General features: G+C 67.5%; 42 protein-coding genes and 1 pseudogene (2 of these 43 cut by a window edge). 26 read left to right on the forward strand and 17 right to left on the reverse strand.

The window, feature by feature from the left end:
• The 3 genes in view from ACIA76_RS26450 to ACIA76_RS26460 are tightly spaced (at most 20 nt apart) and all read left to right on the forward strand, a layout consistent with a single transcriptional unit that may run on beyond the window.
• A protein-coding gene (locus tag ACIA76_RS26450) for an SDR family NAD(P)-dependent oxidoreductase (protein ID WP_397155176.1) crosses the window boundary here: on the forward strand, positions 1 to 640 show its 3' portion. It extends 299 nt beyond the left edge of the window; the window shows 640 of its 939 coding nt (coding positions 300-939); the start codon falls outside the window, past its left edge; the stop codon is at positions 638 to 640.
• Complete coding sequence (locus ACIA76_RS26455) at positions 637 to 1,509, forward strand: class I SAM-dependent methyltransferase (protein WP_397155178.1); 873 nt, start codon at positions 637 to 639, stop codon at positions 1,507 to 1,509. Before ACIA76_RS26450 ends, ACIA76_RS26455 begins: the two co-directional genes overlap by 4 nt.
• A 20-nt stretch (positions 1,510 to 1,529) precedes the next feature.
• A complete protein-coding gene (locus ACIA76_RS26460; RefSeq protein WP_397155180.1) occupies positions 1,530 to 2,528 on the forward strand; it encodes a 3-oxoacyl-ACP synthase III family protein in 999 nt (332 codons plus the stop codon).
• Positions 2,529 to 2,539: 11 nt separating this feature from the next.
• Here the strand turns inward: ACIA76_RS26460 and ACIA76_RS26465 are convergent, their stop codons facing one another.
• Positions 2,540 to 3,355, reverse strand: coding sequence for a MaoC/PaaZ C-terminal domain-containing protein (locus ACIA76_RS26465; RefSeq protein ID WP_397155182.1), 816 nt, complete (start codon positions 3,353 to 3,355; stop codon positions 2,540 to 2,542).
• Between the two features lie 58 nt (positions 3,356 to 3,413).
• Here ACIA76_RS26465 and ACIA76_RS26470 point away from each other — a divergent pair, with 58 nt between their 5' ends.
• Genes ACIA76_RS26470 through ACIA76_RS26495 form a run of 6 tightly spaced genes read left to right on the forward strand, consistent with a single transcriptional unit; the run spans position 3,414 to position 16,270 of the window.
• Positions 3,414 to 4,610, forward strand: a complete 1,197-nt coding sequence (locus ACIA76_RS26470) for an acyl-CoA dehydrogenase family protein (protein ID WP_397155184.1) — start codon at positions 3,414 to 3,416, stop codon at positions 4,608 to 4,610.
• A gap of 15 nt (positions 4,611 to 4,625) precedes the next feature.
• On the forward strand, positions 4,626 to 6,005 hold the full coding sequence (locus ACIA76_RS26475) for an NAD(P)/FAD-dependent oxidoreductase (protein WP_397155186.1): 1,380 nt from the start codon (positions 4,626 to 4,628) through the stop codon (positions 6,003 to 6,005).
• A 39-nt stretch (positions 6,006 to 6,044) separates the two neighbouring features.
• Positions 6,045 to 11,606, forward strand: a complete 5,562-nt coding sequence (locus tag ACIA76_RS26480) for an SDR family NAD(P)-dependent oxidoreductase (RefSeq protein WP_397155188.1) — start codon at positions 6,045 to 6,047, stop codon at positions 11,604 to 11,606.
• Positions 11,607 to 11,624: 18 nt separating this feature from the next.
• The gene (locus ACIA76_RS26485) at positions 11,625 to 14,825 is read left to right on the forward strand and encodes a type I polyketide synthase (RefSeq protein WP_397155190.1); all 3,201 of its coding nucleotides are present in this window, start codon (positions 11,625 to 11,627) and stop codon (positions 14,823 to 14,825) included.
• A gap of 4 nt (positions 14,826 to 14,829) precedes the next feature.
• On the forward strand, positions 14,830 to 15,834 hold the full coding sequence (locus tag ACIA76_RS26490; RefSeq protein WP_397155192.1) for an acyl-ACP desaturase: 1,005 nt from the start codon (positions 14,830 to 14,832) through the stop codon (positions 15,832 to 15,834).
• Positions 15,824 to 16,270: an SRPBCC family protein gene (locus ACIA76_RS26495; RefSeq protein ID WP_397155194.1), complete on the forward strand. Its 447-nt coding sequence runs from the start codon at positions 15,824 to 15,826 to the stop codon at positions 16,268 to 16,270. Before ACIA76_RS26490 ends, ACIA76_RS26495 begins: the two co-directional genes overlap by 11 nt.
• Here ACIA76_RS26495 and ACIA76_RS26500 read toward each other — a convergent pair.
• The 3 genes and pseudogenes from ACIA76_RS26500 to ACIA76_RS26510 all read right to left on the reverse strand — a co-directional run bounded on the left by ACIA76_RS26500 (position 16,258) and on the right by ACIA76_RS26510 (position 18,866).
• Entirely contained in the window at positions 16,258 to 17,139 is an 882-nt protein-coding gene (locus tag ACIA76_RS26500; protein WP_397155196.1) for a MaoC/PaaZ C-terminal domain-containing protein, read from the reverse strand. The two genes, ACIA76_RS26495 and ACIA76_RS26500, sit on opposite strands and share 13 nt — an antisense overlap.
• Positions 17,140 to 17,199: 60 nt before the next feature.
• Positions 17,200 to 17,694, reverse strand: a complete 495-nt coding sequence (locus ACIA76_RS26505) for a hypothetical protein (protein ID WP_397155198.1) — start codon at positions 17,692 to 17,694, stop codon at positions 17,200 to 17,202.
• A gap of 59 nt (positions 17,695 to 17,753) precedes the next feature.
• Positions 17,754 to 18,866: pseudogene (locus ACIA76_RS26510) on the reverse strand (hypothetical protein).
• A 163-nt stretch (positions 18,867 to 19,029) separates the two neighbouring features.
• Between ACIA76_RS26510 and ACIA76_RS26515 the strand changes: the two are divergent.
• Together ACIA76_RS26515 and ACIA76_RS26520 are read left to right on the forward strand one after the other, a co-directional pair.
• Complete coding sequence (locus tag ACIA76_RS26515; RefSeq protein ID WP_397155200.1) at positions 19,030 to 20,481, forward strand: M20/M25/M40 family metallo-hydrolase; 1,452 nt, start codon at positions 19,030 to 19,032, stop codon at positions 20,479 to 20,481.
• 64 nt (positions 20,482 to 20,545) lie between these two features.
• Complete coding sequence (locus ACIA76_RS26520) at positions 20,546 to 20,965, forward strand: hypothetical protein (RefSeq protein ID WP_397155202.1); 420 nt, start codon at positions 20,546 to 20,548, stop codon at positions 20,963 to 20,965.
• Between the two features lie 16 nt (positions 20,966 to 20,981).
• Here ACIA76_RS26520 and ACIA76_RS26525 read toward each other — a convergent pair whose 3' ends face one another.
• The 6 genes from ACIA76_RS26525 to ACIA76_RS26550 all read right to left on the reverse strand — a co-directional run bounded on the left by ACIA76_RS26525 (position 20,982) and on the right by ACIA76_RS26550 (position 32,188).
• Complete coding sequence (locus ACIA76_RS26525) at positions 20,982 to 21,368, reverse strand: ester cyclase (RefSeq protein ID WP_397155204.1); 387 nt, start codon at positions 21,366 to 21,368, stop codon at positions 20,982 to 20,984.
• A gap of 187 nt (positions 21,369 to 21,555) precedes the next feature.
• Positions 21,556 to 21,852, reverse strand: coding sequence for a hypothetical protein (locus ACIA76_RS26530; RefSeq protein WP_397155206.1), 297 nt, complete (start codon positions 21,850 to 21,852; stop codon positions 21,556 to 21,558).
• Positions 21,853 to 21,867: 15 nt separating this feature from the next.
• Positions 21,868 to 22,689 carry an ESX secretion-associated protein EspG gene (locus ACIA76_RS26535; RefSeq protein ID WP_397155208.1) on the reverse strand — a complete coding sequence of 274 codons (822 nt, stop codon included), beginning with the start codon at positions 22,687 to 22,689 and terminating at the stop codon, positions 21,868 to 21,870.
• A complete protein-coding gene (locus ACIA76_RS26540; protein ID WP_397155210.1) occupies positions 22,686 to 25,292 on the reverse strand; it encodes a hypothetical protein in 2,607 nt (868 codons plus the stop codon). The genes ACIA76_RS26535 and ACIA76_RS26540 overlap by 4 nt, the downstream gene beginning before the upstream one ends.
• 45 nt (positions 25,293 to 25,337) lie before the next feature.
• Positions 25,338 to 31,673 (reverse strand): hypothetical protein, encoded by a 6,336-nt coding sequence (locus ACIA76_RS26545; RefSeq protein ID WP_397155212.1) that lies wholly within the window; start codon positions 31,671 to 31,673, stop codon positions 25,338 to 25,340.
• Positions 31,674 to 31,690: 17 nt separating this feature from the next.
• Positions 31,691 to 32,188, reverse strand: a complete 498-nt coding sequence (locus ACIA76_RS26550; RefSeq protein ID WP_397155214.1) for a YbaB/EbfC family nucleoid-associated protein — start codon at positions 32,186 to 32,188, stop codon at positions 31,691 to 31,693.
• Between the two features lie 228 nt (positions 32,189 to 32,416).
• Between ACIA76_RS26550 and ACIA76_RS26555 the strand changes: the two genes are divergently transcribed.
• Genes ACIA76_RS26555 through ACIA76_RS26580 form a run of 6 tightly spaced genes read left to right on the forward strand, consistent with a single transcriptional unit; the run spans position 32,417 to position 39,647 of the window.
• Positions 32,417 to 32,839 (forward strand): YbaB/EbfC family nucleoid-associated protein, encoded by a 423-nt coding sequence (locus ACIA76_RS26555; protein ID WP_397155216.1) that lies wholly within the window; start codon positions 32,417 to 32,419, stop codon positions 32,837 to 32,839.
• Positions 32,836 to 33,141, forward strand: a complete 306-nt coding sequence (locus ACIA76_RS26560; RefSeq protein ID WP_397155218.1) for a hypothetical protein — start codon at positions 32,836 to 32,838, stop codon at positions 33,139 to 33,141. The genes ACIA76_RS26555 and ACIA76_RS26560 overlap by 4 nt, the downstream gene beginning before the upstream one ends.
• Positions 33,142 to 33,161: 20 nt before the next feature.
• Entirely contained in the window at positions 33,162 to 37,040 is a 3,879-nt protein-coding gene (locus ACIA76_RS26565) for a hypothetical protein (RefSeq protein ID WP_397155220.1), read from the forward strand.
• 10 nt (positions 37,041 to 37,050) lie between these two features.
• Complete coding sequence (locus ACIA76_RS26570; protein ID WP_397155222.1) at positions 37,051 to 37,539, forward strand: YbaB/EbfC family nucleoid-associated protein; 489 nt, start codon at positions 37,051 to 37,053, stop codon at positions 37,537 to 37,539.
• A gap of 24 nt (positions 37,540 to 37,563) precedes the next feature.
• On the forward strand, positions 37,564 to 38,889 hold the full coding sequence (locus ACIA76_RS26575; protein WP_397155224.1) for a hypothetical protein: 1,326 nt from the start codon (positions 37,564 to 37,566) through the stop codon (positions 38,887 to 38,889).
• Between the two features lie 14 nt (positions 38,890 to 38,903).
• Positions 38,904 to 39,647 (forward strand): hypothetical protein, encoded by a 744-nt coding sequence (locus tag ACIA76_RS26580; protein ID WP_397155226.1) that lies wholly within the window; start codon positions 38,904 to 38,906, stop codon positions 39,645 to 39,647.
• Here the strand turns inward: ACIA76_RS26580 and ACIA76_RS26585 are convergent.
• A complete protein-coding gene (locus ACIA76_RS26585; RefSeq protein ID WP_397155228.1) occupies positions 39,612 to 40,466 on the reverse strand; it encodes a hypothetical protein in 855 nt (284 codons plus the stop codon). The two genes, ACIA76_RS26580 and ACIA76_RS26585, sit on opposite strands and share 36 nt — an antisense overlap.
• A 292-nt stretch (positions 40,467 to 40,758) precedes the next feature.
• On the opposite strand from ACIA76_RS26585, the gene ACIA76_RS26590 reads away from it, so the two are divergent.
• Both ACIA76_RS26590 and ACIA76_RS26595 read left to right on the forward strand, forming a co-directional pair.
• Positions 40,759 to 41,178, forward strand: a complete 420-nt coding sequence (locus ACIA76_RS26590) for a hypothetical protein (RefSeq protein WP_397155230.1) — start codon at positions 40,759 to 40,761, stop codon at positions 41,176 to 41,178.
• Between the two features lie 108 nt (positions 41,179 to 41,286).
• Positions 41,287 to 42,066, forward strand: a complete 780-nt coding sequence (locus ACIA76_RS26595) for an ArsR/SmtB family transcription factor (protein WP_397155657.1) — start codon at positions 41,287 to 41,289, stop codon at positions 42,064 to 42,066.
• 46 nt (positions 42,067 to 42,112) lie between these two features.
• Here ACIA76_RS26595 and ACIA76_RS26600 read toward each other — a convergent pair whose 3' ends face one another.
• Positions 42,113 to 43,057, reverse strand: coding sequence for an NADP-dependent oxidoreductase (locus tag ACIA76_RS26600; protein WP_397155231.1), 945 nt, complete (start codon positions 43,055 to 43,057; stop codon positions 42,113 to 42,115).
• Positions 43,058 to 43,638: 581 nt separating this feature from the next.
• Between ACIA76_RS26600 and ACIA76_RS26605 the strand changes: the two genes are divergently transcribed.
• A complete protein-coding gene (locus tag ACIA76_RS26605; RefSeq protein WP_397155233.1) occupies positions 43,639 to 45,186 on the forward strand; it encodes a helix-turn-helix domain-containing protein in 1,548 nt (515 codons plus the stop codon).
• A gap of 246 nt (positions 45,187 to 45,432) precedes the next feature.
• On the forward strand, positions 45,433 to 45,825 hold the full coding sequence (locus ACIA76_RS26610) for a hypothetical protein (RefSeq protein ID WP_397155235.1): 393 nt from the start codon (positions 45,433 to 45,435) through the stop codon (positions 45,823 to 45,825).
• Positions 45,826 to 46,129: 304 nt separating this feature from the next.
• Here ACIA76_RS26610 and ACIA76_RS26615 read toward each other — a convergent pair whose 3' ends face one another.
• Positions 46,130 to 46,900 (reverse strand): SDR family NAD(P)-dependent oxidoreductase, encoded by a 771-nt coding sequence (locus tag ACIA76_RS26615; protein ID WP_397155237.1) that lies wholly within the window; start codon positions 46,898 to 46,900, stop codon positions 46,130 to 46,132.
• 155 nt (positions 46,901 to 47,055) lie between these two features.
• Between ACIA76_RS26615 and ACIA76_RS26620 the strand changes: the two genes are divergently transcribed.
• Positions 47,056 to 48,405 carry a DUF5933 domain-containing protein gene (locus tag ACIA76_RS26620; RefSeq protein WP_397155239.1) on the forward strand — a complete coding sequence of 450 codons (1,350 nt, stop codon included), beginning with the start codon at positions 47,056 to 47,058 and terminating at the stop codon, positions 48,403 to 48,405.
• A gap of 729 nt (positions 48,406 to 49,134) precedes the next feature.
• Positions 49,135 to 50,145 (forward strand): TIGR03617 family F420-dependent LLM class oxidoreductase, encoded by a 1,011-nt coding sequence (locus ACIA76_RS26625; protein ID WP_397155241.1) that lies wholly within the window; start codon positions 49,135 to 49,137, stop codon positions 50,143 to 50,145.
• Here ACIA76_RS26625 and ACIA76_RS26630 read toward each other — a convergent pair.
• The 4 genes from ACIA76_RS26630 to ACIA76_RS26645 all read right to left on the reverse strand — a co-directional run bounded on the left by ACIA76_RS26630 (position 50,111) and on the right by ACIA76_RS26645 (position 54,683).
• Complete coding sequence (locus ACIA76_RS26630) at positions 50,111 to 50,959, reverse strand: enoyl-CoA hydratase-related protein (protein WP_397155243.1); 849 nt, start codon at positions 50,957 to 50,959, stop codon at positions 50,111 to 50,113. The two genes, ACIA76_RS26625 and ACIA76_RS26630, sit on opposite strands and share 35 nt — an antisense overlap.
• 156 nt (positions 50,960 to 51,115) lie before the next feature.
• Positions 51,116 to 51,907: an ABC transporter ATP-binding protein gene (locus ACIA76_RS26635; protein WP_397155245.1), complete on the reverse strand. Its 792-nt coding sequence runs from the start codon at positions 51,905 to 51,907 to the stop codon at positions 51,116 to 51,118.
• A gap of 387 nt (positions 51,908 to 52,294) precedes the next feature.
• Positions 52,295 to 53,305, reverse strand: a complete 1,011-nt coding sequence (locus ACIA76_RS26640) for a FecCD family ABC transporter permease (RefSeq protein ID WP_397155246.1) — start codon at positions 53,303 to 53,305, stop codon at positions 52,295 to 52,297.
• A 304-nt stretch (positions 53,306 to 53,609) separates the two neighbouring features.
• Positions 53,610 to 54,683, reverse strand: a complete 1,074-nt coding sequence (locus ACIA76_RS26645) for an ABC transporter substrate-binding protein (RefSeq protein WP_397155248.1) — start codon at positions 54,681 to 54,683, stop codon at positions 53,610 to 53,612.
• 156 nt (positions 54,684 to 54,839) lie between these two features.
• On the opposite strand from ACIA76_RS26645, the gene ACIA76_RS26650 reads away from it, so the two are divergent.
• The 3 genes in view from ACIA76_RS26650 to ACIA76_RS26660 are tightly spaced (each overlapping or abutting the next) and all read left to right on the forward strand, a layout consistent with a single transcriptional unit that may run on beyond the window.
• Positions 54,840 to 55,694 carry a TauD/TfdA dioxygenase family protein gene (locus tag ACIA76_RS26650; RefSeq protein WP_397155250.1) on the forward strand — a complete coding sequence of 285 codons (855 nt, stop codon included), beginning with the start codon at positions 54,840 to 54,842 and terminating at the stop codon, positions 55,692 to 55,694.
• Positions 55,691 to 56,218 (forward strand): FcoT family thioesterase, encoded by a 528-nt coding sequence (locus tag ACIA76_RS26655; protein WP_397155252.1) that lies wholly within the window; start codon positions 55,691 to 55,693, stop codon positions 56,216 to 56,218. Before ACIA76_RS26650 ends, ACIA76_RS26655 begins: the two co-directional genes overlap by 4 nt.
• A protein-coding gene (locus ACIA76_RS26660; RefSeq protein WP_397155254.1) for a long-chain-fatty-acid--CoA ligase crosses the window boundary here: on the forward strand, positions 56,215 to 57,671 show its 5' portion. The gene runs 52 nt beyond the window's last position; the window shows 1,457 of its 1,509 coding nt (coding positions 1-1,457); its start codon is at positions 56,215 to 56,217; its stop codon lies off the right edge, out of view. Before ACIA76_RS26655 ends, ACIA76_RS26660 begins: the two co-directional genes overlap by 4 nt.

Consider the following 57,671-nt stretch of genomic DNA (forward strand, 5'->3'; position numbering starts at 1 on the left):
ATTGGATCTGCTGGTCAACAATGCGTGGGCCGGTTACGAGCGGTTCAGCGAGGAGGCGCCCTTCCATGCGCCGTTCTGGAAACAACCGCTGTGGCGTTACGACCTGTTCGCCGGATCGCTGCGCGGGCAGTACGCGGTCAGCAGGCTCGCGGCGCCGCTGTTGATGGCGGCCCCGGCCGGGCTCATCGTGAACGTGTCGTTCACCGACGGTGAGGTGTACCTCGGCCAGATGCCCTATGACATCTGCAAATACGCCTCGGATCGGATGGTCGTGGGCATGGCCTACGATCTGCGCAAGACCGACGTCGTCGCGGTGGCGCTGCATCCGGGATTCGTGCGCACCGAACGAGTCGCGGGCGCATGGGAATTGGTCGGCGAGGGCCCCGCCCAGATCGCGCATTCGCCCGAATACGTCGGCCGAGCGGTCGCGGCGCTGAGCGCCGATCCGGAGCTGGCGGCCTATTCCGGTGCCCGGCTGGCCGTCGGCGAGCTGGCCGACAAGTACGGCTTCGACGACGTCGACGGACGACGCCCGCCACCGTTCCGGCTGGAGGGCACCATCACCCTGGCCGCACGCATGGAACGGCTCGGGCGCATCGCCCGCACCGGCCCGGCACCGTCCCGCGGGGGCATGAAATGACCACCGACGCAGGCTATCTCGGGGCCTCGGCCGCAGCCATCCAACATCACTACGACGCGGGCAACGAGTTCTACCGGCTCTGGCTCGACCCCACCATGACCTACTCCTGCGCGCTGTGGGAGGGCGAGGGCGACACCCTCGAACGCGCGCAGCAACGCAAACACGACTATCTGGCCGTCGGCGCGGACGCGGTCGGCGTCGAACGCGTGCTCGATGTCGGATTCGGTTGGGGCGCCATGGTTCGGCGGCTGCTCGACACCCACGGGGTGGAGCATGTGACGGGGCTGACGCTGAGCGCGGCGCAGCTGGCCACCACCACCGCCTGGGCCGACGAGCGCTGCGATCTGCGGCTGGAGAACTGGACCGATCATCGCCCCGCACAGCCCTACGACGCGATCGTCTCCATCGGCGCGATGGAACATTTCGCCGCTCCCGGGATGAGCCGGGAACGCAAGATCGAGGCGTATCGGCAGTTCTTCACCAGCTGCCGGGAATGGCTGCTCGACGGCGGCCGGCTCGGGCTGCAGACCATCGTGCGCGGCCACAACACCGACGCCGACTGGTCGATCCAGCGCGAGATGATCTGGCTCAACCGCTGGATCTTCCCCGAATCCGAAGTGCCCTGGCTGGCCGAGGTATTCGCCGCCGGCGAGGGGCTGATGGATGTGGTGTCGGTCCGCAACGACGCCGCGCACTACGCCATGACCTGCGGGGTCTGGTTGGACCAGCTGCGCGCGAACCGGGCGGCGGCGGTGGCGCTGGTGGGCGCGGAGACCGTCGAGCGCTACGAGCGCTATCTGAAGGTGTCGATCCAGGTGTTCCGCCGCCGCCACGCCGGTCTCGCGCGAATCATCTTCCAACGCTGTTAGATTCGAGAACGGACGACGATATGCCCACCGGCATCAGAGATTTCGGCAGCTATCTGCCCGGCCCGCCCGTCCCGGCGACCTTCTTCTTCACCGAGGCGGAGCTGGCGAGCCCGATCGCCAGCAATCCGCTGTTCAAGACGCCCACCACCCGCCATCATGTTCGCGACGAACGCGCCGCCGAGATGATCGCCGCCGCGGCCGGGCCGATGTTCGCCCGGCTCGGCATCGAACCGGCCGGTGCGGTGGATCTGCTGATCACCAATGTCATGCTGCCCGATCATCCGATCACCGGTTCGGGCGCGGAGGCCAGCCAGTTACTGGGCTGTAGTCCGCAGTGGATCACCGATCTGCACAACGGCGGCTGCGCCTCGTTCGGGTACATGCTGAAGATCGTCGATACGATGATCACCGCCGGGGCGGTGCGCACCGCGCTGCTGTGCAATGTGCAAAACGGTGCGGGACAGTTCTTCTCGCAACCGAAGGTGCGCAAGAGCCCGTACGCATCGGTGGCCGGGGACGGCTGCGGCGTCGCCTACGTCAGCGCGACCGACGGTGCGCCGCTGCTGGGGGCCAGCGTGCTCCATGCACCCGAATACGCCCGCGATCTCGGCCTGACCGGAACCAGGAAGTACTGGGAGCCGGGCACCGAGGAGTTGATGGTGAGCTTCCCGCACGAGAAACTCGGCGATATCATCGCGCGCGGCAACCGGCTGGTGCCCGAGGCGGTGACCGATGTGTGCAAGCAGATCGGGGTGGCCACCGAGGATATCGACGTGCTGATCACCAATCAGCCGAACAAGATGTTCCTGCAGAACTGGCGCCGAGCCCTCGGCGTGCCCGAGGAGCGGCATCTGGACTCCTATGAGGAGTTCGGGAACCTGTACACCGCCGGGGTGCCGGTGACCTTCGAACGCGCGCTGCGCTCCGGCGCGGTCACCGACGGCGATCTGGTCGTCGTCGCCGGATTCGCGCACGCCGGCGATATGGCCTCCGCGGCCGCGATCCGGTGGCGCGGATGATCCGAGCCGAGTCAGTCGCCCGGTCGGTCGAGCGTGAAGTAGGTGTCGCGCAACACCTGTCGCCCGTGCTGCTCCACCGACACGGTCAACTGCGCCGGGTCGGAGGTCCGGTGCACCCGCACCCGCAGCGCGGCCCCCGGAACGACCGGACGGGCGAAACGCACTCGGGAGCCGACGAATCGCTGATCCGCGTCCGGTCCCCCGGCCTCGGCCAGCACGCGTTCGGCGGCCGCCCACACGATCGCGTAGGTCGCCATGCCGTGCAGGACCACACCGGGAAGTCCGACGCTGCGGGCGAATTCGGGATCGAGATGGATGGGATTGTGATCCCCGCTGGCGTCGGCATAGCGGGCGGGCAGCTCATCGGGCAGCTCGATCTCGCGCTCGCCGATCGCCTCGCCCCGCTCGGGCCGGGTCAGGCGCGGCGAACCGCGTTGCACCCGTGGCTGTTCGGGCAGCAGCACCGTCGCGGTGCCGACCGTCGGCCCGGCGTGCACCTCGAGCATCAGCGCGGGCGCCGGTCCGATATCGAAGACCTCGGCGATGCGGGCGCGGATGTCGAGCGTCTCGCCGGTGCGCGGCGCGGCGCCGATCCGCACGGTCTGGGTGATGTGGATCAGGGCCTGCACCGATGCGTCGAGATGACGACCGCGCAGCTCTTCCATCGCCGGGCCCGCCAGCGCGCCGATCGCGAAAAGCGGTGGGACGCCACCGTTGCGGTCGACGGCCAGTTCATCCTGCAGGGTCGCCGCGGCATAGGCGCGCACCCGCTCGGCGTCGACCGTGGTCGTGGTCTCGACGTAAGGAGTCGGCGTAACGATATCCACTCTTGCCACCCTGCCAGATTGTCCGATGTGTCCCGACCATGGTGAACGAGGAGCCCCGGTGACTTCAACCGATGAAACCAAGCGATTGACAACCGAACTGGAATCCGTGCTGTCCGCGGTGCGTGCCGCGGTCCCGGTATTGCGTGCCAACGGGCTCGCGGCCGAGGCCGAACGCAGACTGCCGGAAGAGAATCTGCGACTGCTCACCGAGGCGGGGGTGTTCCGGGCCGCGGTGCCCGAGCGGTTCGGGGGCCTGGATCTGCCACTGATCGAGATCTGCCACCTGCTGGGCGAGATCGGCCGCGGCTGCGGATCGAGTGCGTGGGTGGCCAACTCCGCCACCGACGGCGCGTATCTCGCCTCGCTGCTGCCCGATCGGGCGCAGGAGGAGATCTTCGCCGACACCGATACCCGCTTCTCCATCAGTGTCGCCCCGACCAGTATGTTCGGTGAGGTCGACGGTGGTTACAAACTCAACGGCGCCTGCCCGTTCGCCTCCGGATGCCGCAGCGCCGAATGGAGTTTCATCCCCGGCGGCCTGCAGCGCGCCGACGGCAGCTGGGGGTCGCTGCTGGCCGCGGTGCCGACCTCGGAACTGGGCATCATCGACGACTGGCAGGTCAGCGCGGCGGCGGGGACCGGCAGTTGCACACTCACCATCACCGATGTGTTCGTCCCGGCCCATCGGGCCATCACGATCGATCAGATGCTGTTCGGCGGCGATCCGGGCCGCTGGAACGCCGCGATGCCGGGTCGCGGCTACTCGTTCATGAGCCTGGTCGTCATCGAATCGGCGGCGGCCATCGTCGGCATCGCCCGCGGCGCCTACGAGCTGATGCTCGAGCGCGTGCCGGGTCGGCCGATCACCTACACCACCTGGTTCGATCAGGTGCAGCATCCGCTCACCCAGATCCAGTTCGGTACGGTCGCAAGTAAACTCGCCGCCGCCGAGGCGCTGCTGGACCGCTGCGCCACGCTGGCACAGCAGCGCGCGGACGCGGGGATGGATCTGGCGACCGAGGAGAAGCTCGCCATCCGCGGCCACACCGGTTATGCGGTGCGGCTGGCCCGGGAGGTGGTCGACGAGCTGTACACCGCCGCCGGTGGTTCGGTGATCCGCAGCAGCAGCCACTTCCAGCGTTTCCACCGCGATGTGCTGGCCTTCGCCAATCACGCGCTGATGGCCCCGACCGTGGGCGCGGAGGCCTACGGACGCAGCCTGCTCGGCCTCGAACCCGCGAGCCCGCTGCTCTGACCGGGAGGACATCCGATGACCGATATCGCACCGGCCCGGACCGGCGCTGCGAACGCCGCGGTGAAGCACGAGATCTATTGGCGGGAAACCGAACCCGTGACCCCCGGCCCGCCGCTGCGGGGCGAGGTGACCTGCGATGTCTGCATCATCGGCGGCGGCTACACCGCGATGTGGACCGCGCACTTTCTGCACAAGGCCGATCCCCGGCTGCGCATCCACATCCTCGAGGCCGATTACGCGGGTGCGGGTGCGTCGGGCCATAACGACGGCTTCGTGACCCCGACCATCGGGCACAGCCTGGGCGCGCTGGTGCACCGGTTCGGCGCCGAACGGGCCAAGCTGGCCTATGCCGCGGTGGGCAAGTCGATGCTCGAGCTGAACCGCTTCTGCGTGAAGAACGAGGTGGACGCGGAATTCGAATCCGCCGGTTACTACCAGGTGGCGGCCGGCCCGGATCAGATCCGGCTGCTCGAGCGCGATCTCGACCTGGCCGCCCGGCTCGGCGCGCAGTCCGGTCTGGATCTGCTCGATCGCGAGCGGGCGCGGGAGCGGATCGACTCACCCGCGATCCAGGCCGCGGTGAAAGTCGGCGGGGCCCTGATCAATCCGCATCGGCTGGCGCGCGGGCTGTTCCGCACGGTCACCGCGGCGGGCATCGCGGTGCACGAGCAGACCCGGGCGCTGAGCGTGGAATCCACTGCGGTCGGGCATGTGGTGCGGACACCGCACGGGCGGGTGACGGCGACGACACTGCTCTACGCCACCAATGCCTATCAGCATCAGTTCGCCGAGTTCCGGCGCAAGGTGGTGCCGGTGTGGAGCTATGCCGCGGTGACCCGGCCGCTGACCGAGCAGGAGCTGGGCGCGGTGCATTGGCCGGAGCGGGAGGGGTTCGTCGAGGCGGGCAACTTCATCGTCTTCGGTCGTCTCACCGCGGGTAATCGGTTGCTGTTCGGCGGCGGTCGCGCCCACTACCGCTTCCGCCGGGATATGGATGTGCCCCGCCATATCGATAATCCGCGGGCCACCGAGACGCTGCGTGCCGTACTGGCCCGCTACTTCCCGGCCTGGCGGGAGGTGCCGTTCACCCACACCTACGGCGGTTGCGTGGCGATCACCCGGGAGGTCGTCCCGCATATCGGCGCGCTGGGCGATGGACGGTTCTACGCACATGGCTACTGCGGCAACGGAATCGCGCTCACCCACACCGCGGGCAAGGCCCTGCGCGATCTGATCCTCGACCGCGACACCTCCTACAGCAATCTGCTGTTCGTGCGCGGTAAGGAGAAGCCGTTCCCGCCCGAACCGCTGGCATTCCTGGGCGCGGGCGCGGTGTCGAATCTGCTTGCCGCACAGGATCGCCACCCAGGGCTGATCCGCCGCCAGCTCGTCTGATCCGGCGGGACAGCGCTACCCCTCGGGAGGGATACGAAGATGACCGACTCGTCGCCATTCGCCCACCGCGTCGCCGCCGCGGCGCCCGCGGACCGGTACGGGCTCTGCCTGGATCTGGTGCTCACCGAGACGGCCGCCCTGCTGGGGTGCCCGGCGAGCGAGGTCGTGCCGGATCGGGCCTACCGCGATTACGGCTACAACTCGCTGGCCGGGCTGGCGCTGACCGAGCAGTTGAAACAGGCCTCGGGCATCGATCTGCCGCTGACGATGCTGTTCGATCAGCCCAATCCGTCGGCCGTGGCCGGATATCTGCTCGAGCGGATCGCATCCAGCGGCGCGATCGAGGTCGCGGAGCCCGTGGTCGAAGTGCCTGTGCCGCAACAGGAGTCGTCTCCGGTCGAGATCGCCGACGCGCGGATCGCGGTGGTGGGCATGGCCTGCCGGTATCCGGGCGGGGTGCGTTCGCCGGAACAGTTGTGGGAGTTGGTCGCCGAGGGCCGCGACGCCATCGGTGAGTTCCCGGACGATCGCGGCTGGGATCTCGACCATCTCTATCATCCCGACCCCGGGCATCTGGGCACGAGTTCCGCGCGCTCGGGCGGATTCCTGCCCGATGTGGCCGATTTCGATCCGCAGTTCTTCGGCATCAGCCCGCACGATGCGGTGGCGATGGATCCCCAGCAGCGGCTGCTGCTGGAGGGCGCCTGGGAGCTGTTCGAACATGCCGGGATCGACTCGATCGCGTTGCGCGGCAGCAGGACCGGGGTCTTCCTCGGCGTCTGCGGCAGCGACTACTCCTACCTCACCCGTCCGCCGTCGGCCGGGCTGGAGGGCCGGTGGGGACTGGGCATGATGAGCAGCGTCGCCTCCGGCCGGATCGCCTATACCTTCGGATTCACCGGGCCCGCGCTCACGATCGATACCGCCTGTTCCTCGTCGCTGGTGGCGACGCATCTGGCCATGCAGTCGCTGCGGCGCGGGGAGACCGATCTGGCGATCGCCGGGGGCGTGCAGGTACTCGCGACGCCGAGCCTGTTCATCGAATTCAGCAGGCAGCGCGGGCTGGCGCCGGACGGGCGCTGTAAATCGTTCGCCGATGCGGCCGACGGCACCGGATTCTCCGAGGGTATGGGGCTGGTACTGCTGGAGCGGGTGGGCGACGCGCGGCGCAACGGCCACGAAATCCTTGCCGTGCTGCGTGGTTCGGCGATCAACTCCGACGGCGCCAGCAATGGGCTGACCGCGCCGAACGGACCCGCGCAGGAACGCGTGATCCGCGCGGCGCTCGCCGACGCCGGGCTGGGTCCGGCCGATATCGATGCCGTCGAGGCGCATGGCACCGGCACCATGCTCGGCGATCCGATCGAGGCGAATGCGATCCTGGCCACCTACGGTCGTGATCGGCCCGCCGAGCGGCCGGTGTGGCTGGGCTCGATCAAATCCAATATCGGCCACACCCAGGGGGCGGCGGGCGCCAGTGGTCTGATCAAGACCGTGATGGCGTTGCGGCACACCACCCTTCCGCGCACGCTGCACGTGGACACACCCACCCGCAAGGCCGACTGGCGCGCCGGAGCGGTGGCGCTGCTGACCGAATCACGCTCGTGGGCACCGGGTCCCGGCGACCGTCCGCGTCGCGCGGCGGTCTCGGGCTTCGGGGTCAGCGGCACCAATGCCCATCTCATCGTGGAGCAGGCCCCGGCCGTCGAGCCGATCCCGCCGGAACCCGACTGCGACGCACCACTGGTCTGGGCGCTGTCGGCGCGCACACCGAATGCCTTGTCGGCACAGGCCCGTCGGCTGCACGACCGGCTCACCGACCATCCCGAACATCCGCTCGATATCGCCTACAGCCTGGCCACCACCCGGTCGCCTCTGGAACATCGGGCCGCGGTGATCGGCGTGGACGCCGATGAATTGCTGTCCGGGCTGGCCACTCTCGCGGCCGGACGCGTCGGCGGTTCGGTGGTCGCGGGCCGGATCCGCTTGGACGGACGGTCCGCGGCGGCGGTCATGTTCCCGGGGCAGGGCGCCCAATACGTCGGCATGGGAACCGAATTGGCGCGGCACTATCCGGTGTACGCGCAGGCGTATCGACAGGTATGTGCGGAACTCGATACACATCTGGAGCTGCCGATCGAGACCATCGTGGCCGGTACCGCGGAGGCGGGGCTGCTCGATCGGACCGGCTACACCCAGGCGGCACTGTTCGCGGTCGAGGTGGCGCTGTATCGGCTCGTCGAATCCTTCGGGGTGCGACCGGCATATCTGATCGGACATTCGATCGGGGAGTTGACCGCCGCCCACGTGTCGGGCGTGCTCGACCTGGCCGACGCGTGCCGGTTGGTGACCGCCCGCGCCCGCCTGATGCAGGCGTTGCCGTCCGGTGGGCGGATGGTCGCGATCGAGGCGACCGAGGACGAGATCGGCCAGGATCTGATCGGCTCGGGCGGACGCGTCGCGCTCGCGGCGGCGAACGGCCCTGCGGCGGTGGTGATTTCGGGTGACGGCGAGGCGGTGACGGCGATCGCCGAACGATGGGCGGACCGCGGACGACGGACCAAGCGGCTCACCGTCAGCCACGGCTTCCATTCCCCACTGATCGAGCCGATGCTCGCCGAATTCGCGGAGATCGCCCGCACCATCACCCCGGGCGCACCGCGAATTCCGGTGGTGTCCAATGTGACCGGCGCGCCATCGAACGATTTCGGCACCGCCGACTACTGGGTCCGGCATATGCGCGGCACCGTGCGCTTCGGCGCGGGCATCGGCTGGCTCGCCGACGCCGGAATCGATACCTTCCTCGAGGTCGGGCCGGGCGGTGCGCTGTCGGTGCTGGCCCGCGAGGGCCTGGCCGACGCCGATCGCGGCGCGTTGGTCGTGCCGATCCTGCGGCCGCGCCGCGCCGAGGCGATCACGCTGCTGAACGCGCTGAGCCGCGCCCATATCGCGGGCCTGCCGATCGAGGTGGCGGCGATGCTGCCGCGGGGCGGGCGGCGGATCGGGTTGCCGACCTATCCCTTCGAACACCAACGCTTCTGGGTCGACCCGCAGCCCGCGGCCTCGGCCACGCGCGGCGTCGCTCCCGCTCGGCATCCGCTGTTCGACGGGTCGGTGGAGCTGGCCGACGGGACGGAATGGCTGTTCCTGGGCAGCTGGTCGCGGGCCCGGCAGCCGTGGCTCGACGAGCACACCGTATTCGGCAGCACGGTCGTCGCGGGCGCGGTCATGGTCGAGATCGCGGCGCATCTGGGTGGTCTGCTCGGATTCCCGGTGGTCGGCGAGCTGACCTCGGAGGCGCCGCTGCTGATTCCGCCCGATCGGACGGTGGCGATACAGGCACGCGTCACCGCTGTCGATCCGGCCCATCGATCGCTGACCCTGCACAGCGATGCCGGGGACGGCTGGCGTCGGCACGCCACCGCGACGCTGAATGCGGAACCGAGTGCCGCTGCGCATGATTCGACCGAACCGCCGCCCGCTGCGGAGGTTGTCGATATCACCGGGCTGTATTCGCGGCTGGCCGAGCGCGGTCTCGGCTACGGGCCGCGGTTCCGGCGGCTGCGCGCGGTGTGGCGGCACGGCGAGGATCTGTTCGCCCGCATCGAACCCGAACCCGCCGAGGAGTTCCTGCTGCATCCGGGCACGCTGGACGCGGCCTTCCATGCGGCCTTCCTGGCCAAGTCCGAGGATGACACCGCCTGGCTGCCGTTCGTGTGGTCGGGGGTGCGGATCCGGCGGGGGACACCGAAATCGCTGCTGGTGCGGTTGTCCGCGGCGGGTCCGGATGCGGTGGCGATGACCGCGGTCGACGAATCGGGTGAGGTCGTGGTGTCGGTCGACGCGGTGATCGCCCGGCCGGTATCGCTCACCCAGCTCGCCGCGGCGCAGGCGGGTGACTCGCTGTACCGCTGGTCCTGGAACGAGATGGACACGGCCGCAGCGGCTTCCGTATCCTTCGCCGTGCTCGGTGCCGCGGCCGACGGTGCGCGCCGATATCCGGATCTGGACGCGCTGGTGGCCGATATCGAGGCCGGGGTCGTGGTCCCGGATCTCGTGCTCGCCGATCCGGCCGAGCTGTTCGGGACCCATGCCGACGTACCGGGTGAGACGGCGGCGATCACCCATGGGGCACTGGGGCTGATCCAGCAGTGGTTGTCCCACAAGGCGTTCGCGACGAAGCGGCTGGTGTTCGTCACCCATGGCGCGGTCGCGGTCGATGCCGACGAGACGCCCGATCCGCGGGTCGCGGCGGTATGGGGTCTGGTCCGCAGCGCACAGAACGAACATCCGGACCGCTTCGCCCTGGCCGATGTGGACGGGTCCACGGACGTGGTCGCCCGATCGGTCGGCTCGGGCATCTCGCAACTGGCCGTGCGCGCCGGGACGGTGCTGGTGCCGCGACTGCGGGCGATGCGGGTGCCCGCAGAGCCGCCGCCGTGGCGCGGACTCGACGGCTCGGTGCTGATCACCGGCGGGACGAGCGGACTCGGCGCACTGGTCGCGAAACATCTTGTCGCCCAGGGTGTTCGCAGCCTGATCCTGGTCAGCCGCCGCGGCCCGCGCGCCGACGGCGTCGACGCGCTCCTGGCGGAGCTGACCGGTCAGGGCGCCGACGTCGAGGTGGTGGCCTGCGATATCGCCGATCGCGACCAGGCGGCCGTACTCATCGCGGAACTTCGACCCGACCAGCGGCTGCGCGCGATCGTGCACGCGGCCGGTGTCCTCGACGACGGAATGGTCGAGGACCTCACCGAGGAACGGCTCGCGAAGGTGCTGCGGCCGAAGGTGGACGCAGCCTGGCATCTGCACGAGCTGACCGCCGATCTCGACCTCGTCGCCTTCGTCCTGTTCTCCTCGGCCGCCGGTGTCCTCGGCGCGCCGGGACAGGCGAATTACGCTGCGGCGAACGCCTTCCTGGACGCCCTCGCCACCTGGCGCCGCCGCCACGGCCTGGCGGGTGTGTCGATGGCGTGGGGCCTGTGGGCGCAGCCGAGCGCGATGACCGGCGGGCTGAGCGCGGCCGACAAGGCGCGACTGGTCACCTCCGGCGTCCTGGAACTCGATCCGGACGAGGGCCTTCGGCTCTTCGACGCGACCGCGACCTCGCCCGAGCCGGTGGTCATCCCGATCCGCCTGGACCCGGCCGCCCTGCGCGCACCGCATTTCCCGGTCCCGACGGTGCTGGCCGATCTCGTGCCGCGAGCCTCGGCCGCACCCGCCACCGGTGCGCTCACCGCCCGGCTCGCCGAACTGCCACGCGCCGAAAGGATTTCGGAGCTGCTGCGACTGGTGTGCACAGAGGTGGCGAGCGTGCTGCGCTATCCGTCGCCCGAGGCGGTCGATCCCGAGCGGGCCTTCACCGATCTGGGCTTCGATTCGCTGGCAGCGGTGGAACTGCGCAACCGGCTGACCTTCGAATCGGGCCTGACCATCGCGACCACCGTGGTATTCGACCATCCCACCCCCGAGGCGATCGCGGGCTATCTGGACGAGCGGCTGTTCCCGCAAGACGTCGAGCCGGAACCCGAAGGGCCCACCGACGAACTGGACAGCATGGACGCCGAGGCGCTCGTGCGGCTCGCGCTGTCGGACGAATGACGGGAGGAGTCGCACGCCATGGCCGTCGACACCGAGGAACTGGTCCGCGCGCTGCGGGCATCGATGAAGGAGAACGCCCGGCTGAAGGCCGGTGGCCGGCACGGCGAACCGATCGCGGTGGTGGGCATGGCCTGCCGGTATCCCGGCGGGGTGCGTTCACCGGAACAGCTGTGGGAGTTGGTCGCCGACGGCCGCGACGCCATCGGTGAGTTTCCCGACGACCGCGGCTGGGATCTGGACGCCCTCTACCATCCGGATCCGGCCCATAGGGGCACCTCTTATGTGCGCCACGGTGGATTCCTGTCCGGCGTGGCCGATTTCGATCCGCAGTTCTTCGGGATCAGCCCGCGCGAGGCGCCCGCGATGGATCCGCAGCAGCGGCTACTGCTGGAGGGCGCCTGGGAGCTGTGCGAACACGCCGGGATCGATCCGATGTCGTTGCGCGGCAGCAGAACCGGGGTGTACGCGGGGCTGATGTATCAGGACTACACCTGGTTGGCGGCCCGGCACGCGGATACGCTGCTGGGCCGGTGGGGGATGGGCATGATGAGCAGCGTCGCCTCCGGGCGGGTGGCCTACGTGTTCGGATTCACCGGGCCCGCGCTGACCATCGATACCGCTTGTTCCTCGTCGCTGGTGGCGACGCATCTGGCCATGCAGTCACTGCGGCGCGGGGAGACCGATCTCGCGGTGGCCGGGGGAGTCACGGTGATGTCGACCCCGACGGTGTACGTGGAGTTCAGCCGCCAGCGCGGGCTCGCGCCGGACGGGCGGTGTAAATCCTTCGCCGACAGCGCCGATGGCACCGGATGGTCGGAGGGGATGGGGTTGATGCTCCTGGAGCGGGTGAGCGACGCACGGCGCAACGGCCACGAGATTTACGCCCTGCTGCGCGGTTCGGCGATCAATTCCGATGGCGCGAGCAATGGGCTGACCGCGCCGAACGGGCCCGCGCAGGAACGCGTGATCCGCGCGGCCCTCGCCGATGCGGGCCTGCGATCCGAGGATATCGATGCCGTCGAGGCACACGGCACCGGCACGACCCTGGGCGATCCGATCGAGGCGAATGCGCTGCTGGCCACCTACGGCCGCGACCGGCCCGCCGAGCGGCCGGTGTGGCTGGGCTCGATCAAATCCAATATCGGCCACACCCAGGGCGCGGCCGGGGCGAGCGGACTGATCAAGACGATCATGGCGTTGCGGCACAACACACTTCCGCGCACCCTGCATGTCGACATTCCCAGCGGCAAGGTCGATTGGAGCGCGGGCTCACTGGCCCTGCTCACCACCGAACAACCGTGGCCCACCCGTCCGGACACGCCCCGCCGCGCGGCGGTGTCGGCCTTCGGGGTGAGCGGCACCAACGCCCATCTCATCGTCGAGGAGCCGCCCGCCCCGCGCCCGGTGACTCGCGCGCCCGTCGCCCCCGGCACCGCACTGGTCTTCCCGGTGTCCGCGCGCACCGCGCGCGCCTTGGCCGCCCAGGCCCGCCAGCTCGAAAGCCGTGTCGCCGCACTGCCACCGGACCGGCTCCTCGATCTCGCGCGCAGCCTGGCCACCACCCGCGCCCACCTCGAACATCGCGCCGCGATCGTCGCGGCGACCGCCGCGCAGCTGCGTGCTGCGCTGGCGGTCCTCGCCGAGCGGCCGGTCCCGCCGCGGGCGGAGTATCGCGACGGCATCGCGCGCGGCGCGGGGGTCAAGGGCGGGCATCGGGTCGCGTACCTCATTCGCGCCGACGCGCGCGGCTGGGCCCGAGGCGCGGCCGAATTGCTTGACGCGACACCGATTTTCGCCGAACGTTTCCGGGCGTGCGCGCGAGCGCTGACCGCGGCCGGGGGAGCCGACCTCCTCGCGGTGGTCACCGGTGCGGACGGGGCGCCGCCGCTCGATCGCGATGATGTTGCGCGCCAAGGTTTGTTCGCCTTCGCCGTCGCCGCCGCAGCGGTGTGGCGGGCGAGTCTTCCCGACGCGCCGGTGATCGGCGAGGGTGTGGGCGCAACGGCCGCACAGGTGATCGACGGCACGGCTACCCTTGAAGCGGCTGCACGAGAGGCGGTTTCGGGTGCCACCGGGACCGGTTTCCAGGAGCGGATCGGAGGGCTGGTGTCGGCCGGGTATCGCACCTTCATCGAACTCGGCCCGCGATCGTCGGCACCCGTCGGCGCGCTGGTCGATGCCGAGGACGCGGCGGTGATCGCGGGGCTGGCACCGTTCGGTCCCGGCGGCGCAGGCGATCTCGCGGCCGCCATGGCCACGGCCTACGTCGCGGGCGCCCGCGTGCACTGGGAATCGTGGTATCCGTCGTCGCAGACCTATCATCGGATCGACCTGCCGACCCACCCGTTCCAGCGGCGTCGATTCTGGTTGGACACCAACCGATCCCGGCCCGCCGCGCCGCCGCCCGCCCGCACCCAGACGCTCGGCGCGCTGGTGCGCCGCGCCGATCTGACCGGCGATCTGGTCGGGGCCGCAACCATGTTGGCCGCGGCGGCCCGCTTCCGGCCCACCTTCGACGTGGCGGCCGGCGCCGCACACGGCGCCTCGGCCATGCTGCTGTCGGAGGGTGACGCGCCCGTGCTGATCTGCGTGCCGTCATTCCTGGCGGGTTCGGGACCGCATCAGTTCGTCGCTCTGGCAACTCGATTCGCGCGGCGACCGCGCGCGCTCGCGCTGACGCTGCCGGGCTTCGCGACCGCGACGGCGCTACCGTCATCGTGGCAGGTGGGGATCGAGGCGATCACCGAGACACTTCTCACCGCCTGCGGTGACACCCCGTTCGTGCTGCTCGGTCACTCCATCGGCGGGGTGCTGGCGCATTCGATGACCGAACATCTCGAACGCCTCGGGCGGCCGCCGCGCGGACTGATCATGATCGACACCTTCGATCCCGAACCCGAGGGACGTCACGAGACCTTCGGCTGGGCAATGCATCACATCCTGGCCCGCGATCCCGGCGGCGTCGTCGTCACCGACGACAACCTGCTGGCCATGGCCAACTATCTGCGCCTGTTCGAGGAGTGGAAGCCGTCACCGATCACCTCGCCCAGCCTCGCGGTGCGCGCCACGGTGCCGATCGATTCCGCTGCGCCGCGGCGGCATTGGGCCGTCGCCGATCAGCGGATCGACGTCGCCGCCGACCATTTCTCGATTCTGGAACAACATGTGTCCGACGCCGCCGAGGCCATCGAACCGTGGCTGCGAAGTATCAAGGGGTGAGGGTATGACCAGTGGGATGACTCAGCTCGTGCTGTTGCGCGAGCTGGAACCGACCGTCGAACAGAATCTCGAGCGCCACCTGTCCCTGGCCAAGGAATGGCATCCGCACGACTACGTGCCCTGGGACGAGGGCCGCAACTTCGCCGCGATGGGCGGAATCGATTGGGAGCCGGGACAATCCCGGCTGAACGAGGTCGCGAAGGCCGCGATGATCACCAATCTGCTCACCGAGGACAATCTGCCCTCCTATCACCGCGAGATCGCCGAGAACTTCTCCCGGGACGGCGCGTGGGGCACCTGGGTCGGGCGCTGGACCGCCGAGGAGAATCGGCACGCCATCGCCATGCGCGACTATCTCGTGGTCACCCGCGGCGTGGATCCGGTCGCGCTGGAACGGGCCCGCATCGAGCATATGACCGCCGGATTCTCCTCCACCGATGTCGGCGCGGATCGGAGCCTGCTGCATTCGGCGTCGTATGTGACCTTCCAGGAGTTGGCCACCCGGGTCAGCCATCGCAATACCGGCCGGGTCTGTGAGGATCCGATCGCCGACCGCATGCTGCAACGCGTCGCCGCCGACGAGAACCTGCACATGATCTTCTATCGCAACCTGTGCGCCGCGGCCTTCGATCTCGCGCCCGATGCGATGATCGACGCGGTGTCGCACATCATGCGCCACTTCAAGATGCCCGGCGCGGGCATGTCGGACTTCCGCCGCAACGGCGCGCTGATGGCCAAACACGGCGTCTACGACCTGCGCCAGCATCTGGAGGAGGTGGTCATGCCGGTGCTCAAACACTGGAAGGTGTTCGAGCGCACCGACTTCACCGGCCGCGGCGAACGGATCCGCGACGAATTCGCCGCCTTCCTCGAGGAGATGGCGCAGGTGAAGATCCCCCGATTCGAGGAGCAACGCGACCGGCTGCTCGCCCGCGAGGCCCAGCGCGGTCAGCGGTCCGGCGCTCCCGCGTTGGTGGTGGCCGCGGGATCGGATCGCGATGGCCAGTAGCACCCGCGTGGATGTCGAATTCCGGGTGCGCGCGGGTCCCGAGGTGGTGATGGCGGCGCTGACCGATCTGCGGCGGCTGCCGGAATGGTCTGCGCTGCACCGCAATGTCCGCATCGAATCGACCGACGATCAGGGCCGCCCGATCCGGGTGGCGCTGGATGCGACCTTCGGTCCGATCGTGGATCGGGAGCTGATCGAATACGGGTGGGACGGCATCGAGCGGGTGAACTGGAACGTGCTGAGGAGCACCTATCTGACCATCCAGCGCGGCTCCTACACGCTGCGGCCCGATCCGGACGGGACGCAGGTGACGATGGCCCTCGAGATCGAGGCGAAGTTCCTCGCGCCCAAGCTGATGGTGCGCGGACTGCAATTGGCGACGTCGAAGACGGCGAGCAAACGGTTCAAGGCGTTCGCCGAATCCTATGCGATCTGAGCGAGGGTCGCCGTGAGATGTGTCGCGCCGGTGCGGGCATCGCGCAGCGAAAAGTGCCAGCCGCCAGCGTCATCCGGATGATCCACGAACAACTCGACCGTCCCCGGCAGCAGCAGCGGTTTACCGAATGTCACCTCGTAGCGCGACGATTCGCCCGTCACACCGGTCACCGCGCGGAGTACGGCCGCGGCCTCCCACATGCCATGCGCGATCGTGCCCGGGAAGCCGAGGATCCGGGCGCCGATGCGCGAGACGTGAATCGGATTGTGATCGCCGGAGGCCGCGGCGTACGCGTCGATGACCCGCTGATCCACGCGGATCGTCTCCTGCGATGCCGCCGGGGCCTGCGGTTCGGCCGTCGCGGACCGCCGCCCTCGGGCTTTCCCCTGTTGTTTCAGCAGTGTCGCGGTCTGCCGCCACACCGGCTCCGCCCCCGCCGACACCTCGCTGATCGCGTCGAACACCTTGCCGCGCCGATGATCACGCAGATTCTCGACATGCACGGCGACGGTGAGTGTTTCGTCGACACCGATCGGGCGCCGCTGTTCGATCACATTGCCGAGGTGCACCAGGCCGGGCAGCGCGAAGGGAAAGGTGCGCGACACCATCAGAGACATGGTGACGGGATTGGCCAGCACATACGGATAGGTCAGCGGGAGCGTGTCCGCGAGCGGCAGTCCGCACACCGTGGTGAAGGCGGCCAGATTGGCGCGATCGATCCGGACTCCGGGCAACCGCACGGTCGTCGTGGGCAACTGCGCCGACCGGGCGGTCAGCAGCGGTACCGGGAGCGATCCGGCGAACGCCCGCAGGTACAGGTCCCGCATCCGAGGGGTGCTGGGCAATTCCACGGTCGATGGATTCGTCACCACGGGCTCCTTCGGTGTCGAGGCCCAATTCTACTGCCGCCCAACCGCATCGGTAGGCGATCAGCTCCTGCGTAGGGTGCCGGTCACGGTGCCGCCCGGGCTCGCGGTGCGGTAGGCGAGGGATCCGTCGGTGTGCAGCTGGACCGTTGTCTGCGCGCTCGGATCGCAGCCCGGGCCGCCGGTCGCCGTGGTCGCGGACAGGGTCAGTTCGGTGTCGGTGGCGCCCGCGACGCGGTCGGTGTGGTCGCAGCGGACGCCGGAGGCCTTGTCGATGGTCGACGAGCTGGCGACATCGGCGTCGCTGTCGCCGCGGATGGTCAGGACCACATCGAAGGTGTCGTGGCCGTTGTCGGCCACGCCTCGCCATTCGCCGAGGAAGGTCGGCGGAATGTGCGCGGCCGAGGACGTGGAGCCGGTCTGCTCCGGACTGCGCAGATAAGCGATGATCGCGATCGCGACGGCGAGCAGCGCGATCGGGCCCACGATGGCCAGGCGAATCCGGTTCTTGCGGCGGATCGCCTGCTGCTGCGGTGTCTCCCACTGATCGCGAGCCACCCACCCGAGTCTATGCCCTCGGCCGCAACGGAATCCGAGTTTCCGGCCGGGCGGTGCGCTCAGGGCGCGACCGAGGTCCAGTCGGCGAATCCGGTGGGGTCGTGGCGGCCGAGCGTGGCGTGATCGAACATGCCCCAGCCCTCGGCCTCACCGCACCACGCGTGGGCGACGTATTCGACGACACCGTACGGGACGCGGGCGGTGATCGCCTGATCGGTGAAGTCGTAGGCGGTGGAACCCGACCAGCCGCGGCCCATCCAGCGGCCGTGCAGCCATTCGGGGTCGGGGCTGTATCCGCAGCCGATATGCAGGGCCACCTGGGTGCCGGGCCGGATGCGGACGTCCACCGGCTCGCCGTCGGGCGTGGTGAGCGATAGGCGCACGGACTCGACATGTCGTGTGCCGGAACGGTATCGGATGTCGACGCGAGGTCAGCCGAGCTGTTCGATCCGGCCGTCGGGCCAGATCCGCACCGCGTCGTTGAGTGTGCGATACCCGTCGGGGTCCTCCTGCACGATGACCACGATCGCGAAATCGTCGAACCGCAGCGGCACATACATCCACCAGAAACCCTCGAGGTCCCCGGCCGTGCGGCCCGGCGGCTCGGGCTCGCCGACCGAGCGGACACCCCACGACCGGTCCCGACTGCCCAGCCAGACCGCGGGATCCACCGTGAAGTCCGTGCGGTCGACATGCAATGTCCCCTCCCAGGTTCCGAGCTGTGCGAACCGGGTGGCTTGGATGGTGGGGCGGGTACCGGACAGGATCACATGCGGTTGTTCGCGCACGGCGGGGAACGATCCGGTCCAGCTGAGATCGCAGGACAAGTCCTCATGTTCGCAGATCACGCGGATCCGTCGCAGCGCTTCGGTGACCTCGACGCGATAACCGCCGACCCGCTGGGTGAGGCTTCGATCCTCGAGCGCGTCGGAGAATCGGACGCTGCGCTGCCGGTCGCCGTGACGGACGGTGACATAGGCATCGATGACGCCCAGATTCGGATATACGCCCATTCCGGTGACCAGGAAGGTGCCGCCGTCTCGGTCGTGGGCGTTGAAGTAGCTGCGGTCGTAGAAGTTCCGATCGCCGCCGGACACCCGCGCCATCGGCAGCGGAGTCTGATGGATCGGGTATTCGTCCAACGGCGCCGGAGCCGTTCCCGGGATAGGCATGGCCCAACGGTAACGTGTTCTCATTATCTCGCGCCGGGACCGCGCGACGGGGCTCACTGGACGGAATCCGGCCTTGACGCACAGCCCCGGTCGCGATAGCCGGATTGTCGGGAATCCGGCGCTTTCGGCTCGCTCGTGCTGCCCATTGTGTTAACTTCCGTTGATGTCTCCCATAATTCGGCGCGATCGGTGGGTTTCGTTGGCCGCGGTGGGGCTCGTCGCGGCGCTTTCGGTCACGGCATGCGGATCGGGTGGCTCGTCGAAGAAGGATTCCGCCGCCGCGTCGGGCGCGACGGCACAAGACAATACGACGTTGTTTCACGATATCTACAAAGAACTCGTGAACACCGACACCTCGCATTCGACCGGCAGTACCACGATTGCCGCGAATGCGGTGAAGAAACGCCTGCTCGATGCGGGATTCGCGGATTCGGATATCCAGATCTTCGAACCCGTGCCACGAAAGGGCAATCTCGTCCTGCGCTTCACCGGATCGGGGCAGCGGAAACCGTTACTGCTCATGGCTCATCTCGATGTCGTGGAGGCCAAACGCGCGGACGGCTGGCAGACCGATCCCTACCAGCTCACCGAGCAGGACGGCTTCTATGTCGCCCGCGGTTCGGTCGACGACAAGGCCATGGCCGCCGCCTGGGTCGCGAACCTGATTCTGTTGAAGCGGCAGGGTTTCCGGCCCACTCGCGATATCGTACTGGCGCTGACCGCCGACGAGGAGGCGGGCGATAACGACGGCGCGCAATGGCTGCTGGCGAACAAGCCCGATCTCATGGCCGCCGAATACGGCCTCAACGAGGGCGGCGATTCGATTCTCGTCGACGGGAAACCGGCGATGCAGGCCGTGCAGGTGGCCGAGAAGATCTATGCCGTGTATACAGTCGAGGCCAAATCGAAGGGTGGCCACAGTTCAGTGCCGACGCCCGACAATGCCATCTACAGCCTCACCGCGGCGCTGAATCGCCTGGCCGCCTATCGTTTCCCGGCCTCGGTCAGCCCCGCGACCCGCGATTACTTCTCCGGTCTGGCCGCGAAACATACCGGCCAGCTGGCCGACGATCTGCGCGCGGCCGCCGCCGGGAATCCGAGTCCCGATGTCCTGGACCGCCTGTCGGCGGATCCGGTCTACAACGCGCAGCTGCGGACCACCTGCGTCGCCACGATGCTGAAGGCCGGCGAGGCCGAGAATGCCCTGCCGCAATCGGCGCAGGCCACGGTCAACTGCCGCATTCTGCCGCAGGAGGATCCGGCCGATATCGAGCGGCAATTGCGGGCGACATTGGCCGACAACGCGCTGACCGTCACCCCCGATGTGCAAGCGGCGGGCGGCATCTCACCGGTCGACGGCGATGTCCTGACCGCGGTCACGGCCTTGACCAAGGAGATGTTCCCCACCTCCGCGGTGAGCACGGTCATGTCGACCGGCGCCACCGACAGCAGCTACGCCCGCGCCAAGGGCATCCCGATGTACGGGATCAGCGGACTGTACATGGAGACAAGCGATTCCGAGCGCCAGCACGGCGTCAACGAACGCGCCCCGATCGCCGGACTCGACACCAGCCGTGACTTCCTGTACCGACTGCTCGAGCAGCTCTGCGGATAACGGCTCGGGTATGCTGCGATCCGTATCGGCCAGCGGGGCAAAGCATTCGGCAAGCGCCTGACCGGTGATCTCGTTACCCGTCCGCAGTGCCGGGGGAGGCCTGGCGCTGCTGCTATCCGGAGCCCGGCTGGGCGCACCGCAGGACAGCGTGTTCAGCCCGGACATCTGGGCGGAATCCAGTCCCGGCCAATGGTTTCGGCTGCTGCTGGAGGTCACCTTCGATGAGACCTTCGACGAACGGATCGTGGGCCTGTCCTACTTCGACCCGGGCTCGTTCTCACCGCGCCACGCGCATCGGTTCCTGTTCCTCGACGGCGAGGCCGATGACGAGATGGTGTTCCCCGACGGCGCCCGGCACACGGCACATCGTGTGCGGGGCGACTTCGTCGACTATCCGTATCCGCTGGAACACCAAAGCTTCAGCCGGGCTGGCTGTTTGATCCTGTTCGCGCACGAGCCGATCACAGCGGCGAGCGGCGGCTAGGCGGCCGAATCCGCCGTCAGAACAGTCCGTTGTCGTTGATCGGGGGAAACAGCTCCACTGGGATGGTCTGGACGGTGTCCCAGTGCTCGACCGGTCGGCCGTCCTCCACTCGGAAGATCTCCACGATCTTTCGGCTAGGAAAGCCCGGCACTACGGAGTGGACCTGCATGACGACATAGTCGCCTTCAGCGACAACGAGCTCGACCTTGTTATATGCATCTGGATGGTTGTCGCGCCGAAACTTTACGAACCTCAAGAACGCTTCTGGACCGTCGGCCACGTGCGGATTGTGCTGGATGTAGGTGTCGCCCAGGAACAACCTGGTCCGCTCGACGTCCTTCTCGTTCACCGCGACGTCGTAGAAGGCCAAGACGATATCCTTTGCTGATTGTGTGTCCCGCATAGCCGCCATCTCCTTTCTTCCGGTGAAGCCAACCCGTCATCGGCGCGACGCCCTGCACAGCTATCGGCGGCGCGCCCTCGGGCTCACCATAATGGTCTCGCTCGTAAGTTCGTCGTAGGTTATGCCGATGGGTCAGGGCCATCCGGTATCCGGTGCCACTTCGGCCGCGGATCGGTCCTAAGAGAAGTCATTTGTCCATATCGTCCATCTTCTGTGCGGCGTCGCGCATGCTGTCGCGGAACTGGTTGAGCGATCGGGTCATATTCTCCGCGCCGTCCATCAGGTTGTGGCTCGACTTCTCATAACCCGAATCACCGTCGGTGAACTTCTTGCCGTAGTTGTCGTGCCCGAACGGATAGCCCTTCTCGTTCAGGGTGTTCTCCAGGCCCTTCACCGTATTCCACACGCGCACGGCCACATCGTCGACCTTGCCCGCGGCGTTGCGCAGTTGTGCGGTGTCGACCTCGACCTTGTCCTCGCCCATCGCAATCTCCTTCTCTCAGTATCGGTCGTCGTCGTAGCCGCCCTCGACGCCTGCCTCCCAATGCGTGTCGAGCCGCTGCATGAGGTTGTTGATATCGGCCTGAATGCGTTCGGCGAACCGGGTCGGTCCGGTGGCCATGGCCACCGGCGCATCGTCCATCGCCATCACGTAGCGGCCGTCGCCGACCACATCGCGCCACAGCATCTTCGTTTCGTGAATTCCGCGCGGACCGTATTTCGAACGGCCCTGCGCGATGAGGACCGTCCCGGTCAGCGTCGCGCGCGTCTGCCAGAACTTGCTCGATCGGGCCGCGGGCGCGTCGTCGTCATCGTCGTCGCGGAACATGCTGCCGCCGCCATGTCCGACGTACGCCTGCGGATCGGTGACCACCGGAACGCTCGAGATCCGCCCGGCCTCCACCGCGGGCAGCGACCGGACCACCGCCGCGGCCAGGCCGCGCGGATCGCATTCGGTCACGGTGAAGCCGTCGGTATGCCAGAACGACTTTCCGGGTTTCTGCGAGAATCGGAACGCCTGCGCACCGCTGCGGGCGAAGTGCATGTAGAGGCGTTTGCTCCCGTTCTCCATATCCTGCTCGTCCCAGCCGCGCAGCCGGATGAACAGGTCGGGGGCGCACATGACCTCGATCATGGAGTCCCACAGGGGATCCCATTTCGCCCGCAACTCCAGCCAGGTCGTCTGCTTCAACCGGGCGGATTCGTCGAGCGTCATGGGTTCGTCGAGCGTATAGAACAGTGGGGTCGGCATGGCGCCCTCCCGAAACCGTTCGCACAGCACCTGGAACTCCAGCCCGGTGAATTCCCACGAAAGCGTCACGGCTCGATCACCGGCCTCACCTTATCGATCCCGTCGTCGAGGACCTCGTCGAGATTACTTGTGTTGTCGAGGAACTTGGGCCGCTTGTATTCCTTGCCGGCGCCCGCGTTGGCGGCCCCGCCCGGCGCACCACCCATGGGCGCACCGCCCATCGGCGCACCACCGCTGCCGCCAGTGGCCGGATCGACCATGCTCCTGCTCCCGTCGAAGCTCTGCGGCAGGCTCGCCCGCGGGAACAGCCGCGAAACCTCCTGCTGGGTCACGGGATTGGACAGCATCGAGCCCGCGCCGACCAATCCCGCGCCCGCGCCGCTCAACGCCGCGCCCAGCGGCCCGCCGAGCGCGCCGCCCGCGGTGGACAGATCCCCGCCGAGCGCACCGAAGTCCGAGCCGAGTTTGCTCAGGAAATCGGTGCCGAGTCCGGAGCCGGAGCCCAGGAGCTGATCGATACCGGGCAGACCGGCATTGTGCAGCAGCTGATCCAGGCCGGACATGCCATTCGGTCCGAGGAGTTGTTCGAGACCGGACAGGCCCGACGCGCCTTGTCCGAGTAGCGAACCGATCAGCGCGCCGAGGCCCGAACCGCTGCCGGAGCCGAGCAGTGAACCGAGTATCGACCCGAGGCCCGAACCACTGCCGGAACCGAACAGCGAGCTGAGGATCGAATCGAGGCCGGAACCGCTGCCGGAGCCGAGCAGCGAGCTGAGGATCGAATCGAGACCCGATCCGGAACCCGAACCCTGGCCCGATCCCTTGGGCGAGAAGGGCGAGGTTCCGCTGCCCGACCCCGAACTCGAACCGAACGGCGAGGTGGACCCGCTGAGTCCACTGTTGCCGCCACTGCCGCCGCCGAGTATCGATGAGGCGGCCGAGAGACCGTCGGAATAGCCCTTCGCATAGCCCGTTGCATAGCCCGATCCGGACCCTGAGCCGCCGCCCGAGCCCGAATCGCTGGTGGAGCCGTAACCGGGATAGCCCGAACCCGTCGAGGCGGATCCGCCATAGGACCCGTCGCCGTAAGACCCACTGCCGCCGGGCATTCCGGCGCCGATGCTGGAGCCGCCGCCACCGGAGTAGCCGCCGCTGCCCGAATCGCTCGGGATGTTCGGGATGTTGGGGCCGCCGCCACCGCCACCGCTGCCGCTACCGCCGCCCTGACTGCTCCCACCGCCGCCTTGGCTGCTCCCGCCACCGCCGCCGCCGGAATCGCTGCCGCCACCCCCGTAGCCGCTCCCGCCGCCGTAGCTGCCGCCCCCGCCGCCCCCGCCGCCTTGGCTGCTGCCACCGCCACCGCCAGAACCACTTCCGCTGTTCGAGCCGCTGCCGCTGTCGGTCCCGCTGCCACTTCCGGAGCCACTGCCGGAGCCGCTCCCGCTGCCCGAACCGGATCCACTGCCGCTACCCGAATCACTGCCTGAACCGGAATCGCTACCCGAGCCGCTGCCGCTACCGGAACCGGAGCCACTGCCCGAACCGCTACCCGAGCCACTGCCACTACCCGAGCCGCTGCCGCTCGAACTGGCGTTTCCGGTGCCCGAGCCGAGCACGGTGATCATCGGGAACGCCTGGATGGAAGCCTTGATGCCCTTCACATACCGATCGTTGTATCGATCGAGATACCAGCCGCGCCACTTCTGCAGCGTGCAGTCCACATACGCCACATGCGGTTCGCCGCGGCCGTGGCGGAAATCGTCGTAGGTGTAGGCGGGCATGCCGTCGAAGGTGTACTTCAGCCACGAGGAGGTGTAGTTCAGCACCGAGGCCAGCGCATTGATGCTGTCGCCGAAGGCCTTCGAACCGTCCTCGAAGCGTTTCACCGCCTTGACGGCCTGATCCTTACCGGTGCCGCTCCACATATCGTCGGAGATCCGCGACAGCTGGTTGGTCACGTTCGAGATGTCGGCGGCCATCTGGGTGGCCATCCACTGGTAGCGGGTGCCCGCGATATTGGTGTTCCAGTCGCTGCCGATCATCGAACGACCGAAGTTGTAGAAACCGTCGAAACCCCAGGCGCTGGCATCGGTGATCGACACCGAGATGTTGTTGTCCTTGTTACTGGGCGCCGTCGGATCACTCGGCATGCTGTTGTTGTTGCTCGGCCCGAAGTTCGAGGCGCCGGGTGGATTGCGGCTGCCCGGATCGTTCTTCACGCCGTTGTTGTGGATGCTGTTCAGATCATCGACCGACTTCTGTTCGGCGTCGCGGTACTTCTTCAGCGCCGTGATGAACGCATCCTCCATCTTCTGGAGGATCCGCTGCATGTTGTCGATCCCGTTGACGATGTCGGTGCCCTTGCGGTTGAAGACATTGGTCAGTTCGGTGCCGCCCAACTCGTTCGAGAGCGGCTTGATCGCGTTGAGCTGGTTGTCGGTGACGTACTTGCGGTAGTAGTCCAGCTGCTTGATGAGCTCCTGGATGGCATTCGCACTGTCGGTGAATACCGAGTCGACGGCGGTGAGGTTCTGATTGAGATTCAGACCGCCATTGGTGGCCTGGTCGCTGAGGTTCGTCCAGTCCGACAGATCCAGGGGAGAGGTGTCCGAAGGCCCACCGGCGCCTGTCCCGCTCCCGCTTCCGCTGCCGGAGCCGCTCCCATCAGCCATTGTTTTCCACTCCTCATCACGTCATTGCATTCGGTCGAGTCTTCGTCAGCGGTCGGGTGCGGCCGGATCGGTTCCGGGCACCGCCGTCTGGGGTGGCGGTGTCGGCTTGTCCCGCGAGCGTGCCTGGGCGCCAAGGGATTCTCCCAGCGTGAACATGACGTCCACATCGGCCTGGGGCGCATTGGGCTCGGGTTCCTGCTCGCCCTCGGCGGGTAGCACCACCGCCTTCGGCGGCTTGCGCCGTTTCCGGTCGTCCTTCTTGCGGTCCTTCTTACGTTCCTGCCGCTTCTCGGCCTCGGTCTGGGACCGGCCGCCGGGTGCGCCGCCGCCGGGCGAGGCGGGGGCACCGCTTGAGCCCGGGGAGCTCGCGGCGTTCTGCGCGGCCTGGTCCTGCGCCGCCGGGGGATTGGGCAACGCCGGATCCTGGGCTCCCGTCGAATCGGGCGATCCATCGAATCCATTGGACGACAGAGTATCTCCGGAGTCACCGGATGTGGACAGCTGTTCGGGTGATTGGCTGTACGGCACGTTCGGGCCGCCGCGACCGTCGCTCTCGGACGTTCCCGAACTGCCGGAGCCGCCCGATGTTGCGGAGCCACCGGAACCGTCCGAGGAGCCGGAACCCCCGGAGTTGCCCGAGGAGTCGGCACTGCCGGAGTTGCCCGGCGTCTGGGAGCCCGGGGCTCCGCTCCGGTCGTGGCCCGACGGTGCACCCGAATCCGAGCCCGCGCCAAGCCCATTCATCGCCCCCGGCCCGCTCTGCGCCAGCCCGTCCAGCATTCCCGGCGCGGACAGCGACTCCAGCCCGTTCGGTATGCCGAGGGCGTTGAGCAGCGACGACAGCGCGGGATTCGCGGCGGACAGCACCGGGTTCAACAGATTCGACAGGCCCGACAGCCCGGACAGGTCACCCAGGCCCGACAGGCCCCCCGCACCCGAGAGGCCGTTGAGACCCGACAGCAGCCCGCCCAGGCCCGACAGGCCCGCGAGCCCGCCCCCGCCCGGCAGACTGTTCAATGCCGACAGCAGATCCGAAAGCCCCTGCAGCTCAGCCGCACCCGAGCCGCCCAGCAGAGCCGACAGCTGCTGCGGCGACAGATTCGACAGCCCGCCCAGCAGATTCGACAGGCCGGGCAGATTCGACAGGCCCGCCAGCTGCGCGGCCGAAAGGTTCGACAGTCCAGTCAGATTCGGTCCGGTCAGGTTCGACAGCGCCGACAGGCCCGCCAGCTGCGCGGCCGACAGGTTCGACAGTGCGCTCAGGTTCGGCATCCCGGGCAGATTCGACAGGTTCGATAATCCGGACAGCTGCGCCGAAAGGTGGGACAGCCCGGGCAGATTCGGCACGCGCAGGTTCGACAGCGCCGAGAGCCCCGCCAGCTGCCGCGCGGTCAGTGCGCTCAGATCCGGCGGTACGGGGGAGTAGTGGCCCCAGTTGTTCGACCACGGCGGAGCGAACTGATAGGGCGGTGGCGTCCAAGTGAACGGTGGCGGAGTCCAAGTGGGCGGCGGGGTCCAATTGTTCGGCGGCGGAGTCCAATCCGGTGGCGGCTGGGGCAGATCGGGCATCGGCATGAACTGTAGCGCCGCGGGCGCGATGGGCGCCTGGTAGAACGCCGGATCCGGTGGTTTCGGATAATGCGGCAGATGCGGGGGGAGGTTGCCGACCAGATCGCGGCCGCGGATGTTCGGGCTGTCCCGGTCGACCGGCTCGTGCTGGGTCCCGTCGGGATCGTTGACGTGCACCTTCCCCTTGTCGTCGACGGTCCATGTCGTACCGTCGGGGCGACTGCCCTCCGATGTCCCGTCCTTGTCGGTCACCCGCACGGAACCGTCGGAGCGGATCTCCTGGATCGAGCCGTCCGGCTTGCCGACCCCGATCATCCCGTCGGGTCGCGTCTCACGCGTAATCCCTTGCTGGTCGGTGAATTTCACCCCGCCGTGACCGGCCTCCGATACCGAATCGCTGTGGAAGACCTTGAAGCCGTCGGGGGTGTTCTCCAGGGTGGCGCCGTTGGATAGTTTCACGGTGCCACCCTGGGATTCGATCGGGGACCTGTCGCCGCCGGGATCCTTCCCGGGCCCGGTCACCCGCACCGCGCCCTTGGCGTTCTTCTCATAGGTGGTGCCGCCCGGATCGGTGACCGTGATGGTGCCCTTGGCAGTCACCTCCAGTGCGGTGCCGTCGGGTCGGCCCAGGCTGATCCCGGGCGGTCGCTCGGTGAGCCGGTCGATGAAGCCCATGCCGTCGGGCGCCTTGTGGACCGCGGTCGTGGACCCGTCCGGATAGGTGGTGTTCCGCCCGCCCAGCGGGTTGCCCGGATCGTTGAACGTGTGGACGGTGCCGTCGGGGCCCTTGACCATGACCGAGCCGTCGTGGGTGAGGGTCTGCTCGGTGCCGTCGTGGCCGGACACCGTCGTGGGTTTGTCCGATCCGGTCTGCAGCACGGTGCCGCTGGACTTGGACACCGTGACGTCGCCGCTCGGTTGTTCGAAACTCGTTGTGCCATCGGGTTTGACGGTGGTGACGGTCCCGTCGGGCGCTGTGGTCCGCACCGAGCCGTCGGGCGCGATGCTGTGCGAGGTCCAGTCGGGTCGACTGAGGTGGATCGAATGATCGGAATCGACCGTGATCAGGTGCTCGGGATCATCGGGGTGGCCGAGGTGGATCTTCTTATCGCCGTCGACCGTGAAGTGCGTGCCGTCCGGCGCGGTGATGTGGACGTCGTCGCCGTCCTTGTGCCAGTTCGCCCCGCTGTCCTTCCAGTTCGACTTCGAGCCCGATTCCTTACCCCCGGAACCGAATCCGGTCTTCGAACCGTCCCCGGCGACGAAGTTCGCCGAGCCGTCGGGTTCGACAGTGACCGTGGCGCCGTCGGAGCCCGTGGTCTTGACCGAACCGTCGGATCCGACCTCGACCTTGACCGTCGTGCCGTCGGGGCCGTCGAATTCGACGGAGTGATTCTCGGTGTCGACGGTGAAACGCTGGGGGTCGTCGACACCGCGGCCCACCCGCACCTTGCCGCCCTCGGGTTCGATGAAATGCATTGTGCCGTCCGGAGAGCCGATCAGCAGCTGGTTGTCCGCGTTCTTGTTCCACGATCCCCGATCGGTCGGCACCGTATGGCTGGCGCCGTCGGGGTGGGTGACCACGGTGGGCCGGTCCGGCCCGAATTCGATCTTCGTGCCGCCCGGGTCGTGCTTGGTCGTATGCCCGTCGGGTCCGGCGAATTCCGTTGTGCCGCCGGACTTCACGGTGGTGGACGAACCATCGGGCCCGCGGGTGACCACCGTGCCGTCGGACCGGATCGTGGTCGAGGTCCGATCCGGGCGGCCGAAGGTCTGTTCGCCGAACCGACCGGCGCCGTTGCCCGCCTTACCGGCGGTGGTTCCGGTGGGATTGCCGTCGGCGTCGACGAATTCGACCGATGTGGTGTCGGGGGAGAACTTGATCCCATGGTCGTCGCCGGGGCGGATGACCGTGATGTTTCCGTCGGAGTCGACCGTGTGGTGGGTGCCGTCCTGCGAGACGACCGTGAAGCCGCCGTCGTCGTGGCCGACCCAGCTCTGCCGATCGGTCGGCACCGTGTGCACGGTGCCGTCCGGCGTGGTGACCACCGTGGGGCGGCCCGGTCCGGATTCGACCTTGGTGCCGTCGGGCTGATAGGACGTCTTCGCGCCGTCCGACGACCGATATTCGTATCCGCCATCGGGTTTCACCGTGACGGTCGAACCGTTCGAGCCGGTGAACTTCACCGATCCGTCGGGCCGGAAGGTGTGCGGGGTCGCGGCCCCGCCGCCGTCGTGCGCGCCCGGTACACCGACGAATACGATGCCGTCCTGGACCCGGACCTCCGTGCCGTCGTCGAGCCGAATGGTGAAGGTGCCGTCGCGGTTGCGCTTCCAGCCCGGTCCGTGATCGCCGTCGCCGCGTGACCCACGGCTCGTGCCCGCGGATCCGCCGAATCCACTGTCGTCGTGCACGTCCGCACCCGCGTGCGGGCCTGCGGTATCCGAGCCGCTACCGCCGTGTGCGCGAGATCCGTACGGGGCCAACTGGTTGTCGGCCTGCGGTGACGAACTGCCACCGGAGGCCCCGGACCGGCCGCCGGTGCCGCCCGGCGTCGGGCTCGCGGTGGGCCTGTTCGACGCCGGGGCCGATCCGTCGCCCGGATTGCTCACCGGGGTACGAGTATTCGTCGTCGGCGCGGATCTGCTGTCGTTCGCCGAGTCCGTCGAGGAGGCCGATACCGGATTGCGTATTCCGGAATTGGTGTCGCTCGACGCTCGGGAGGGTGTGCCGCCCGAACCCTGCCGGTTGCCACCGGTATTCGTCGTCGAGCTGTCTGTCGATCCCGGACGGCCGCTCTGATCTCCGGCTCCGGCCGAGACGGGACGCGGTCCCGATTGGCCTGCGGGACGGGGTGATTCGTCGGTGCTCGACGAGGATGTGCTCGCATCGCTCCCGGTGCGCACGGGCGGGCGCGGCGCGGCGCCGTCGCCGGTGCTGTTCGCCGAGACTCCGGATGTAACGGGCTTCTGGTCTCCGCCGGAGGGCAGGGAGGATCGCTGTCCTCCGGCGGAGCTGTCGATCGGCGTGGATTTCTCGCTGCCACCGGTGGAACTGTCGATGGGCGTGGACTTCTGGCTGCCACTACTCGAACTGTCGATCGGCGTGGACTTTTGGCCGCTGCTGGAGCTGTCGATGGGCGTGGCCTTTTGGCCGCCGCCAGTCGAACTGTCGATCGGCGTGGATTTCTGGCCGCTGCTGGAGCTGTCGATCGGCGAGGACTTCTGGCCACCACCACTCGAACTGTCGATGGGCGAGGACTTCTGGCCACCACCGGTGGAACTGTCTACGGGCGAAGACTTCTGCCCGTCCCCACCGCCCGAAGTGGTGATGGGCGTGGACTGCTGCTCGTCTCCGCCGGCCGAACCCTTGATAGGCGAGGACGTCTGATTGCCGCCATTGCCGGTCGATCCGGACGCGGGGACGGTCCGATTGGCACCCTCCGGCGAATTCCCCTGTCCCTCGGGCGAATTCCCGGTCGGCGAGGACTTCTGACCGCCGCCCGCCGTCTTCGAATCCACCGGCGGCTGGTGTCCGCCATTCGCCGAACCCTCGCCGGTGGGCGATTGCCCGCCATTGGCCCGGGCATCGTTCGAGCCGGTGAAGTCTCGACCGCCGCCCGTCGAATTCCCGGCGGGGAAGGTCCGATTGCCGCCGCCGGAATGCTCACCGTCGGGCAGGGACAATGGGCCGCCGCCGGAGCCGCGCGGGTTGAATGTGTTGTCCTCGCCCAGGAATCCGGTCGGGGTCGTCGAGGGCGAATGGTCCCCCGACCCGGAGGGGAACCCATGTCCGTCCGGGAGACCGAAACCTCGGCCGCCGCCACCTTCCGGATCGAACGACCCGATCTCGAAGTTCTTGTTCCCCCCGGGGAATTCGATATGGCCTCGGAATCCCCGGATACCACCACCGATACCGCCGCCTGCCGCGCTGCCCACCCAGCCGTGCGGACTGGTGAGACCCTCGGTGAAATCGCCCGTGACGACACCCGCGGCCACATTCGCCGCGACATTGCCGAATGCGCCACCCACCGCGCCGATGACTATGCCGTTCCCCGTGCGGATCCACGGGTTGGTCATATCGCCGAACAACTTCCCGGTTCCCTTGCCGAGGAAGTCACCGATGAACTTCCCGGCCCCGGCCGCGGCGGCGCCACCCAGTACGGCCGCGCCGAACTCCTTGGCGTCGAAGCTCTTCCGCGTGCCCCCCGCCATCTGGCCCAGCTGTACGCCCGCATCGATACCGGCGGAGATCAGCGCCGCCTCGAAGATCTTGGCCACCCAGCCCTTGGCCAGATTGGCGAACTTCTCACCGAAGACGCGCAGCACCTGTCCGACGATCTTGTCCTCGATGAATCTCGCCATGAATCGGACGATCGCCTGCGTGGTGCCCACGGCGGCGGCCTCGACCGCCGGTGCGGTCGGTGGGAACATCCAGGCCCAGAAGATCTCGATGGCCAGGGCGATCAGCGAAATGATGACCATCAGCTTCGCCGCTTCGACCTGAGTCGCCATATCGAAGGCCGCATCGCCGACCGAATCCATGAATGTGGCAAGGGAATCCAAGGATTGATCGCCGGTCAGAATGCCGTCGAACATGGAGCCGATACTCTTGGAACCGTCTCCGGAACTATAGGCATGGACGGCCATATTCTTGGCGGTCTCGACATCCGGAATGACCGCGCGCAGCCCGCTGGCGGCGTCCTTCCACGCCCGCGATACCTCGCGGATTACGGTTTCGTCACCCTCGGGCCATTCGGTGCCCGCGACATAGCCCAACCAAGCCAATTCGGGCGGCAGATAGAGTCCCATAGCGGTTCAACCAGCACCTACCGGTCGGTGTCATTGATCATCGAGCGCCGAGATCGGAAGTCCTCCACATTCTCGTACGCCGGCGCCGGCTCGTCGTGATGACGCACGCGCGAACCCGGCGGCGCGGTGGAGACCGGCGGCACGGTGGGCATCATAGAGCCCAGATCCGGTGCGCCCTCCAACATTTCCGACAGACGCGGCAGCCGGGCCTTGCGTTCACGCAGCGGTTCCATGAGTTCCCGCGCCATCCCCTGGACCTTCTGGGCGGCCGCCTGGACCGATTGGGTCATCGCCACTGCGATCTCTTCGTAGCTGAGGTCCTTGACATCGTCGGCGAACTTCGTCTCGATGAGAATGCCATCGGCATTGACGGTGACGAATATCCGCTTGTCACAGGCGCTGACGGTGGCCGTGAGGCGAGCCCGATTACGTTGAATCTCGGCGATGCCAGACATTTGCTCGGACAATGCCTCCATCATCATCGCGGCATCGGCCTTCAATCGCTCATTGCTCATCGGCAACCTCCACGCCCAAATGTTAGACCCACACCGACCCTCCCGCACGCCGGAAGTTAACCCATCGTTGCCGGTCTCCGGACCTTTTCTGGCACATTGTTGGATCGTTGTTCGCACATGGTACGCGGTACCGGACATGTTGCGGTAACCTGCGTTCCAGGTGACCTGCGCTGCGCCGCCCGTCCGTCGGGTCACGCTGACATGTATAGGGCGAGAGGAGGATTCGCTATGGTAGAAGACAGGGCACGATCCTCCGCGAGGACTCCGGAGGACGTCGAGGAACAGCAGCGTGAAATCGCGGCACTCGAAAGTCGGCGAAAGTTGCTGACCGCCACCGCATTGGCCTGCGACAAGCGGATCAAGGTTACCGTGAATGCCGATGGTCTGCTCATCGAGACGAAGTTCTCCGCCGATATCGGCGACCTCTCGTATGCCGAAGTCGCCGAGGCGCTTCCGATCGCCGTGCGCGCCGCTGCGCGCGAGGTCACCAGAAAGGGCCGCGCCCTGATGTGGCCATTGCTGGAGCGGGATACCGAGATTCCGGTCATGGCCAAGGACGTGGGCATCACGGGTCCCGGCGCATCGGTGCCACTGACGATGATGCCGAGCGATATACCCGCAAGCCTGCGTGAACCCGAGGAGTTGCAATGACGCAACCGATTGAAGTCGATCCGACCAAACTGGAAAATGCCGGGCATCATATGCTTTCGGTGCGCGACAAGATGGACGGTATCGTCGGTAAGTTGAAGAGTTCCGTGGGCGCGGCCGGTACGGAGACGTGGGGTAACGACAAGTTCGGGAAGGGATTCGCCGACGGTGATGACGGCTATCTCGAGTCTCGAACCGAACTGCTTTCCGGCGCTGACGAAACGGTGAAATCGTTGCAGCAGTTCGGACAGGGCATGATCGACGGTGCCGGCGAACTGCGGAAAGCCGACACCCCGGGCGCATAGCAGAAAGTACGCGATTCGCTATGTCCCTCTACCTACCCCCCGAACTGCGCTGGCTGTCCTATATCGGCGGCGCCGAATGGCCCGATGGCGACGAGGACAAGATGTTCGCCATGGGTGACGAATGGAAAGCCGCCGCGAAGGCGCTGCACGACCTCGTCGCCGAAATCGAAACCGTCATGAACGAGACGCTGGCCGCGTATCCCTCCGGCGCGGGCCAGGATTCGGTGCGCGCCGAGATGACGAAGCTGATCACCGGCGATCATTCCCTCGATCAGCTCGCGAAACTGATGGACCAGATCGGACAGTCGACCCGTAATTCGGGTACGACGATGGAACAGACCAAGCTCATGGTCATTCTGACGTTGGCGCTGCTCGCGGGCGAGATCTTCATGGCCTGGCTGTTCCCGCCCACGGCCCCGGCCGTGGAGGCCGCCGCCATCGGCGCGACGCGCGCCTTCCTGTGGCGCATGGGCCGCGCGGTGGAGACCTTCCTGACATCGATTCCCGGAGTCGGGAAGCTCATCGGCAAGTTCATCAAGTTCATCAAGATCATCCCCGATATCCCTGGTAAGGCAGGGGATCTGCTGGCGAATCCGATCGGCCTCGGCGTTCGCAAGATCACCCCGGGCAAGACCTTCCTGGACCTGGCGCCGAAGAGTTGGGCGAACAATCCGTTCACCCGCGACGTTCTCGACGTGATGCCGGACGAATTCGTCAAGTGGCTGGTCAAAAGCGGTGTGAACGTGGGCATCTGGTCCGGTAGCCAGGATTTCTTCGTGCAGACCATCCAGATCGCCAAGGGGCATCGCGACGGGTACAACGTGCAGGAGATCGGCCTGTCGATGGGTTCGTCGATGGTCGGAAAGTGGGCCAGCCATCTCCCGGCGGTCTACTTTCAGAAGTGGGGCGGTGACCTTTTCAAGAACTTCGGCGTCGACCCGACCCGGGGGTGGGCGGGCATGGCCAACGGCGCGGTCGCGGGCGCGGCGACGAATGTGGTCAGCGGGATGGCGGGCGGTGTGCTGTACACCGTGGTGGCGGGCGGTAACTACCTCGACAACATCAGTACCGGCCTCATCGGCGGCGCCACGCAGGGTGCGATCACCGGCGGCCAACGCGGCCATATCGGCCAATTGGGTGGAAAGCCCGGCCTGGGTGCGGAGTTCACGGCCACGCATCCGGAATTGAATGTGCCACTGCAGAATCTGGGCGGCGGCGGGAATCAGCATCAGCTCGGCGGGGGAGGGAATCAGCACGGTGGCAACATCGGCGGTGGTGGCAATCCGGCCCACGGCACCGGTGGCGGCAACACCGGACCGGGCGGCGGCAACGTGGCCCACGGTGCGGGCGGTAATCAGGGGCAGCCGCCTCCGCGGACGTTCGAACAGCGGCAGAAGGATCTGCTCGATCAGCACGAACGCAACTACTCCACGGCCCGGGGACTGGATCGCCAGGACCAGAACCCCTTCGCGCGCCAGGCCCGGAATCTGACGCCTTTCCGCCCCCGCCCGGACGAGTATCAGGTCAATCGCACTGTCGAGGTCCAACGGCATCGCGCGGAGATGGACGCGCTGAACACCAGCCATAAGGCGGATATCGCCGAGGAGCATGCGGAGGCCGCCGAACAACGCGCTCAGGACGCCGCGAATGCCCATGCGGGCGATGCGAATACGCGCCAGGAGATCGCGAATCAGGCCCGCGCGCAGGCGGATCAGGCGCGAACGGACGCCACTGACGCCCAGGCCAGGCTCGACGGCTTCCGCAACGATCCGAACGTGCAGGATTCGCTCAACAACGTCGCCAATGCCGTACCGGCGCACAACAATCCGGAGCAGAACGCCACGACGCCACCGAATCAGCGGAACCCACCGGAGCATCCGACGCAGCGGCAGCTGGACCAGGCCGATCATCAGGTGGATCAGCGCCGTCAGGACTTCAACAGGGCGCTGGACGCGCGCCAGGCCGCGAACACCGCTGTGCAGCAACGCCTCAACGCGAGTCAGAACACCCTCGACGGGCTCGACACCAGACGCGCACCCCTGCAGCAGCAGTTGACCGACGCCCGCAACGCGCACGCCGACGCCGTGCAACAGGTCGCCGATCTGAAGCAGCAGCTGAAACAGCCTGGGAACGCGGGTAATCAGGGGCTGAAGGATCAACTCACGCAGGCCGAGCGCAACGTGATCACCGAGCGACGGAATGTGGAGGGTTCCGAAAGCGCTGTGCGGCACGTCGATCGCGATATAGCCAAGCATCAGGGACCGCTCGACAGCGCGCTGGATGCGCAGAAGAAGGCGACCGAGGCATTGGACAAGGCGAAGACCAACTTCGATGAGGCCCTCGCATACCAGGAGCAGATCCATGGTCAGCAGGCCACGCCACCGCCGACCGCGCAGGAGGCGCACGATACGGTCACTCAGCACGGCGCCGATGTCGATAACGCGCGCAACACCGTGACCCAGCATGGCGCGAATGTCGACGACGCCCGCAACACCGTGAATCAGCACGGCGCGAATGTCGATGACGCGCGCAACATCGTGAATCAACATGGTGCGAACGTCGATGACGCGCGCAACACGGTCACCCAGCATGGCGCGAATGTCGACGACGCCCGCAACACCGTGAACGAGCACGGCGCGAACGTCGATGACGCGCGCAACACCGTCGCCCAGCACGGTGCGAACGTGGACAACGCCCGTAACACGGTGACCCAGCACGGCGGCAATGTCGACAACGCGCGGAACACCGTGAATCAGCACGGCGGCAACGTCGATAACGCGCGGAATACTGTGACCCAGCACGGCGCGAACGTCGATGACGCGCGGAATACCGTCGCCGAGCACGGCGCGAATGTCGACAATGCCCGCAACACCGTCGCCCAGCATGGCGCGAATGTCGACAACGGCCGCAATACCGTGGCCCAGCACGGTGCGAATGTCGATGATGCGCGCAATACCGTGACCCAGCACGGTGACGCCGTCGACAATGCCCGAAACACGTTGGGCACCAACCCGAACGATGCCGACGCCCAGAACATCGTGAATCAGCACGGCGCGGATGTCGACAACGCGCGTAACACGATCACTCAGCACGGCGCGAATGTGGACAACGCCCGCAATACCGTGACCCAGCACGGAACCAATGTCGACAACGCGCGTAACACGATCACTCAGCACGGCGCGGATGTCGACAACGCCCGCAACACCGTGACCCAGCACGGAACCAACGTCGACAACGCGCGCAACACCGTCACGCAACACGGTGCCACTGTCGACAACGCCCGCACGACGATCGCCCAGCACGGTGCCAATGTCGACAACGCGCGCAACACGATCACTCAGCACGGCGGCAACGTCGACAACGCCCGCGCCACCGTGAACCGGCAGGGCGGCAATGTCGACAACGCGCGCAACACCATCACCCAACACGGCACGAATGTCGACAACTCCCGCAACACCGTCACCCAACACGGCGCGAATGTGGACAACTCCCGCGCCACCGTGACCCAGCACGGCGGCAATGTCGACAACGCCCGCAATATCGTGACCCAGCACGGCGCGAACGTCGATGCCGCGCGCAACACCGTCACTCAGCACGGCGCGAATGTCGATCGCGCCCGCCCGACGGTGCGCATGGACAACCAGCGGCAGGCCTTCGAGGCGCTGGATCTCGCGAGCGTGAACGATGCCAGGGCCCGCGCGGAACTGGCTGCGTTCGAGGCGAGTTCGCGTTACGAGCGGATACTCGAGGAAGGCACTTATATGAGTGGCCGGGTCCGGGCCCGCAAGATCAAACTCGAACATCTGATGCCCGATCCGTTCGTCGCCCCGACCGCGCCGGATACGGACTTCTGGGTCGACCCGACGACCGCGCCGCCGCCGGCCGCGCTCCTTTTGTGAAAGGGTTCGCATGAGCAACGAGCAACTCAAGAACGATATGGCGACGGTCCTCGAGGGCCTGCGCGCGCAGCTCGGAGATATCACCGAGGCGCACCGCAAGCGGGCGGAGTTGACCGCGACGGCCGAACTGCACGACGGCCGAGTCGTCGTCACCGTGGATGCCGACGGCATCCTCACCGATGTGGAGTTCTCCGACGAGATCGACGATCTGTCCGATGACGAGATCGCAGCGGCGGTGACCATGGCCACCCAGCAGGCCGCGCAGGAGGCAGCCCGCCGGATGCGAGAGATGATGCAGCCCATGGTGGATCGCCGGGCGCGCTGGCCCAAACTCTCCGATCTGCTCGCGGGCGCGGTGGATTTCCAGGATCACATCCCCGGCGACTCCCGTGCGCCGTCCAGTCCGCCGGATTCGCCGGACCGCGACCCGAACGCCGCGCCGGTCGACATGTCGAGATCGGCTCGCTCGATCGTGTCCGACGACGACCATCGCCACTGACTCCGCTCGAGGACGGCCGACCAGATGAACAATGCCGAGACCACGGCGGGTGATGCCCCGTCCAGGACCGACGATCCGCCCGCGGCGGGCGGTGACGCGGGCGCCGCGCCCGATGTCATGTTCACCCTCGGTGGATTCGGCGGCACACCGGCGGCCGAACCCACCGCCTCGGCCGCCGATCCGCATCCGCCCCCGGTCGTATCCGAGCACCGCGAGCCGATCGTCGAAGTGGAGCAGCCCACCGAGGTCCCGGCCGATATCCCGAGTTACGCACGGAATCTCGCGCGCGCCATCGTCGAGGTTGTGCTGCCCGACGCACCCGCCGACTGGCAGCGTCTGGATCTGGTCTTCTCGGTCACCGTACGGACCATCGCGGCCGCGGCGGTGTTCACCGACGAACGCGACGACACCACCCAGATCACCGTGCCCCAGCAGGCCGGAGAGCTGGCCCAGCTGCTGCGCGAGGTGACCGTTCCGCTCACCGGCCACGCCTGGTGGCGAGTTCTGGTGCACTACACCGAATCCGACGGTGTCGAGCTCGAATACGATTACGGCGAGATCCCTTTCACCGGCGACGAGCTGCTCCCACCGCAGGCCTATCGCGAGGATCTCGAGTCCTACCCCCAGGATCGGCTGCCGGTGTGGCTCGCCGGGTATATCCATCACGACGACAGGCAGTCCCGGACGCCGCGTCAGGCCGTCATCGCGGCCCGCGCCGACCGCGACCGGGGCGTGGACGCGGTGCCGGTGGGCCTGCCGGATCCGCGGCTGATGTGGGCGCGCTGGGCGACCGTGGCCGCGGCGGCCGTCGCCGTCCGTTCCGAGGGCGGGCCGCGGATTCTCGGCGCGACCGGACTGTTCGAGGCGACCAACGGCAGCGGCTCGACGCTGCATCTGCTCGCCGGGCAGCGCGCGGTTCTGTCGGGCGGGTTGTGGGACGCACCCGCGCTCGAGGCCGCTTACAATAACGGCGCGGATCTGCCGAATTACTATGCGGGAGCGCCGGAATGGCTGGCCAACCCGATCCTGAACCAGCGTGCGGCCACGGGTCTGCTCTCGTTCTGCTACTGGTGGGACGGCACCGGCTGGTATCGCGGCGAATCACCCGAACCGGCGGAGATCGGCGCGGCCATTCCGGGACTGTGGACCACCGAGACGGTCGTCGATATCGTCTGCGCCGTCCTGGGTGAGACCGCGTCGCTTCCGGCGGTCGCCGAATTGGTCGATGCCGCCGAAACCCGCAGCGTCACCGCCGAAACGGTGTTGCGCGCCTTCGATATCGATACCGAAACCGATCTTGCCGGTGCGATGTATCAAATCGCACTGGCGGGTTTGACCGCAGAAAACTAGGAGAGTCGATCACCATGGACCCGTCCCGTTGCGTCGTACTCGTGCCGATCGGCAGCTATCTGGAACCCGGATGCGCCCGCGGCCTGGGCGAGCTCGAACGACGCGGCTATACGGTGCGTGGCGTATCCGGTTATGCCGCCATCGATCAGGGCCGCAGTCAGATGGCCACCGATGCGCTGCTGGACGGGTTCGACGCGCTGATGTGGATCGATTCCGATATCGGCTTCGACGCGGATTCGGTGGACCGGTTGCGCGAACACGATCTGCCCATCGTCTGTGGCATCTACCCGAAGAAGGGCGTGCGCGAATTGGCCTGCCATCTGATTCCGGGCACCAAGAACGTGCTGTTCGGTCAGGGCGGCGGGCTGATGGAAATCAAGTATGCCGCAACGGGTTTCCTGTACACCCAGCGTGTGGTGTACGAGACGATGATCGAACACGAGAAGCTGCCGATCTGTAATAAGCAGTTCGGGCGCGTCACCGTCCCGTACTTCCTGCCGATGATCAAGCCCGACGGTGAGAACCATTGGTATCTGGGGGAGGATTACGCGTTCTGTGAGCGCGCGTATCGCAGCGGTTTCCGGATCCTGGCCGATACCTCGATCCGCCTCACCCATATCGGCCGCCGCGACTACTCCTGGGAGGACGCGGGCACCGATTTCCCGCGTTACGCCACCTACAACTTCATGCTCCAGGGCGGCGACGATCAACCGCAGGCGGAGCTAGCGCAGGCCCCGCAGGGCCCAGCGGGCGAGTAGCGAGGGCGGTGGATTCCACGGCTCGTGATCGGCGGAGTCCCAAGCGTAGGAAGGGATTCCGTCGTGCAGGAGGTCGCGTAGGCCGGGGAGTCGCAGTTCGCGCGCGGACCAGTCGTACAGGTGCTCGATGCGGGGGCGGATCACGCCCACGTCGAGTAGATGACCGAATCCGTGCTCGAGTTCGACGAATCGGGCCACGTTCTCCCCGATCGGATACTGCGCCGGGAGCACCCGCGACAGGGACAGGAAGATGCCGGTCATCCCCAGTCGCGGGTCCCCGAGGGGCGGAGCCATCGGGGCGAGCCAGCCCAGTGCCAGGCGCGGCGCGGCGACCAGCGTGTGGGCGTAGAGGACCCGCATCAGAACGAGATTGACGCAGAACCGTTCGAGCCTGCCCTCGGCCCAGGCGAGGGGTTCGTGTTCGAGATAGGCGGAGACGACGCCGATGTTGTGCGCCCGGTACCAGGACTGCGCGGAGGGGCGGCAGATGAAATCGAGGGTCGCGAGCACGCTCGCGGAGGACGGGACGCCCGGATGTCCGCCGTGGATCGCGCGGGCCTCGCACAGATCGCGGAGCAGCTGCTCATTCACCGCGCGCCACCACGGGCTACCCGGCCGGGCGCCGTCGGTCGGCTCGAGCAGGCCGCGGCGCAGCTGCCAATTCATGAAGGTCAAGGCGGCGCGCCGATAGGGCAGATGCGGACTGCCCGGTTGCGGCAGACCCTCGTAGAGGCGGCGCATGAGTGCGTACCGAGCAGTGGCGTCGTCGCGGACCGCCGCCACCGCGGTTTCCGCATAGTCCACCGCCGAGCTTCGCACGCGGTGATTATGACAGTCGCGGCGGTGACAGGCCGTGTGGCCGTTGTGGTTCGGTGGCTGCGGTGTGGCACCGGCCCGGGTGACGCCGCCGTTGCGGATAGCGCGGGCGAGCGTTCGGCGTGGACGCCGAAGGATTCGGCCACGTCGCGGGCGTGATGTCGATCTTGTGTGGGCATGCGCACACTCCGCCCACTGGGCACTGGCCAGCGGGTACGCCTGTAACGGACCCACCATTCGGAAGCGATGGGTCCCACAGATCCCTATCAACGTCGATCGACAGAGGTGGTGTCAGTTGTTCAAGACAGCGAAGACTTTGCGACGAGTGACCCTCGGGGTGGCCGCGGCGGTGGCGACGGCCACGGTCCTGGTGGCCGGCGCCGGTACCGCGGCCGCCGACGAGTGGCCCGTGCAGCAGCCGAACAGCCCGGTCGAGGTATTCGATGCCCACGGCTTCCTCACGCCCACCGATCCCGGGTACTGGAATCCGCTCGATTCCAGCTACCGCATCACCTCGCCCTACGGGACGAGCACGCGGATCGCCTGCACCGCGTTCCATGGCGTGATCATGCGGTGCTGGCAGGCCGATCGGGACGGTAACCCGCACGAGCTGAAGCGGCTGCCGTTCAACTTCCCGGCGGTCGTGGGCTGGGGGCAGCCCGGCGGCGGCCCCAGCCATTTCGTCTACCCGGGATATCTGCCGTTCGTGAGCTGATCTCCGACCCTTCCGAGCGCCCCGAGCCGATCCACGGCTCGGGGCGCTCGCGTTTGCCCGTTGACTTATGCAGGTAAATGCCTGCATAATTGACGAGTGCATCCGGACATGGACGCGATCTTCAAGGCCTTGGCCGACCCCACCCGGCGGCTGGTGCTCGACCGCTTGCGCGAACACAACGGCCAGACGCTGCGCGAGTTGTGCGAGCGCGTGGAGATGGCCCGCCAGTCGCTTACGCAGCATCTGGACATCCTCGAGCGAGCCGGACTCGTCACCGTGCTGCGACGTGGGCGAGAACGGGTGCACTACATCAACCCGGCACCGATCCATGACATCGAACTGCGCTGGATCTCGGAATTCGACCAGCCCCGCCTGGACGCCCTCGGCGTCATCAGATATCGAGCAGAGGAGTCAGCCATGAGCACCGCGATACCGAACTACGTCTACGTCACCTACATTCGCGCCAGCGCCGAACAGGTCTGGCGGGCATTGACCGATGCGGATCTGACCGCGCGGTACTGGGGCCACGCCAATGTCTCGGATTGGCAACCGGGTTCGCCCTGGGAGCATCGCCGCGCCGACGGCTCGGGCGCCATCGACGTCGTCGGCAAGGTCCTCGAATCCGACCCGCCGACCCGCCTGGTCATCACCTTCGAGGATTCCCCGCACGTCGAACCCCCGCGCGCCCCCTCGATCGTCACCTTCCTCGTCGAACCCCACCACGACATCGTCCGCCTCACCGTCACCCACGAGAACCTGCCCAATCAGGAGATGTACCAAGGCATCTCGGACGGCTGGCCCGCCGTCCTGGCCAACCTCAAATCCCTCCTCGAAACCGGCGAGGTACTCCCACAGTCCCCCTGGGACATGTCCCGAGCCCACGCCTGACCCGAGTCCCGCAGTGGCACACTGTCATTCATGACGAGGTCCGTACTCAGCGGGGCTCGGCGGGCGGGCCGATCCGGAGGACGAGTTTGCCTCCGGGGCGCTGTGATTGGCTGAGTTCGACGGCCGTGCGCCAGTCGGCGAGGGGGAGGATCCGGGCGACGGGGATGCTGAAGCGGCCTTCGGCGGCGAGCTGGGCGCACTCTCCGATGACCTCGTAGCGGTGGGTGATAGGTCCCTCGGTGAACGCGTCGCGGGCGCCGAGCTCGCGGGCGGAGGTGAGGTTGCTGATGGTCAGGACGTGTTTGGGGTCGGTGACCGTGCGGAGGAGTTCGGGGATGGTGGCGTCGTTGGGCGGTGCGACGTCGAAGACGAGGTCGACGGGTCCGTCTGCCAGCTCGCGTACGCGGTCGGCCATGCCCTCGCCGTAGGAGGTGACCTCGGCGCCGGTGGCACGCAGGGCCTCGGCATGAGTGGGGCCCGCGGTGGTGATCACCCGCGCGCCGGTCCTGCGGGCGAGCTGCACGGCGGCGAAGCCGGTGGTGGCACCGCCTCCGCTGACGAGAAGGGTTGTGTCGGGGGTGATTCCGAGCAGGTCCAGGCCGAGCTGGGCGGTCTCCACGGCCATGGGCAGTGCGACGGCGGCGGTCGGTTCGAGGGCGGGCGGCCGGGGAAACCAGATGTCGAGCACCGCATGGTCGGAGGCGCCCGCGGTCGGTCCGGCGAACGGAGCGGGTCCGAACACCGCGTCCCCGATCCGAACACCGGTCACGCCCTCGCCGACGGCGTCGACGGTTCCGGCGACCTCGAGCCCGATCCCGCGGGGCAGGTCGCCGGGGTAGAGACCCCTGCACAGGAACAAATCGGCGGGATTGAGCGTGCAGACCTCGACGGCGACCCGGATCTGGCCCGGTGCCGGTTGCGGCGGGTCGGCCTCCTCGATCTGCAGGACATCGAGGGGTTCACCGGTCTGGTGGAAACGCAGGGTGCGCATGGCGATCTCCTGATTGCGATCCGAGCAGTGACAGCAGATGCTGTCGTCAGGTGACCATAGCACAGTGACGACAGCATCTGCTGTCACTATTAGGGATGGCTTGTGGGGAGGGCAACACCCGTCGGCCACTGTCGGCTCCCACCCGAAGTGGCGGATCGGTGGCGAGTTCCCGCCTGAAGTGGCGAAGATAGCCCGGTGCTGAATGTTTCTGAGCCCCAAGGCGATTCGACTGTCTTGGGCGATCCCTGGTTCGAGGTGGAGTTCGTGACCGTGTCCGGCGACCGGCGACGGATGCGTTGGCGGTCGTTTCCGCAGGTCGCCGGGGAGATCGCGGGGTCGGCGCGGTTGTTCTCGTCGTACCTGGGTCAGTCGAAATCCTTCGCGGCCACGATCGGAGCCGAAGGCTACATGCTCGAGCACTGGGTCGACATGCACCGAGAACTCAACCGCCCCACCAACGATCGGCGCGTTAGCTATCCGACGGGGCGCAGAAGCACCAAAACATCTCTCATATGAGATTAATGGCCCCATTTCACGCCATCCGATGCGGGCATGAAGACCACATATGATATTTTTCTGCGATGATTGCGACTACCACGCAGGCTGATCAGCTCGAGCAGATCGGACGGCTCGTGCGCGAGTCCCGCAAGTCCAGGGGGTGGACGCAGACGCAACTTGCGTCCGCGCTGGGCACGTCGCAGAGTGCCGTCAACCGGATCGAGCGCGGCCATCAGAACGTCAGTTTGGAGATGCTCGCACGGGTCGGCCGGGCGCTGGACACTGAGCTCGTCTCGGTCGGACAGACGAGCGGCCCAACCCATTTGCGGATCGTTGGTGGGCAACCCCTGTCAGGGTCGATCACGGTCAACACAAGCAAGAACGCCAGCGTCTCCCTGCTGTGCGCGGCGCTGCTGAACTCCGGCCGCACCGTCCTGCGACAGGTCGCGCGCATCGAAGAGGTCAACCGGCTCGTCGAGGTGCTGCGCAGTATCGGTGCCGGTGTCGAATGGCTGGGTGAGGGCGGTGATCTCGAGATCATTCCGCCACCCACGCTGGACCTGGAATCGATGAACCGCGCAGCCGCACGCCGCACCCGCAGCATCATCATGTTCCTCGGTCCGCTCATCCACGATTACGACCTCTTCGAGCTGCCCTACGCCGGCGGATGCGCCCTGGGCACCCGCACAGTCGAGCCGCACCTGTCGGCGCTGCGCCCGTTCGGGATCGACATCGACGCGACCGACGGCAGCTATCACATCCGAGCCGACCAGCGTCGCACCCCGACGATGCCGATCGTGCTCGTCGAGCGCGGCGACACCGTGACCGAGAACGCGTTGATGGCCGCAGCCCGACGGGACGGGGTGACCGTCATCCGCAACGCCAGTTCCAATTACATGGTCCAGGATCTCTGTTTTTTCCTGCACAAACTCGGCGTCCGCATCGACGGGATCGGCTCCACCATTCTCACCGTCCACGGCCGGACGCACATCGACGTCGACGTCGACTACGCACCCTCCGAAGATCCGATCGAAGCGATGAGCCTGATCACCGCCGGCATCGCCACCGGATCGACGCTCGAAATATGCCGGGTGCCAATCGAATTCATGGAGGTCGAACTTGCCCTGCTGGAACAGATGCGGCTGCGCTTCGACCTGTCGAGCGAGTATTCCGCCGCGAACGGGCACACACGATTGATTGATGTCACGGTGCATCCGTCCCAACTGCGCGCGCCACGAGACAAGGTGCACCCTATGCCTTTCCCGGGGCTCAACATCGATAACCTCCCCTTCTTCGCGCTCATCGCAGCGACGGCCGAAGGCAAAACACTCGTCCATGACTGGGTCTACGAAAACCGCGCGATCTACCTCACCGAACTCACCAAACTCGGCGCATCCATCACCCTGCTCGACCCGCACCGGGTCTACGTCGAAGGCCCCACTCACTGGTCCGCGACGGAAGTCATATGCCCACCCGCACTCCGACCGGCAGTGGTCATTCTGCTGGCGATGCTCGCCGCCAAGGGCACCTCGGTCCTACGCAACGTCTACGCGATCAACCGCGGATACGAACAACTCGCAGAACGTCTCGAGCGACTCGGCGCGCAGATCGAAACCTTCCGCGACTACTGAACACTGGATGATGTCAACGGCGCCGACTCGAGATCTCCCGAACTTCCCGGAATCCGCCACTTCACATGGGAAGCGATGACCGACGAACAGGAACATCAAGATCGCGAACCCAGATCAGGACCCCTGACTACGACAGATCAGCTGAGAACCGACAGCCACCTCGCCGACGCTCATGACCCTGGCGGAAAGAGGGAAACTACTGAGCAGAAGTCGCGAATCCCGTTGCGGCTGTGAGGAGAGCGGCCGATGCGGACCTGGGTATTCGTGACGCTGGCGGTGTACGCGATCGTCTTCGCGGTGGGGGGTGTCTGGAACCACCTCCACGATCTCATCGTGTCCGGGCTTGATGCATATCGCTATGCGCCGCAACCCTTTCGGGTGTTCTTCATTGCGCTGGTCGTCATTGACGCCGCTGTCCTCGTGTTGCTCGTATTACGGCGTCCGGCGGCGCCGATCCTCGCCGCGGTGGTGACGGCCCTGGATCTGATCGGGAACTGGATCAGCGACTGGCAGTACTACCACGACGACCCCGGTTGGCTTGTCGGCAACAAAGGTGGTCTGATCCAGCTGACCGTTTTCGGGATATTCGTGGGCGTGACAGCAGTACCGCTGCGCCGCGCCTTGCAGCGACGCCGATGATGTTCCGTCGCTCAGCGTATGGTGCCCGCGCGGACGGCGTCCGGGGGTCATGCGGGTGTCGAAGCCGATTTCCGGATCGATCGTGCGGGCGGTGGTCCATCAGTTTCGGCGGCGGTCTCCATGATTGCCATCAGGATGTCGTCGCGGTGCAGGCCGGGTTGTCGACCAGATGGTCGGCGATGGTGGTGAACCGGGCCGACTTCTGTTGGGGTGGGCGATGGTTGAACGTCATGCGGATGATCACCGGCCACAGTGATGAGGCTGGAAATGGCTGTGACCGAACAGGTTTCGGCCTTGTGATCTGCTAGCGGGGTATCAGGCCGCCGTCGGCGATGAGGGTTTGGCCGGTGATGAAGCTGCCGGCGTCGGAGACCAGCAACAGGGCGGGGCCGACCATTTCGGTGGGGTTCGCGATGCGGCGCAGTAGGGCGTTGTCGCGGAGGTGGTCGATGAATTCGGGGGGATTGTTGCGGACCATATCGGTGTCGACGGCGCCGGGGGCGAGGGCGTTGACTCGGATTCCGGCGGGGGCGAATTCGGCGGCCATCGAGCGGGTGAACGAGACCATGGCGGCCTTGCCGGCGGAGTACATCGCGGTTCCGGCGCTGAAGGAGAAGGCGCCTACGGAGACGATGTTCAGGATCGCCGCGTGAGTGCTGGTGCGCAGGTAGGGAAGTGCGTGCTGGATCAGGAATACGGGGCCGGTCAGATTCACCGAGAACGATTTGTCCCATGCCTCGGGGGTGAGCTCGCCCAGGGGCTGGGTCAGGGCGGTGGCGGCATTGTTGATGATGATGTCGATGCCGCCGAACCGGTCGACGGTGGTGTCGACCAGTGCCGCGATCGCGTCGCGGTCGCCCAGATGTGTTGGCACCCCGAGGGCCGTCGCGCCCGACTCCTGCAGCCGCTCGGCCGCCCGCGCGCACGCCTCGGCCTTGCGGCTGGCCACGACGATATCGGCTCCGGCCAGCGCCAGCCCCTCGGCGAGGGCGAATCCGATGCCGCGGGTGCCGCCGGTCACGATCGCGGTGCGCCCCTCGAGGGAGAACAGAGCCTGCAGATCGGCCTTGTCCATGCGAAATCCCTTCCGCCGCCGCCACCTACGGGACCGGTCGACATACCAGTTGTGCCCGTTCGAGCGGTCCCGCACACGTCCGGGTCCCGATGTCCGGGATCGAGAAAGATCGTTCGGTGGTCGGCCCGAGTTCACCTCGTGTTTACGATGTCCCAATGCTTGTGGACGACGTGCAAGGGGGCTCGACTTCGGCGATCGAGCCGAGAGGTGACGGGCTCGGCGGGCGTCGATGGCGACCGGTACTGTTGTGGGGCGCCGGGGTGGCCGCGGTGATCGCGCTGGTCGGCGGGGAATTGATGGCCGCGCAGATCGGTGCGCTCGGACCCCTGACCAGTCTGGTGCGCGACTTCGGCGGGACGCCGAAATCGGCGACCACCCCGTGGGCGGGGTTCGGGCTGGCGCTGGCCGGATTGCGGATGCGGGAGCGGATGGTCGCGGTCGCCGCGGCGGTCGGGATCGATGCGATGTTCGTGGCGGTGCGCGCACTGGAGGGTCGCGGATTCACCGTCGGCAACGGCCCGACCATCGTGCTGACCGCCCTGGCGGTGATCGTCGCGCTGCGCTGGGACAATGAGCGGCGGCGAACGGCGTTGCGCACCATCGGATTCGGGGTGCTGCTCATCCTGGCCACGAAGGTGAGCGAGATCTGGCTCGACATCACCGCCTGGGCGTGCCCGACGGTCCTCGATCCGTACGTGCAGGCCGCCGATCATGCGCTGGGCAATCCGTCCTGGCTGGTCGGTCAGGCGCTGGACGCGGCCGGACCGATCGCGCTGGGTGTGGTGCGGTGGGTGTACTTCGAACTGCCCGTGGCGGCGATCGTGGTCGCGTTCTGGCAGTTGCGCGGGGTGACGCGTGGGGCGTGGCCGCGGCACTATCTGGTGCGGACGTTTCTGACCCTGGGTCTGGTCGGACCGCTGTTCTATGTGGTGTTTCCGGTGGTGGGTCCGGTGCTGGCCTACGGGTCGTGGGGGCATGGCTTCGAGATCGCCGATGTGTGGCCGAATGTGGTGCCCGATGCGCCGGCGGCGTTGGCGCCGTGGCGTTTCGACGCGATCACCCCGCGCAACTGCATGCCGTCGCTGCATACGGCGTGGGCGTTGTCGCTGTTCATCCATTCGCGGCGCGGGCCGTGGTGGCTGCGGTGGGGCGGGGCGTTCTGGCTGGTGTGCACACTCGTCGCGACGCTCGGGCTGGGGGCGCATTACGGCATCGATCTGGTGGTCGGTGCGGCGCTGTGCCTGACGGTGGAATCGGTGCTGCGCGACCCGGATCGGGGGTGGGATCGGGGCCGGGTGCGGGTGGTGGCGCTCGGGGCGGGGGTGTTCGCGGGTGTGTTGTTGTGCATCCGGTTCCTGGCGATCCCCATGGCGACGCATCCGCTGCCGTTCGGTGTTGTGGTCATCGGATCGCTTGTGGCGCTGGTGGCTACCTTCTATGTCACGTGGTTCGCGCCGTCGCGGCAGGACATCGAACGGCCCGTTGCCCAGCTCGTGGACCGCTGAGCGAGCCTTGCGACCGAGCGCAACCGAGGGGGAATCGGGGTTGGACGAGTGCCGGATGCCGTAGCTGGCTTCATTGCGGCGACGAGGTGGGTGAGCGCTGGGATCCGGCCCGGTCACGCCCCTGATAGCACATGGGCGGCGCTATCTGTAAACTAACCCTCGTCATGTGAGTGATGCTGAGCGGTGGGACGCCGCCGTATACAACGCCCCACCTTGGCGGGTTACTTAGCCAGCCAGACTCGGCGGACCAAGATGAGCGCCCCGGCGATCACGGCAGTTGCTATCAACATCGTGCCGTAATCGACCGGGGCCTTGCTCTTTTCCCAGCGATGCTTCGCCATCCCCACCACCTCCTTCCTGGGCGCGGTGTGTGGACCGAGTCCACCGCCCCTCGAATGGAGGTGCCGTCACCTTACGTGGGCCCACCGACTGGAATCGTTGAACCCCAGCCCCTTCCGAACCATACGACGGACCGGGGGAGGCCGGTGGGCCATTGCAACATCCATGCCGGGTCGTTCGAGATCACCTCAGCAGTCCATCGGATCGGGTCCCTACCTTCTCGCGTCGACCGTGGGTGTCGTTGTGGTGAGCCGTCATTGCCGCACCAGCCCGGTCGAGCAGGAGCGCGCCGCACCCCGCCGACGTGCCGGGCGGTCCCACTGGGTGAGCCCGGTGCGCGCCTGGTGGTGGTGGGGGATGGTTCTGTGGGAGTAGGAGGTTGGGTGCCGGATGCGGATTGATATTCAGGTGGATGGGCGGCCGGATCGGGTGATCGGGCGGGCGCGGGAGTTGGCGGGGTTGGGGGTGGACGGGGTGTTCACCTTCGAGGGGCCCCATGATGTGTTCGTGCCGTTGGCGGCTATCGCGCCGGCGGTGCCGGTGGACATCATGACCAATGTGGCCGTGGCGTTTCCGCGCAGTCCGTTGCATGTCGCGCATACCGCCTATGATCTGCAATTGTTGAGCGGCGGGCGGTTTCGACTCGGATTGGGGTCGCAGGTTCGGCCGCATATCGAAAACCGTTATGGCGCGACGTGGTCACGGCCCGCGGCGCGGATGGGTGAATTCGTGGCGGCGGTGAAGGCGATTCTGACCGCGTGGCAGGATCGGACGCCGTTGAACTTCTGCGGTGAGTTCACCCGCCACACTCTCATGCCCCCGACCTTCGATCCGGGACCGAATCCGCGTGGTGTGGCGCCGGTATTGATGGGCGGGCTGGGCCCGCTGATGGTGCGCACCGCGGCGCAGGTCGCGGACGGGCTGCTGGTGATGCCGTTCAACAGCGCCCGCCACTTTCGCGAGCGCACCCTGCCCGCGGTGGCCGAGGGCTGGGAGCGGGCGGGCCGCGACGGTGGCGATTTCACGATCGTGCCGCAGGTGATGGTATCGATGTGGCGCACCGAAGCCGAACGGGCCCACGCCGATGCGGGGGTGCGGCGGCTGATCGCCTTCTACGGTTCGACCCCGGCGTATCTGCCGGTGCTCGAGGTGGAGGGGCGGGCGGAGCTGCAGCCGCGTTTGAACGAGCTGTCCAAACGTGGTGCGGTCGAGGCGATGACGGAGTTGGTCGACGAGGTGCTGATCTCGGCGATCGCGGTGCGGGGGACACCCGAGCAGTGCGCGGCGCAGATCGCGGAGCGGTTCGGTGCGGTGGCCGAGCGGGTGTGCGCGTACTTTCCGGGCTACACCCCGCCGGTCGAGCAGGTCACCGATCTGGTTGTGGCGCTGCATCGTTCGTAGGTTCGCACCGGGGTTGGTCGAGGTCGGGTAGCTCGCTCGCCCGGCCGGTCCATTCGGGAGTGCGGCGTTGCAGATAAGCGCGCACTCCCTCGCGGGCGTCCGGCTCGCCCATCAGCAGCAGATGTGCCTCGGTCTCCAGTTCCCCGATGCGCGCGGCATCGTGCTCGAACGACGACCACAGCATGCGTTTGCTCGCGGCGACCGATACCGGCGCGGTGTTGTCGGCGATATCGTGGGCCAGGGCGAGGGCGGCGTCGAGGACCTGGTCGGCGGGCAGCACCTCCAGGCACAGTCCGAGGTCGTGGGCGCGATGGCCGTCGACGGTCGCTCCGGTCAGCAGCAGGTAGGCCGCGCGGGACATCCCGATCAGGCGGGGTAGCGTCCAATGCGAATAGGCGTCGCCGACCATGCCCCGGCGGACTTGCAGCACACCGTATTTGGCATCGGCTGCCATGATGCGGAGATCGCATTGCAGGGCGAGGGTGAGCCCGATGCCGAGCGCGTGCCCGTTGACCGCCGCGATCACGGGCTTGCGCACCCGCCAGGCGGGCAACTTGATACCCGCGGCGCTGAACCCCGCACCCGGTGCGTCGAAGGTGCCCGCACCCGCGCCCAGATCGGCGCCCGCGCAGAAGGCGGGCGGTGTCCCGGTCAGCACGACCGCGCGGATGTCATCGTCGGCATCGCAGCGCCGATACACCTGTGACAGTTCGTTACCCATCTCCCGGATGAACGCGTTGCGCTGCTCGGGGCGGTGCAGGGTCACCGTCGCGACACCGTCGCGCACACTCCACCGTAACGTTCGATACGCCAAGGCTTTTCCTTCCGATCCACCGACACCTATCACCGTTTCGGTCCTCGGGTCACGGGGGTGTCCGAGTGAGTGGGTTCGGTGTTCGGGTCGAGAAACTCGTCTCGGCGATATTCGACCGTGTCGGCTACGACCGAGGTGCCGTGTTGCCCACAGGTTTCATCCCGCCGCGTCCGGCCGGTCGATCTCGGGCAGTGCTGTCACCAGGTGTGGGCGGTCGGTGAGGGGGTGGCGGACGATGGCGCTGCGCATTCCGAAAACTGTTGCCACGCGGTCGGGGGTCAGCACCGATTCTGGTGTGCCGCTTGCCGATACGCGGCCGCCTTGCAGGAGGACCAGGGCGTCGCAGTAGGCCAGGGCGTGGTCGAGGTCGTGTAGGGCCGCGATGGTGGTGAGGCCGAGATCCTTGACGAGGGTGAGCAATTCGAGTTGGGCTCCGGGGTCGAGGTGGTTGGTCAGCTCGTCCAGCAGGAGGACCGGGGTCTGTTGGGCCAGGGCGCGGGCGAGCAGGACGCGTTGGCGTTCACCGCCGGACAGGGAGGTGAAGCGGCGTTGAGCCGCCCAGGACAAGCCGACCCGGTCGAGGGCCTCGCGGACCAGGGCGCGGTCGTGGGCGTGTTCGCGGCCGAAGCGGTCCTGATGCGGGATGCGGCCCATCGCCACGGTTTCCAGCACCGTGAAGCCGTGTTCGAGGCCGTGATCCTGAGCGACGACCGCGGTGCGGCGGCCCGCTTGCCGGGTGCTGGTGCGCCATACGTCGTCGGGGCCGATCCGCACCACGCCCGCCGTGGGCCGCAGCGCGCGATACAGGGTACGCAACAGGGTGCTCTTGCCGGAGCCGTTGGGTCCGGCCAGGCCGGTGAAGGAGCCCGGCTCGATGGTCAGATCCACGTCGGTGAGCACAGCGGCGCCGGTCAATTCGACGCCGAGGCCGTCTACGACGATTCTCATGACGGCCTCCTGCGCTCGCTGGACATCACAGTGCGTGCCGTGCAACGTGTTTCGTGGGAGCAGCGGCGGGCTCCGACTGTGGTGCCGTGAATCACCATGGGACGACCCCCGGTGGCAGCACGGCAAGGGCGCGAAGGCCGAGTCAGGTGGCGAACATGTCGACATCCGCCTGCGGCACCGTGATGCGACGCGACGATCACCATCGGACGACCCCCGATGGCAGGACGAGCAGGGCCCGAAGCCGAGTCGGGCGGTGATCATGGGGACATCCGCGCGCGGCACCACCGATGTCGTTCCATGACGCACTCATGACATGGCCTCCCGGCGAGGGCGCAAGAGGAAGAGGAGGGCCGGGGCGCCGAGGGCGGAGGTGATGCCGTGACGCACTCATGACATGGCCTCTCGGCGACGGCGTAGGAGGAAGAGGAAGGCCGGGGCGCCGAGGGCCGAGGTGATGATGCCGAGCGGGATCTCGTTGGGGCGGTCGATGGTTCGGCTGGCCAGGTCGACCAGGACCAGGAACAGGGCGCCACCCAGGAGGACGGTCGGCAGGCCGCGGCGGTGGTCGGGGCCGACGAGCAGGCGGGCGGCGTTGGGGATGATCAGGCCGACGAAGCCGATGCCGCCCGCGACGGCCACGGCGGTCGCGGTCAGGAGTGCGGACAGGCCCAACAGCAACAGCCGCAATCGGTTCGGGTGGACGCCGAGTCCGGCGGCGGTGTCGTCACCGAGGGTCAGTGCGTTCATCGCCTGTGCTCGCGCGGGCAGGATCAGCATGGCCGCGGCGAGGGCGACGGCCGGGGCGATCAGGTTGTTCCAGTTCGCCGAGGACAGCGATCCGAGTAGCCAGAACATCACGCCGCGCAGTTCGGCCGGGCGGGCACGTAATTGGAGGTAGCTGGTAAGGGCGGTGCCCAGATAGGAAACCGCGATCGCGGCGAGTACGAGGTCCGAGCCGCGCACCTGCCCGCCGCGCTGGGCGAGCGCGAAGACGATCAGCAGACTGACCACCGCCCCGGCGAAGGCACAGCCGGTGACGCCGAGAGTGCCGGTGGCCCAGACGATTCCGGTCATCGCCAGCACCGCGCCGAGCGAGGCGCCGGAGGTGACGCCGAACAGGTACGGGTCGGCCAGCGGATTGCGCACCAGCGTCTGCAGACAGGCCCCGGCCAGCCCGAGCGCCGCACCCACCAGCGCCGCCAGTACCACCCGCGGCGCGCGAAACTGCCAGACGATCTGATCGGCCAGCGGATCGGCGTGCCGTCCGCCGAGGAGGTGATCGGCGACCACCCGCACCACGGTCTCCGGCGAAACGGCCACCGTCCCAACCCCGATGGCGACCACCATCGCCACCAACAGGGCCGCCGCAAGCCCGACCGGTATGATCACCCTGCTCACGGGTCCAGCACGCCCCGACCTTGATACGGATCGCGAAGACGGTCGGTGTTCGTCGGACAGTTCCGCAGCGATCGACTCGCGATGTGGCGGAGACGAATTCAGAATCCGAGCCGCCGCCCGCCTGCGGGCCGGGTCCGATTCGGCCGTCGTGGACGCGACGAGCGAATCCTGCGGTGCCGCTGGCCTCGTGGTCGTCGAAGCCTCCGGTGCCGACGGCGGTGACGCGTCACCGGGATCGGCCGATGATCCGATCAGTGCCGAATCCGGTTCCAGTGGTGCGGGTGTCGGCGTGAATGCGGGCCCGTCAGTGGATGGTCGTGAGGGCATCGGCGAGCTTTTCGATGGCGAGGGCGTTGAGAGGGCCCAGGTAGGGGCTGTCGGAGAGGGTGAGGTAGCGGTGGGTGCGGGCGGCGGACCAGGCGGGGAAGCGGGTGAACAGGGCGGCGGCCATGGCGTCGGCGTCCTCGTCGGGACGGTAGCGGCCGATGATCACCAGGTCGACCGGGGCGGTCGCCAGGGCCTCGGCGTTGATCTGAGCCAGTTCCTCGGAACTGCGGCCCGCGAAGGGGTTTCGCCCACCCGCCCGGGTGATGATGTCGTCGTAGATGCCGCCGCCGAAGACCGCGGGCAGGCCGTGGGTGTTCATCGCCGACATGCCGGGATAGACCAGCAGTACATTCGGGCGTGGTCGGCCGGGGACGGGCTGGGTCGCCACGGCGATCCGGGCGTGCTGGGCGTTGACGTAGTCGGCGGCGCGTTGTTGCACGTCGAAGATCCGGCCGAGGGTCAGCAGCAGGTCGTCGGAGGCGGCGACCGACTGCGTGGTCAACGCGGCGCGGTCGGCCTCGGAGGCGTTCGGATCGCCGAGTGCGCAGTTGGAAGGGGTGACGAAGGCCGGAATTCCGACCGCCGCCAAGGCTTCTCGGCCGATCGGTCCGGTGCGGTCGTCGAAACCGCCCGCCCAGGTCGAGATCACCAGATCCGGGCGCAGGGCGAGGATCTGTTCGCGGGTGAATTCGCCGTTGTCGTCGCGGCGCAGCCCGGCGCTGGGGATCGCGTCGACCGCCTCGGCCATACCGGGCTGATCGGATACCCCGTAGTGCTGGCTGCTGGCGACGATGCGGTCGGTCAGGCCGAGGGTCACGAAGCTTTCCGCCTCGGCCACCGACGCGCCGTTGAGCAGCACCACCCGCTGCGGCGGGCGCGCGAAGCTCAGCCGGTGGCCGCAGTTGTCGAGGGTGAGCGGATATCCGGTGGGCGCGGCGGTGGCGGGCCGATCGGGCCGGGACGGCTCGACCGGTCGCCCACAGCCCGCGAGCGCGGCCACGGCCGCGACGCACAGGATGGCCGCGGCCGCGCGGCGGCTCAGGGTTCGCACGAAACACACGTTCTCTCACGTCGTCCGCGACCCCCGGCTCGGTTCCCGGATGTCGGTCATGTCACAGGGCGGAACCCGGGCGGGGTGGCGGCCGACCGTTTCCAATACCGGCGCCGTCGCATTCGCGGCGCCTCTCCGTGCGCGAAGGAAACGATTGTGAGGACCAGCCCGCAGGCAGGTATGGGCGTCATCGTGGAGGATTTCGATCCGAGGGCCGACGAGGACGTGCAACTGCTGAAGAAGACGATCTATCGTCACAAGATCGTGGTGTTGAAGGATCAGCACCACGATGCGGCGAGCTTTCTCGCGCTCGGGGAGCGCCTCGGCTCTCCGCAGGCGTATTACGAGCCCGGATATCACCACCCGGACGTGCCGGAGGTATTCGTCTCGGCCACCGCCGAACCCGACGGGCGGCAGATCGGCGTGCCGAAGACCGGGCGGTTCTGGCATTCGGATTATCAGTTCATGCCGCGCCCGTTCGATATCACCCTGACCTATCCGCGGGTGGTGCCGACGGTCAACCGCGGCACGCTGTTCATCGATCTGGCCGCCGCCCACGCCCGGCTCACCCCGGAGCTGCGCGCGGCGATCGCGGACAGTTCCGCCGTGCATACCGTGCGGCGATGTTTCAAGATCCGGCCCGAGGACGTGTATCGCCCGGTGGGGGAGATTCTCGACGAGATCGATTCCCGCACACCGCCGGTGCGCCGCCCCACGGTGGCGCGGCATCCGCATACCGATGAGCCGATCGTGTACGTCAGCGAGGGATTCACCGAGACCCTGCTCGACGCCGACGGGAACGACCGGCGCGAGCTGCTGCTCGAATTGCTCGGCGCCACCGGACAACTCGATCTGGACGATCCGGCCGTACATCTGCAGCGGTTCGAGGTGGGCGATCTGCTGCTGTGGGACAACCTGAGCCTGGTGCATCGCGCGGTGCACAGCGACCGCACCGAGCCCGCGGTGTCGTGGCGGGTGACCGTCTACGACGATGCGGAGCTGCTGAAATGATCACTGCTCCTGCCGTTTTCGAGGTCGATCCGGAGTTCTTGGCCGAGGTGCAGTGCTGTTATAAACCGCACTGCCGCTATCTGCGTGCGGCGTCGGTGCGCGCGGAAGGTCGTTCGGTCACCGGCACAGGGCATTTCGGTATCGCCGAACCTTGTTACATCGATGACACCGGACATCTCAATGCCGTCGAGGCGATCATCTGCTTCAACCAGTTGATGTATCAGACCGTGGCCACCGTCGTGCGGCACGGCCTGCACCCGGCGTTCGAGGAGTGGACGCCGCAGGATTTCCGCCGCCGGTATCTGCCCGACATCCTCATCGCCGATGTGCAGACCGAATTCGAGCGTCCCATCGACTCCTCGGCCTTCACCGGGGAATTCGTGCTCGAGAACGCGCAGGCCTACACCACCTCCGCCGGTGCGCGGCGCATCGCGGCGTCCACGAGCTTCCGGTTCACCGACGGCGCCGGCGCCTGCGGTGGCCGGATCCGGCTGGTGGTCGTCGATACGGGGGCGAGCCGATGAGCCGCACGATCGCCGAGCTGACGCGCGGGCACGATGCCGCGGCGCCGGCCGTGGTGTGCGGTGATCGCACGCTGACCTACGGCGAATTGGACTGTGCCGCGGATCGGATCGCGCGGGCGCTGCAGGTGGCGGGGTTGCCGCCGGGGGCGCGGGTGGCGTATCTGGGGTTGGAGTCGGTGGACTACTACGCCGCGCTGCTGGGTTGCGCGCGCAGCGCAATGGTGTTCGTGCCCATCAACTTCCGGCTCACCGCAGCGGAGATCGGGCATATTCTGGCCGATTCGGGGGCGGCGATGCTGATCGCCGATGCGCCACTGCGGGATCGGCTCGACGGGCTCGACGGGGTTGTCTGCGTCGATACCGCGAGGTTCGCCGACTGGTATTCCGGATATCCGGCCGAGCCGCCCGTGGTGCGGATCGATGCCGATACCCCGGTGGTGCAGCTCTACACCAGCGGCACCACGGGTCTGCCCAAGGGTGTGGTGCTGGCGCATCGCAGCTTCTTCGCCGTGCGCGAGGCGCTGGCGGTGGCGGGGGAGAACTGGATCGACTGGCGAGCGGGCGATATCGGGCTGATCGGGATTCCGGGCTTCCACGTCGGCGGGATCTGGTGGGCCACACAGGGGTTGGGTGCGGGCGCGACGATGGTGGCGATGCCGCGATTCGATCCGGCCACCGCGATCGGGTTGATCCGCGATCGCGGGGTCACCACGGTCTGCGTGGTGCCGTCGATGTTGCGGTTGATGCTGGCCGAGCCGGGGGCCGAACGGGCCGCGCTGGCGAGTGTGCGCAAGCTGGTCTACGGCGGTTCGCCGATCTCGGAAAGCCTGCTGGGGCAGGCGATGTCGATCCTGGATTGCGAGTTCGCGCAGATCTACGGGCTGACCGAGACCGGGAACACCGCCGTCTGCCTGCCGCCGGATCAGCACTATCCGGGCAGTCCGCGGCTGCAGGCCGCGGGGCGCGCCTATCCGGGTTTCGCCGTGCGGATCACCGATGAGCGCGGGGACGCGGTGGGGCCGGGGCGGGTCGGGGAGGTGTGGCTGCGCACGCCGGGGCATATGGTCGAGTACTGGCGGCGCGCGGAGGCGACCGCGGCCACGCTCGTCGACGGCTGGATCCGCACCGGCGACGCCGGATATCTCGATCCCGAGGGGTATCTGTTCCTGTGTGATCGGTTGCAGGACATGATCATCGTCGGCGGGGAGAACATCTATCCCGCCGAGGTGGAGAATGCGATCGCCGGACATCCGGCGGTGGCCGATGTGGCGGTGGTGGGTGCGCCGGACGAGCGGTTCGGGGAACGGGTGCATGCGTTCGTGGCCGCGCGATCAGAGGTGTCGGCACGAGAGTTGTTCGTGCACTGCGCCGATCGGCTCGCCGGATACAAGATTCCGAGCCGATTCGAGTTCGTGGAGCGGATTCCACGCAATCCCAGCGGCAAGATCCTGCG

Origin of the sequence: Nocardia sp. NPDC051570 (assembly GCF_044454005.1) — a bacterium.
Classification (GTDB): domain Bacteria; phylum Actinomycetota; class Actinomycetes; order Mycobacteriales; family Mycobacteriaceae; genus Nocardia.

Excerpts from the sequence above, each read along its gene's own strand:
- ACIA76_RS26455 (WP_397155178.1), top strand. The coding sequence starts at position 637 with ATGACCACCGACGCAGGCTATCTCGGGGCCTCGGCCGCAGCCATCCAA.
- ACIA76_RS26460 (WP_397155180.1), top strand. The coding sequence starts at position 1,530 with ATGCCCACCGGCATCAGAGATTTCGGCAGCTATCTGCCCGGCCCGCCC.
- ACIA76_RS26475 (WP_397155186.1), top strand. The coding sequence starts at position 4,626 with ATGACCGATATCGCACCGGCCCGGACCGGCGCTGCGAACGCCGCGGTG.
- ACIA76_RS26480 (WP_397155188.1), top strand. The coding sequence starts at position 6,045 with ATGACCGACTCGTCGCCATTCGCCCACCGCGTCGCCGCCGCGGCGCCC.
- ACIA76_RS26485 (WP_397155190.1), top strand. The coding sequence starts at position 11,625 with ATGGCCGTCGACACCGAGGAACTGGTCCGCGCGCTGCGGGCATCGATG.
- ACIA76_RS26490 (WP_397155192.1), top strand. The coding sequence starts at position 14,830 with ATGACCAGTGGGATGACTCAGCTCGTGCTGTTGCGCGAGCTGGAACCG.
- ACIA76_RS26495 (WP_397155194.1), top strand. The coding sequence starts at position 15,824 with ATGGCCAGTAGCACCCGCGTGGATGTCGAATTCCGGGTGCGCGCGGGT.
- ACIA76_RS26515 (WP_397155200.1), top strand. The coding sequence starts at position 19,030 with ATGTCTCCCATAATTCGGCGCGATCGGTGGGTTTCGTTGGCCGCGGTG.
- ACIA76_RS26525 (WP_397155204.1), bottom strand. The coding sequence starts at position 21,368 with ATGCGGGACACACAATCAGCAAAGGATATCGTCTTGGCCTTCTACGAC.
- ACIA76_RS26530 (WP_397155206.1), bottom strand. The coding sequence starts at position 21,852 with ATGGGCGAGGACAAGGTCGAGGTCGACACCGCACAACTGCGCAACGCC.
- ACIA76_RS26540 (WP_397155210.1), bottom strand. The coding sequence starts at position 25,292 with ATGGCTGATGGGAGCGGCTCCGGCAGCGGAAGCGGGAGCGGGACAGGC.
- ACIA76_RS26545 (WP_397155212.1), bottom strand. The coding sequence starts at position 31,673 with ATGGGACTCTATCTGCCGCCCGAATTGGCTTGGTTGGGCTATGTCGCG.
- ACIA76_RS26550 (WP_397155214.1), bottom strand. The coding sequence starts at position 32,188 with ATGAGCAATGAGCGATTGAAGGCCGATGCCGCGATGATGATGGAGGCA.
- ACIA76_RS26555 (WP_397155216.1), top strand. The coding sequence starts at position 32,417 with ATGGTAGAAGACAGGGCACGATCCTCCGCGAGGACTCCGGAGGACGTC.
- ACIA76_RS26560 (WP_397155218.1), top strand. The coding sequence starts at position 32,836 with ATGACGCAACCGATTGAAGTCGATCCGACCAAACTGGAAAATGCCGGG.
- ACIA76_RS26565 (WP_397155220.1), top strand. The coding sequence starts at position 33,162 with ATGTCCCTCTACCTACCCCCCGAACTGCGCTGGCTGTCCTATATCGGC.
- ACIA76_RS26570 (WP_397155222.1), top strand. The coding sequence starts at position 37,051 with ATGAGCAACGAGCAACTCAAGAACGATATGGCGACGGTCCTCGAGGGC.
- ACIA76_RS26575 (WP_397155224.1), top strand. The coding sequence starts at position 37,564 with ATGAACAATGCCGAGACCACGGCGGGTGATGCCCCGTCCAGGACCGAC.
- ACIA76_RS26580 (WP_397155226.1), top strand. The coding sequence starts at position 38,904 with ATGGACCCGTCCCGTTGCGTCGTACTCGTGCCGATCGGCAGCTATCTG.
- ACIA76_RS26595 (WP_397155657.1), top strand. The coding sequence starts at position 41,287 with ATGGACGCGATCTTCAAGGCCTTGGCCGACCCCACCCGGCGGCTGGTG.
- ACIA76_RS26600 (WP_397155231.1), bottom strand. The coding sequence starts at position 43,057 with ATGCGCACCCTGCGTTTCCACCAGACCGGTGAACCCCTCGATGTCCTG.
- ACIA76_RS26605 (WP_397155233.1), top strand. The coding sequence starts at position 43,639 with ATGATTGCGACTACCACGCAGGCTGATCAGCTCGAGCAGATCGGACGG.
- ACIA76_RS26610 (WP_397155235.1), top strand. The coding sequence starts at position 45,433 with ATGCGGACCTGGGTATTCGTGACGCTGGCGGTGTACGCGATCGTCTTC.
- ACIA76_RS26615 (WP_397155237.1), bottom strand. The coding sequence starts at position 46,900 with ATGGACAAGGCCGATCTGCAGGCTCTGTTCTCCCTCGAGGGGCGCACC.
- ACIA76_RS26620 (WP_397155239.1), top strand. The coding sequence starts at position 47,056 with ATGCTTGTGGACGACGTGCAAGGGGGCTCGACTTCGGCGATCGAGCCG.
- ACIA76_RS26625 (WP_397155241.1), top strand. The coding sequence starts at position 49,135 with ATGCGGATTGATATTCAGGTGGATGGGCGGCCGGATCGGGTGATCGGG.
- ACIA76_RS26635 (WP_397155245.1), bottom strand. The coding sequence starts at position 51,907 with ATGAGAATCGTCGTAGACGGCCTCGGCGTCGAATTGACCGGCGCCGCT.
- ACIA76_RS26655 (WP_397155252.1), top strand. The coding sequence starts at position 55,691 with ATGATCACTGCTCCTGCCGTTTTCGAGGTCGATCCGGAGTTCTTGGCC.